Raw genomic sequence first — 55,239 nt, forward strand, 5'->3', positions numbered from 1 at the left:
GAGACATTAGCCAGTACCTGATGGGCCACTACAACTGGATCCGACCCCATCACTTCAACGATGGACTGGCTCCGGCGAAAGCTGAAGAAAAACTCAAAACCGTGTCCGGGATGAGTTGACCACTACATAGGGAGGGAAAATCGGGAATGGGATGAACGGCCGAGTCATGACAGAACCAGGGGGCTAGAATGAGTGATGGCTCCTTTAACCTGTAGCAGGAAGCTGCAGCATTGCCATGGTGGATGTCATGTTCGAATGGGGTTGAGGGTCGGGTGGGGTCAACCGGAGGTTAGTGAAGGGCCATGCGCAGAGATAGGATTATGAATGGAACCCAAGCTTTTGAATTTCTGGGAAACGGGGGTTTGTGGGGATTTGACCGGAGGTATGTGGGATTAGACAGAACCGCCGGATAGGCATGGGCAATCACTATTTAACATAATATGCATTATGCGCATCATCATATGAAGCTACCGGGGCCGTGGGTGGGCAGATTTGGAGCCAGGCGCTGGCCTTCATCACACGCGGTGCAGTTCGGGCCTGGACCTCAGCGATGTAATTCACCACAAATTGATCCTGCGAGCCTCGTTGCTTGCAATCGCCAACCACGTTCGCCGACGTCCACCGCAGCAACCTCATCAGCGCCGGATTGGAAACTTTCAGCTAGTCCACTCGCACCGATACCGGCTGTTGGTGACACATCCCAATAACGTTCGAACGAACCTTACTTGCTATCCAGGGCCAAGGTCTTGCAAATCGCTGCGGGCATGACATAAAAAACGTCAACAAGTCGTGAGTGTCACGTCTTGTTTGGGTGGATTGTTGCCGATTGACTGCAGGTGCTGGTGAGCCGCTTTGAGTGCTAACACGTCGAGCTTCTGGGTTTCGCCGGACGTAACTCGGTGCTGATCAGGCACGGAAATAAAGCTTTTCAGCAGGATTTCCATACCGATCGCTGCAGTTACCATAGCCACATCAGGACGTTTCGGACGTCCACAAGCTCAGTGCTTGACCTATTTATGGGCGCTTTCAAGCGTCCAGCCTGGAAAGTGAGTCATTGAATGCGCTTCTTAATGGTGACCGCCGCCGAAGGTAGCCCACCAAATGAGCTACCCGGCTCACTTTTGAACGCTATCGTGAAAACGTAAGCGTTAGCGATCAAACATGAGCTACCCCTAGCTCAGCAGATCAGCTACCCTGCCCTTATGATATAAATTCAAGGAATAACTACACTAAATATTCATTTAGTTTAGTTATATTAGGTTGACCATGATCTACCAGCCCTAGCTACATGCTAACGGTGGTACCGCCTTGATTAAAATTACTTAGATCAAGGCGATTTCCCCCTCTATGTCAAACGACTCGTAAGCCTCTCGGGGAGCGCCAACGCCCCCTGCCCGGCTATCAACTTCAACTCACAATCGAATCCCTTTGGGCAATTACCAAACCTGGATCTTCGGCCAAAGACCGACACCCCGCTCTGCTTCAAACCTGCAGCGCCCGCGGCCTCAAGCTCCGTTGTTCTTCACCCGTCTCAACCGCAGGCTGCAGTTGGAAGTCAAAGCACAATTCGGCAAAACGCCCTTCCACGCCTCGTTTGGCCGCCAAGCCAGCGTCTTCGATGAACTTCACTTCGCCGACGAGCCCTTCGCGTGTGGCATAGGCAAAGTCATCCCACAGGTACTTATCCCCTGACAGGTTGATTTGCGTCGTCAGATGGCGGTACCCCGGTGCCGAGATGAAGTAGTGGATGTGCGCGGGTCGCTGCCCATGACGCCCGAGCAAGTCAAGGCACTCCTGAGTCGGCCCCTGCGGGTCACACCCATACCCCGAGGGCACGATACTGCGGGCACGGTAACGGCCTTCGGCATCGGTCACGATGCGGCGGCGAAGATTGAACGCCGACTGCGACTTGTCGAAGTACGAGTAGTTACCTTTGGTATTGGCTTGCCAGAGGTCAACGATTGCCCCGGCAATCGGCTTGCCTTGCAGGTCGATGACCTGGCCCTCGATGAACAACGTGGTGGCAACGCCGTCCTCCGAACCATCATCCATGCGTGCCTCGCCCTCGCACAGCGGGGCGCCGGCGACGTACAACGGCCCCTCGATGGTACGCGGGGTGCCGCCGGTGTGGCCGACCTGTGCGTCCCGGGCGTCGTTGAGCAAGTCCAGGAAATGCTCGAGGCCCAAGCCGGCGATCAGCAGCGCGGCCTCTCCACGGCCACCCAGGCGGTTGAGGTAATCGATGGCGCGCCAGAATTCGTCATCGGTGATCTCGAGGTCTTCGATCAGGCGTGCGCTGTCCTGCAGGATGCGCAGCAGGATCTGCTTGACCCGAGGGCTACCCTGATCGTTATCCAACCCGGCAGCTTGTTTGAAGAACGCCTGCAGGTCGGCGGTTTGGGAAATTTTGACAGTCATGATGGGATCCTCATCTTGTTCTTATGATTCACAACAGCGAGCGTGGCGACGCTTAGCGATCATCTTCATGAATCGACGAAGGATGGCGGCACAGGCCGGTCATTTCGATGTCCATGTAGGGGAACAAAGGCAGTTGCATGAGGGTGTCGTGCAGCGCTTCGACACTGTCCACATCGAACACACTGAAATTGGCGTAGTGGCCGGCGATGCGCCACAGATGACGCCATTTCCCCTCACGCTGCAGGCGCTGGGCTAGTTCCTTTTCATCAGCTTTCAAGCGGGCGGCCACTTGCGGGTCCATGTCCACTGGCAGCTTTACAGTCATCTTTACGTGAAACAGCATTTGCCCAATCTCCTATAAAGGTTTCAAGTACGGCGGAATCTGGCCAGGCGCTCTTCATCGAGCGTCAGCCCCAGGCCCGGCGTGGCAGGAACGTGTAGCTGGAAGTCGCGGTACACCGGCGCTTGGGTCACGATTTCTTCGGTGAGCAGCAGCGGGCCGAAAAGCTCCGTGTGCCATTGCAGCTGATCCAGGGTGATGAACGCGTGTGCCGATGCCAGGGTGCCCACAGCCCCTTCCAGCATGGTCCCGCCATACAGCGCAATGCCGGCTGCCTGGGCGATCTGGGCCGTGCGCAGCACCGCGCGAGGGCCGCCATTCTTGGCGATCTTCAGCGCGAAGATGCTGGCAGCACCATCGGCCGCCAGGCTGAAAGCGTCCTCGACACTTTCGATAGATTCGTCCGCCATGATGGGCGCAGGGCTGCGCTGATTCAGGCGCACCTGCCCTCCCCGGTTGATCCGCGAAATCGGCTGTTCGATCAAGTCGATACCGTTTTCACCCAGCACCTGGCAGCCCTTGATGGCCTGCGACTCGCTCCAGTATTGGTTGACGTCGACACGGACGCTGGCGCGGTCGCCCAAGGCTTTCTTGATGGCCACCACATGGGCAAGGTCATGCTCCAGGGCGTTGGCACCAATTTTGAGTTTGAAGATGCGGTGGCGACGTTGCTCGAGCATACGCTCGGCTTCGTCGATGTCCTTGCCGGTGTCACCACTGGCCAGGGTCCAGGCCACTTCCAGCGCGTCACGCACCCGGCCGCCCAGCAACTCGCTGACCGGTAGCCCCAGGCGCTTGCCTTGGGCATCGAGCAACGCCGTTTCCACTGCAGAACGGGCGAATGTGTTGCCCTTGATGGCTTTGTCCAGGCGCTGCATTGCCGCGTTGATGTTCTCCGCGTCCTGGCCGATCAGCAAAGGCGCGAAGTAGCTGTCCAGGTTGCTTTTGATGCTTTCCGGGCTTTCGTTGCCATAGGCGAGCCCACCAATGGTGGTGGCCTCCCCGATACCCTCGATGCCATCGCTGCACAGCAAGCGAAGAATGACCAAGGTTTGGCCGCGCATGGTGTGCATCGCCAATTTGTGTGGCCGAATGGTCGGCAGGTCGACAATGATCGTCTCAAGGCGCTCGATCCGGGCTGCTGTCATTTCAGGTTCCATCTCGCAAGGTAGAGGTAAGGATCGCCAACAAGGCTTCAATACCCATAGGATCTTGTTTCGTGTACCTTAGGATCGAGCCAGGACATTCGTTGAGTCCAATATTGTTTCCATCTCTCACCATACCTGGGAGGTATTGTGGAGCTCAGGCATATTCGTTATTTCCAGGCCGTTGCGCAGACCCTGAATTTCACCCGCGCAGCAGAGCGCCTGCATATCGCCCAGCCGCCCCTGAGTCGGCAGATTCAACAATTGGAAGAGCATTTGGGCACCGCATTGCTGGAGCGCAGTCGACCGTTGCAGTTGACCGAAGCCGGCCGCTTTTTTTATGAGCAGAGCGGCACCTTGCTCAAGCAGCTTGAGCAACTGTGTGAAAACACCCGGCGCATAGGCCAAGGTCAACGCCAATGGCTGGGCATAGGATTCGCCCCGTCAACCCTGTATGCCGTGCTGCCGGAACTGATTCGAGAACTTCGGCGCGATGCAGACCTGGAACTGGGGCTGCAAGAGATGACTACGTTGCAGCAGATCGAGGCGCTCAAGAGCGGCCGCATCGATATAGGGTTTGGCCGGATTCATTTCGACGACCCGGCTATCCATCAGGAGGTGTTGCGTGAAGACCCACTGGTCGCGGTGTTACCCGTTGGGCACCACTTGATAGGCCAACCGATAACGCTGGAGCGTCTGTCGAAGGAACGCTTCGTACTCTACCCAGCCAACCCTCGGCCCAGTTACGCCGACCATGTAGTGGCGCTATTTGCCAACCATGGCATGGGCATCCAGGTATCCCAATGGGCTAACGAGTTGCAGACCGCCCTGGGTTTGGTGGCGGCAGGGCTTGGCATTACCCTTGTCCCCGCCTCGGTCCAGCAGCAGCACCGCGCCGACTTGACCTACGCAGGGCTGGAAGAAAGCGAAGCCGTCTCTCCAATTATCCTCAGTCGTCGCGCCAGTGACATCAGCCCGATCGTTCAGCGTTGCCTGGCAATCATCTCGACCATCAATTAATGACACCCTGCCCCACCTGGTAATGCTGGCAAAGTCGGCCGATAAAAACCGTGCTGCGGTCGTGATCCATCTGTCGGTTTTCCCATTACGCCGGCTGATCATCTGTCGCTCGATCGCACTCCAAACTGCATCTGACGCCAAGGAGAACCGAGATGAACCCACTAATGAAAGCGGGCGGCGGTAATGCCCAAGATGACTGGCCTGAACTGGATCCGGGCCAGTCTGGCGACCGCGTGGACGACCCAGATGCTGACCCGAATGTCACCGACGATGAAGAGCAGCATCCAGGCGTACCAGCAAGCGACCCCGAATCAGGCGCCTGACGCTAGGGAGCGGGCGAGAACCCGCTCCATTTCCCTCAACTGCTAATTGCAGAGTCACTGACCGGCTGGTTGGGTTTACCCCCAGACAGCCGCCAACTCACTGCGGTAATGCCATAGCGTTCAGCCATGGGTTTACTGACTTTCTTGATTTTTTCGCGGCCGAACTTAGGAATGATGCCAATACCCGCATCACAACTGGCCCAATGCCAGGCTTCGGTGTTATCCATCCGCTCCATGCGGATGATGAAACTGCGTGGCTGGCCATGCAGTTGGTAGTCAATGATATACAGCTGGGGATTAGGCATCACGGGGCCCTCCTCTTCTCCATGGATGACTCATTCATTGAGTGATGCCCATCGCGAAAGATTCAAAATAATTGTCCAACAATTTCTACCTGCCCCATCTCGCAAAGCAGCGGGTTAGGTGCATCGCCAAGTAGCAGGATTCCCTTGCGGCAGCGCCCCGCTGGTCATCGAAGCCTAGGCCGATGCGCGGATGCTTGAGTATCCCTGCGCGGGTGTGAGGCCGAGGCCGCTGGGAGTACCGACAGGCCTCGACGACGGCGACCCTTCAATTCGGCTGGCGCCCCCCGCCATGGCTGTTCTGCCCGCCCTTGCGGCCAGCTTGCGAGGCGCGCTCTCTATCATTGGCAAAGTTGCCACCCGACGCCTGCCCGCCCTTCTGGCCTGCACGGGAAGCCCGTTCACGGTCATTGGCAAAGTTGCCCGGGTTGGTTTCCTTGGTGCCGCCACGTTGTCCAGTGCGCTCTTGATCACGAGCCATGCCGTTTCTCCTTGCGATGGGATGGTGGGACGCATGAATCTCTGCCATGCCCTTTTTCCGAACCGCCGACGCACAGGAATGCTCAATTCGATCGTGGACAGCTGACCGGTGGCACGAAACACCGTCCGGGAAAATGTTTGCGTACCAGCCTATTTGCCCGTCCTCCGGGTGTCAGGCATGCACACTCCACTGGGTCACCTGCGAATCGATCGGCATTTCATCGACGGCATGAATCAGGCCGCTATCGAGTGCCTCCTGAGGGTCCAGTATCCGCGGGTAAGCCATCAGGTAGCGCTGAACGTCCAGCGTTTCGGCACTGCCTGCGGTTCTTTCGGCAACGATCTGGGCATATAGCCGCAAATCGTAATCCAGGCTCATCGCATATTCGGCCATACGCGCATGGTCGACCGCACCGTGTAATGTCCAGTGAAACGGGTGAAACAGGAACTTGCTCATCGCACAGGCGGTGCGGCGCTCGCCCGCCAGAAACAGGATGTTGCCCATCGATTCCACGGTGCCGAGATTGTGCGTGTGCACGGGTACCGGCAGGGCGCGCAGGAAGTTGTACAAGGTAAACCCATAGCTGCATTCGCCGCCCATCGTAGCGATGTTCAACTGAAGCACATCGCCCCCCTGGTGCATCACTTTGGAGCAGGTGCTGATCAGGTTGCCACAGGTGGACGAGTTGATCGGGCCGGTGAAGTGAATGATGTGTCGGGCCATGCTTACCTCCAATGTGGGGGTCATTCCCGTAGGGTGAACAGGCCTCCCTTTGCGCCAGCGCAAGGTGTTATTCAGGCCTGGTTTGCGGTGGAAACGTGAGCGGGTGCAAAGTTCCCTGGCGCGGGCCAGATCGCCACTGGTCAACCATCCTGAACCGTTTGAGGTCGCTGCGTGTCGCTAATAATGGGACAGCAATGAGGACCACAGTGTGAGCGAGATCCGCATCGGCATATCCGGATGGCGCTATGGCCCCTGGCGCAAGGACTTCTACCCCAATGGCCTGCGGCAGGATGATGAATTGGCTTTTGCCTCGCGCGCCGTTAACAGCATAGAGATCAACGGATCGTTCTATAGCCTGCAGACCCCGGAACGTTATGAGCGCTGGCGGGATGATACGCCGGACGACTTCGTCTTTTCAGTCAAAGGGCCCCGCTATATCACCCACGGGCGGCGCCTGAAGGACATCGAACAGCCCATGGCCAACTTCTTTGCATCTGGCCTTCTCTCGCTGGGCGAAAAGCTTGGGCCGATTTTGTGGCAGTTCCCCCCGAACATGAAATTCGACGCGGACCGCTTCGAGCGTTTCCTGGCGCTGTTGCCTCACGACCACCAGGCGGCGAACGCCTTCGCCCGTAACGGTGCAGAACGTTTACAGCACAGTGGCGGCAGCGCCATCGACGGCAATACCCGCTTGCGTCACGCGGTGGAAATTCGAAATGAGAGCTTTCTGTGCCAGACGTTCGTGCAGTTGCTGCGCAAGTACCGGGTGGCGCTCGTAGTCGCCGACAGCGCGGGCAAGTGGCCCTATGTCGAAGACCTGACCGCCGACTTCGTGTACCTGCGCCTGCATGGCGATGTCGAGCTATACAGCAGCGGCTACACCGCCCGCGCCTTGCGCCGTTGGAAGCAGCGTATCGAATGCTGGAGCCGCGGCGAGCAGCCGGACGATGCCCACCTGATCGTCGATCAGCCGCCACCCCGGCGTGCTTCACGGGATGTCTACTGCTACTTCGACAACGACCAGAAGGTACATGCCCCTTACGATGCACGCCGTCTTCTGGACAAGATGGATCTCAATGGCCACTTGGTGACAGAACCGGGTGTCACACCGCAGGTGGAACTGTGAACAAGACATTGCCTACACCTACCAGCGTCATCGACCGGATCACCACGGTGCATCGTCTCAATGTACTGACGATCAACGTGCACAAAGGCTTCACGGCGCTGAACCGGCGCTTCATCCTGCCTGAATTGCGCGAGGCGGTGCGCGCCACCGATGCCGATCTTGTGTTCCTGCAGGAAGTCCACGGCAGCCATGAGCACCATGCTCTGCGCCATGCCGAGTGGCCCGACACCCCGCAGTACGAATTTCTCGCAGACAGCATGTGGCCGCAGTTCGCCTACGGCCGCAACGCCGTTTACCCGCATGGTGACCATGGCAACGCGCTGCTGTCCAAATTCCCAATCGCCGAGCACCACAACCTCGATGTATCGATCCATGGCAACGAACAGCGCGGCCTGCTGCACTGCCGCCTGGACGTGCCAGGCCACGATTCGGTTCATGCCGTGTGCGTGCATCTGGGGTTGCGTGAAGCCCACCGCCAGCGCCAGGTCAGCCTGCTGCTCGACTTGCTCGACAGCTTGCCTGCCGACGCACCTGTGATTGTCGCCGGGGACTTCAACGACTGGCGCCTCAAGGCCGATGCCGTGCTCTCGCAACGCCTCGTGGAAGCGTTCGGAGAGCACTTCGGTAGCCCTGCCCGCAGCTTTCCGGCGCGCTTGCCGCTGCTGCGGCTGGACCGTATCTACTTGCGCAATGCCAAACCAAGCAAGGCGCAAGTGCTGTCTCATTATCCCTGGTCACACTTGTCTGACCATGCACCGTTGGCTGCGGAGATCGATCTGTGAACAAACCTTGGGTAGACGGCAACAGCGTCGAGCTGTTGATCAATGGGGAAGGCTATTACCCGCGTGTGTTCGAGGCGATGGCCCAGGCGCGCGAAGAGATTCTGCTGGAAACGTTCATCATCTTCGACGACAAGGTCGGCCAACAGCTGCAGCGGGTGCTGATCGAGGCGGCGCGCCGCGGCGTACGGGTGGAGCTGGCGGTGGACGGTTACGGCACAGCCGACCTGCCGGATGCGTTCATTGCGGCCATGACAGAAGCAGGTGTGCGGTTTCACGCATTCGACCCGCAACCGCGGGTGGCCGGCATGCGGACCAACTTGTTCCGGCGCCTGCACCGCAAGATCGTCGTTATCGATGGCGAGCTGGCGTTCATTGGCGGGATCAACTACAGCGCCGATCACCTTGGCGATTATGGGCCGATGGCCAAGCAGGATTATGCGGTGCAAGTGCGCGGGCCGGTGGTGGCGCAGCTGCACGCCTCCAGCCGCCAGCTGATGGCCCCGGTGCTTGAACCGCGTAGCCAGGTGCGCCCGCTTACCCAGCCCGCTGGCCAAATCAGCGCTGTGCTGGTCGAACGGGACAACACGCGCCACCGCAGCGATATCGAGGCCTGCTACCTGCAAGCCGTGCGCGCGGCACGTCAACGCATCGTGGTTGCCAATGCCTACTTCTTTCCCGGTTACCGCCTGTTGCGTGAATTGCGCAATGCGGCGCGCCGCGGTGTACAGGTCACTCTGATCCTTCAGGGCCAGCCGGACATGCGCTGGGTCCGCGCGCTGTCGCGGCTGCTGTACAACTACCTGCTGCGTGACGGCGTACGCATACACGAGTACTGCCAGCGCCCCCTCCACGGCAAAGTCGCGTTGGTGGACGATGAATGGTCGACGGTAGGCTCCAGCAACCTTGATCCGTTGAGCCTTTCGTTCAACCTCGAAGCCAACCTGCTGATACGTGATCGGGCATTCAACCAGCACCTTTACCAACACCTGACCTCGCTCGCCAGCGACCACTGCAAGGCGGTGACGCTGGAGCGCATGATCCGTGGCTACTGGTGGCGGGCGCCGCTGATCTTCATCGGCTTCCACCTCACCCGCTACTTCCCGCGCATTGCCGGCTGGTTCCCGGCGCACCGGCAACGCCTGAAATCTGTCCAGCCTGAAGTTCAGGCCCAGGGCGACCTGCACGAGGGCAATACCTGATGAAGCACAAAGACTGGCATATCTGGGGCAAGCGCCTGCTGACCCTGTTGTTCATCGTGCTGATTCCGGCGCTGCTGTACATGCTGGCGCGCAACCTTGACTGGAACGAGGTTCGCCAGTCACTGGTCGACTACAAGCCAAGCACCTTGATTATCGGCTTGGGTCTGGCGGTGTGCAGTTACCTCACATTCGCCAGCTACGACCTGCTGGCACGCGCCTATACCGGCCACCACCTGCCGGCGCGGCAGGTGCTGCCGGTGGCCTTCGTCTGCTATGCCTTCAACCTCAACTTCACGACCTGGGTCGGCGGCGTTGCCTTGCGTTATCGGCTATATGGGCGGTTGGGCCTGGACACCGGCACCATCACCAAAATCCTGACCCTGGGGCTGCTGACCAACTGGATGGGCTACATGCTGTTGGCCGGTACGGTGTTCGCCTTGCGCCTGGTCAAGTTGCCGGAAAGCTGGGCGGTGGGTGTGACCGGGCTGCAGTTGATCGGTTTTCTGCTGCTGGCTGTGGCGCTGGCCTATCTATTGGCTTGCGGTTTTGCCAAGCGTCGTACCTGGCGTGTGCGCGACCATGAAATCACCCTGCCCTCGATGCGCCTGGCGCTGTGCCAGGTGGCGCTGGGTGCCAGCAACTGGGCATTGATGGCCGCACTGATTTACTGGCTGCTGCCCGGTGACCTGTTCTATCCCTCGATACTCGGCATCTTGTTGATCAGCTGCGTGGCTGGCGTTGTCGCCCATATACCCGCCGGGCTGGGTGTGCTCGAAGCCGTGTTCCTGGCGCTGCTGCACGGCCAACTGGGCCAGGGCAGCCTGGTGGCAGCATTGCTGGGCTACCGTACCCTCTACTACCTGATCCCGCTGCTGCTGGCGGTGATTACCTACCTGGTACTGGAAAAACGCGCCCGCGCCATGCGCCAACGCGGTGAAGCGACCCTACGCAAGACTTGACCACGGGCCCTGAGCCCGGGAGGTGGCAAATGCGTTTATCCCTGCTGGTGGTGGTGCTGGGCGGCCTGGCCAGCACAGAGGTGCTGGCTGAAGCGTGCGAAGTGATCACGCGGTCCTCCAGCGAAGCGGTCAAGGCCGTTGAGGGACGGACCTGCTACAGCTTCAGCGACATGCCGGCTGAAGCGATCAATTGGTCGTGCAGCAATGAAAGTAAAGCGATGCTCAGCACCGAGAAGCGCAAGGTGCCGCGCTGCGCCGATGGCAGTGTGGGTAGCTGCATCGCACCGTTGACCCAGGAAACCCTCGCCAACCCGAAATCGGCAGGGCGTGACGAGCCCTCCACAAGCCCGGCGCTGCCCAAGGAAGCCCGGGTGATGACGTACTACTACGACACCCCAAGCCTTGGGCAGGCCCGTGCCGATTGCGAGCGTAATAACGGTATCTGGCAGACCCACTGAACGCCAGGCACAGCCGCGCCCCAGAAGCCAGTATGGCAAGCTCCTGGAGCGTGTGCTGCAGCAGAGGTCGAGCTATTCAAGCGGTCACGGGGAAATCGGGTCGCTAGCCGGGAAAGTTTCATCCAAGGCATTGTCAACCTTGTTCTCATTGGGCTGGGCCGCTTCACCGCACTTGCAATCACTCATGCGGCACGGCTCACCATTGCGGTGCCCGGATGCACAGGCCTCACAGCAATAGGCCTTGTCATTCTGCATGCGGGCATTCTCGTCCACCGTGCACGAACAGTTCGCACAGGCGCATCGTCGCTCATTCATCATCATTTCCTCGGCTCGTTATCAACCACTTCATCAGTCCAGGGTTCGCCGTCCAGCGGCGCCGACCGTGCCAGCTCGGCTTCGTCCAAGCCAATGCCACCTCCGATCTCCTGCTCATCGACTTCACGCAGGCTCTGATCCGCCGGGCCTTCGTCATCACCAGGCTCGTAGGGGTCGCGCGCGCCGGTCTCATCCAGCAGGGTGCCAGGGCTCAGGTCGTCGTCGGTGACGTTGTCTTCATGCACGCTGTCGGTCAGTGTCTCACCGCCGGTCATGCCGCTTTCTGCGACGCGACGCGCCGGGAAGTCCTTCGCCACTTCAGCGGCTGGGCGTTGATCCCCTATACGCCCCTCCGGGCGGTCACTGAAGTCCAGCTCGTGCACGCTGCCCATGCGGTCCTCGGTGTCATCGATTTCGCTGGGGGTGTAAGGCTGACGATCATCGGGTCGGCTCATTTGGGCTCTCCATCACAGGTGTGTTCGGTCGACTGTGAGTGGGCCTGGAAAATTCAGAGTTTTTTGCCCGCCCGCGGGCAATCGATTTTTTGAACTCCCGCCCTGCCCGCTGCCTCCCAAATGAGAGACAGCCACCCCTGGGAGCCTTAGATGAAGGCCAAGCCCCTGCAGGAATATGAGCGCAAGCGCGACTTCAATGCCTCGCCCGAACCCAGTGGCAAGCGCGGCCGTGCGAAACGTAACCATGCCCTGCAGTTCTGCATTCAGAAGCACGACGCCAGCCACCTGCACTACGACTTCCGGCTCGAACTGAACGGTACGCTGAAAAGCTGGGCCATCCCCAAAGGGCCCTCCCTGGACCCCAAGGTGCGGCGCCTGGCGGTGCATGTAGAGGATCACCCGCTCGATTACGCCGATTTCGAAGGCAATATCCCCCAGGGGCACTATGGCGCCGGCGATGTGATCGTCTGGGACCGTGGCATTTGGGAGCCAGAAGGCGACGCGGACCAAGCCTACAGCAAGGGCAAGCTGCGCTTTCGCTTGAAGGGTGAAAAGCTCAATGGCGTGTGGAACCTGTTCCGCACCCGTCTTTCAGGCAAGAAAGAGCAGTGGATGCTGGTCAAGTCCGCCGATGCACAGGCACGCAGCGAGGCCGACTACAGCATCGTCGAGGCGCAGCCTGACAGCGTGATCAGCGATCGTACGCTCGTGCCGCGGCAAAGTCCCAGCGCCAAACCTGCCAAGGTGCCCAAGCGCAAATCAAGCGGCGCTGGCAAGAAAACAGCCTTGCCCGGGCAACTGCAACCGCAGCTGGCGACCCTGGTCGACTCACCTCCCGCTGGCGACTGGCGCTATGAGGTCAAGTTCGACGGCTATCGTGTGCTCGCCCGTATCGATGGCGAAGACGTGCGCCTGTTCACCCGTAACGGCCACGACTGGAGCCACAAAATGCCCCGGCAGGTGGCTGCGCTGCGTGCTTTGGGCCTGGACAGCGCTTGGCTGGACGGCGAGATGGTGGTCAACGGCGAGAACGGCGTGGCCGACTTCCAGGCATTGCAGAATGCCTTCGATACCGAGCGCGACGAGCAGATCGTCTACTACCTGTTCGACCTGCCCTTCCTGGGTGGCCAGGACCTGCGCGCGTTGCCTCTGGAAGACCGGCGCAAAGCTTTGAGCGAACTGCTTGAGCATGATCAGTCCGATGTTCTGCAATTTTCCGCCGACTTCGAGCAGCCGGTCGAGTCGCTCCTCGACAGCGCCTGCCGCCTTGAACTCGAAGGGTTGATCGGCAAGCGCGCCGGCAGCCCCTACACAGGGCGGCGCAGCGCGGACTGGATCAAGCTCAAGTGCAAGCAGCGCCAGGAGTTCGTCATCGTTGGGTTCACGGATCCGAAGGGGAGCCGCAGTGGCTTCGGTGCCCTGTTGCTCGCCCTTCATGACCCAGACAGCGGCGAGCTCCGTTATGCCGGAAAAGTCGGTACCGGCTTCAGCGCTACCACGCTTGAAAGTATTCATGCTCGCCTCAAGCCTTTGGAGATCCGCAAGCCAGCCCTGCCCCGGCCACCCACCGGGGCGGAAGCTCGGGGTGTTCACTGGCTCCAGCCAGAACTGATGGCCGAGGTCGCGTACGCGCAAATGACACGCGACGGCGTAGTACGCCATTCGGTTTTCCACGGGCTGCGCGACGACAAACCTGCCAGCGCCATCGACCTGGAGCGCGCCATGCCAGCCAAGACCCTGCCCAAAACCAGGCGTAGCAAAGCGCCAGAAGACCTGGGCGACCTGCGCCTGACGCATCCGGACCGGATCATCGACGCCAGCATTGGCGCAACCAAGCGCCAGATTGCCGAATACTATGCCGGCGTCAGCCAGTGGATCCTGCCGCAGCTCAAGGGCAGGCCGGTCGCGCTGGTACGGGCGCCGGAGGGCCTCAACGGCGAACTGTTCTTCCAGAAAAACGCCGACCAGCTGCATATCGCCAATGTGCTCAGCTACGACAAAGCCGAGGCCGGCCAGGCGGCGATGGTCATCAACCGCGCTGACACGCTACTGGGTGCCGTGCAGATGAACATGCTCGAGTTGCACACCTGGAATGCCACCGATAAGGACTTCGACAAGCCCGACCGCTTCGTGCTCGACCTCGACCCGGACCCGGCACTGCCCTGGAAGGCCATGATCGAAGCCACTCAGCTGGCCCTCACCCTGCTCGACGAACTGGGCCTGAAGGTGTTCCTCAAGACCAGCGGCGGCAAAGGCATGCACCTTGTAGTGCCGTTGACCCGCCGTGCGGGCTGGGACGAGGTGAAAGACTTCAGCCATGCCATCGTCAGTTACCTGGCCAAGCTGTTCCCCGACCGGCTGAGCGCAGTGTCCGGGCCGAAGAACCGGGTCGGGCGGATCTTCATCGATTACCTGCGCAACGGTAAAGGCGCCACCACAGCCTGCGCCTACTCCCTGCGGGCCCGGGAAGGCTTACCGGTGTCTGTGCCGATCTGGCGCGAGGAACTTGCCCAGCTCAAAGGCGCCAACCAGTGGCATATCGGCAACCTGCACGAACGCTTGGCCGAGGTCGATGACCCTTGGGCGGACATGGGCAAGACCCGACAGTCGATCACAGCGCGCATGCGCAAACAGATGGGGATGACATGAGCATCACTCAGGATGTTGACCTGAACACCCTCGATAGCCTGCTGCGTACGTTCAGCGAACGCGCGCAGCCTTTGAACCTGGACAACAAGCTGTCGCAACTGATGCAGGCGCTGAAGGCGGACCATCTCGACCAACTGCCGCTGCCGGGCCAAGGGCATACCTTGCAGCGCTGGCAGACGCTGGCGCGTATTGCCGGTTGCGACCTGGCGCTGGCCAAAGTGTACGAAGGCCATACCGACGCACTGGCGATCCTTGCCGAATGCGGCGCCGCACACCTGGCGGGCAACGCAATATGGGGCGTGTGGGCCGCCGAGCCCCCTGATGCGCGGGCTCGGATCATCGGTCGTGATGGCGACCAGGTGCGCCTTGCCGGCAGCAAGGCCTGGTGCTCAGGTGCCTTGCAGATCGACCGCGCGCTGATCACGGCCTGGGCCGAGGATGACGACCAGCCGCAGTTGGTAGCGATCGAACTGGCCCATCCCAGCCAGGGGGTGCAGGTCGATCATTGGCAAGCGGTGGGCATGGCGACGACCGCCAGCATTGAAATCACCTTCGAGGATGCGCCCGGGACCGCCGTAGGCCAACCCGGGCAGTACCTGTCGCGCCCCGGTTTCTGGCACGGCGGTGCGGGGATCGCTGCCTGCTGGTACGGCGCAGCGCAGGCGCTGGCCGATTACCTGCGTGAGCGTTGCTGCAAGCCAAACTCGGATCCCCACGCCCAGGCACACCTGGGGGCAGTGGATGCCGCGTTGTACGGTGCCCGTGCGGCACTGCGCGAATGCGCCACATGGATAGACCGCCAGCCCAACGCCGACGCCAGCTTCGAGGTACGCCGCGTGCGTGCCCAGGTAGAGCAGGCTGTAGAGCAGGTGATCCACCATGTGGGGCGTGCGCTGGGCGCAACGCCGTTCTGCCGCAGTAGCCACTTTGCACGGCTGAGCGCCGACCTCCCGGTCTTTCTGCGCCAAAGCCATGCAGAACGTGACCTGGCCGCACTTGGCCAACAGCTGGCCTTGGTGCCGGCAGGAGCCTGGCAACTATGAGTGAGAACCTGATCAAGGCCAGTGAAGGCAGGCCGTGGGCCGAGTGGCAGCAGTCTGCACACCTGGCGCGGGCGAGCTGGATCACGCCGGACCAGTTGCTACCCGCAGGCCGGCGCTTGGTACTGCTGGCGCCCCACCCCGATGACGAGATCCTCATGGCCGGTGGACTGTTGGCCGGGCTGCACGGCCGCGAACAGGACGTGCTGCTGATCTCCGTCACCGATGGTGAAGGAAGCCACCCAGAATCGGCGACCTGGACCGAGCACCGCCTGCGCCGTCAACGGCCACTTGAAAGCCGGCACGCCCTGCAGCAGCTGGACCTGGACCTCAACCGGCTGGACTGGCGGCGCCTGCACCTCAAGGACGGGGCGCTGTCACGTGACGAAGCGTTCCTGGTCAATCACCTTAACCAACTGCTCAAGCCCGATGATGTGCTGATGACTACCTGGCGCGGCGACGGCCACTGCGACCACGAAGCGCTTGGCCGGGCGGCAGCGCAGGCTGCCCTGGCGCGCCAGGTGCAACTGGTGGAGGTGCCTGTGTGGGCCTGGCATTGGGCACAGCCTGACGACCCGCGCCTACCCTGGCAACGGGCACATCGCATCGAGCTGGACGAAACACGGGTTGCGCGCAAGCGTCAGGCCTTGGCGGCGTATCACAGCCAGCTGGAGCCCGACCAAGGGCGGGCGCCGGTGCTGCCTGCCGACCTGCTCGATTGCATGCTGCAACCCTTCGAACTGGTATTCCTGTGAAGGAGTTGTCATGAGTATCGATGCGCAATATTTCGCCGACCTGTATTCCAGCAATGACGACCCCTGGGCGTTTCGCACACGCTGGTACGAACGTCGCAAGCGTGACCTGCTGATGGCCAGCCTGCCGCGCCAGTGCTACCAACGGGTCTTCGAACCCGCCTGTGCCAATGGCGAGCTGAGCGCAGCGCTGGCCGATCGCTGTGCCGAGCTGCTGTGCCAGGACCTTGACCCTACTGCAGTTGCCCTGGCCCGTCAGCGCCTGGCGGGGTTGCCCAATGCTTCGGTCGTCGCTGGCCGCTTGCCGGCGGACTGGCCGGGCGGCAGCTTCGACCTGATCGTACTAAGCGAAGTGGGTTACTACCTGAACCCTACCGACTGGTTGCAGGTGATCGAGCAGTCGGTTGCGAGCCTGACCTATGACGGTGGCCTGCTGGCCTGTCACTGGCGCCATCCGATCGCAGGCTGCCCCCAGAATGGGCGTGAGGTGCACCAGCTGTTGGCCAAGCATGTACCGTTGTACCCGGTGTTTCGCCATGAAGAGGCGGACTTTTTGCTGGAATACTGGTCAGCCGAGCCCAGCGTGGTCGACCTGGACGAGACATGCTCATGATTGCCGTCGTCATTCCTGCCCATAACGAGGCGCGACGGCTGGGGCGCTGCCTCAAGGCCATGGCAGCGGCGGTAGCCTTGGCCGAGCATGCAGGGCATCAGGTTGAAGTGTTGGTGGTGCTGGACCGTTGCCGTGATGCCAGTGCGGCGGTGGCCGCGCGCTTCGGTGTACGCACGCTGGCGGTGGAAGCTGGCAGTGTCGGCATGGCCCGCCGGCTTGGCGCGGCGCTGATGCTGGAGCGCGGCGCCCAGTGGCTGGCCTGTACCGATGCCGATAGCCAAGTGCCCTCGCACTGGCTCCTGTGGCAACTGGCGTGCACTGCCGAGGTGGTCTGCGGCACAGTACATATCGAACACTGGCAGCCGTGGCAGCGTGCGGCGCTGCGCAAGCTCTACCGCAGCGGGTATCAGGCCTGTGAAGGCCACCGGCATATTCATGGGGCCAACCTGGGGGTCTGTGCCCGCGCTTATGAACGTGTGGGCGGCTTTCAACCGCTGGCGGCGCACGAGGACGTCCAGCTGGTCCGCGACCTGGAGGCCAGCGGCGCGCAGATCGTCTGGACAGCCAAGCACAGTGTTGCGACCAGCAGCCGAAGGGACAGCCGGGCGCGTGAAGGGTTTGGGGATTTTCTGGCAGGGCTGCAGGTGCGTTTGGGCGGTTGATCAGCTGGACCACGCTCTTCGGAATTCTTCAGATAGAGCGCCGCGTGGATGGCGCTCTATCTGAATGATGCTGTGCTAACAAGGCAGGCAACCCGCCCAAGCCTTCATGAAGCTTTACGCGTACGCTTGGCAGGTTTCTTTTCGGCAGGTGCTTTTTTCGCAGCTTTGCCGCCGAGGCTGCGCTTGAGCAGTTCGGTAAGGTCGATGATATCGGCGCTTTTTTCGGCTTCGCCCCCCTCGCCCTTGTCCACCACACTGATCTTGCCTTTGCTGGCCTTCTCTTCCACCAGGTCCATGATGGTCTGGCGGAACGCATCATGGTAGTCGTCCGGAGCCCACGAACCGCTCATGTCCTCGACCAGGCGCTTGGCCATGGCCAGTTCGCGCTTGTCGAGCTTGGTGTCGGTCACGCTTTTGTCCAGCTCCAGCGTATCCAGCCCCCGTACCTCCTCCGGCCAGCGCAACGTGATCATCACCAACGCATCGTCCAGCGGCCGCAGCAATGCCAGGTGTTGACGTGTGTGCAACACCACGGTGGCAAGCGCCACCTTGCCAGTGCTCTGCAGTGTTTCGCGCAGCAAGGCGTAGACGTTGCCGCCGCGGCGGTCCGGGCTCAGGTAGTACGGCGTATCGAACTGCTGCAGCGGTATTTCGCTGGCAGCCACGAACGAAAAGATATCGATCGTCTGGGTCGCTTCTGGGCGCGCCTTGCGGATCTCTTCTTCGCTGATCACGACATAGCGGCCTTTCTCGTACTCCACGCCCTTGACGATGTTGTCCTTGTCGATTTCCTTGCCGGTTACCTTATTGATCCGTTTGTAGCCGACCGGCTCCATGCTGCGCTTGTCCAGCCAGTCGAAGTCCACGCGCTCGGTGCGCACCGCCGTGTTCAGTGATACCGGGATATGCACCAGGCCGAAACTGATCGCACCTTTCCAGATTGCCCTGGCCATGACGTGCCTCCTAGGGTTGCAGGGGATGACCGGGCTGGCAGTAGCGCAGCGCGCCACAACGCTCGCAAAGCTGGCACTGCAGCCCGGGCACTTCGGGTTTGACCATGGCACGCCAATGGCAGCCACGCAGTAGGCAGACAAAGGTCATCAGCCACCTCCTCGGCCCGCAAATGTCGGGCACTTACCTGAAATGACTGCGCGGCGGGCGGAAGGTTTAGCCCAAGTGCCCTACGGTTTTGCTGCCGACACTGGCTTGGCCGGCATGCCTGATCAGGTTTCGCTGTTGAACAGCACACGCTTGAACGCCGCGGCGGCCAGATGCACCTGCACGGACCAGTCCTGGGCCGCATCGCTGCCGGCATCATCGGAAATGTATTTCAGGCACACGAACGGAATGCCTTCATTACGGGCGATCAACGCTAAAACGTAGGCTTCCATGTCGACGATGTCGTAGGGCGCATCTCCGTGGCTGACCTCAAAGCTGTCGCCACTGCCGCAAGTGCCCAGTGGCAGCCCCTCTATCGCGTGGCCATGTTCGAGCAGCACCGGAACGTCCGACAGCGGCGTCTGGTAGCGGGCGAAGCCCAGCGCGGTCACATCCATGTCGCGTTGCACGAAGCGCGTGCAGCACACCACCTCCCCCTTGCCGTACCGCTGGCTGCCTGCCGACCCAAGGTTGACGATCAGTTTGGGCCGCTGGCGCTCAATCGCCTTGGTCAGGGCGATGGCAGCATTGACTTTGCCGATGCCGGTGAACACGGTATGGACGTCAGCGAATACGCTGCCGGCTTCCGCCTCAAGGGCAAATACGAACAGGGTGTCGGCCAAGGTAATGGCGGGAAATTGCTGGGTCAGCATCATGGCGCAGGGCGTTCCGAATGGCTTGCTAAGGGCGCTGCCATTGTCGGTGAACGCTAACTGATTGCAAGCCCCGCAGTGGTAGCAAGGCGCACTAGCGCGTCACGCACTGCGGTTGACCGTCAGCGCCACGGCAGCGATGCGCTCGACATGCTCATAACCTGGCTGGAGCAATTGTTCGCCGAATACGTCCGGGTCGACCTCACGGTACACCCAGGCCCATTCAGGCCCCGCCAGGCGCAGGCGAATAGCCTCTAGCAGAGGATCACGGCCTTCGACCATCGCCACGCCGGTGTACAGCAGCAGTGACCCGCCAGGGCTCAGACGCTCGCACGCCTGCTCGATGATGCGCAACGACAGGTCGGCGCCCAGAGACCCGCCACCGTGGCGATACGTACGCTGGCCGTCATCGAGCATGTAGGGTGGGTTGGCCACGATCAGGTCGAAATGGCCACTGATGCCCGCAAGCAGGTCACTGTGGGCAATGGATACATTGCTCACCCCCGCCAGCGCCGCATTGATCGCGGTGTACCGCAGTGCCAGGGGGTTGATGTCCACAGCGTTGACCTGGGCATGTTGCGCCGCGCGCGCGATCAGCAAGGCACCGATGCCGCTGCCGCAGCCAATGTCCACCGCGTGTTCGACCCGTACCGGGCTGCGTTGTAAATGGTCATGGATGACCTGGGCGAAGCGATAGCTGTCGGGGCCGAAGAACACCGCATCAGCCGCCTCGGTCGGGTAGGCGGAATGCACCAGTAGCAGATCATCCAGGCTGGACCAACGTACCCGGCTGCGCAGCAGGTCACCGTCCTCGTACAGCACGTGCGCGGTGCTGAGCTGGTCCAGCTCGTCGGCACTGATCAATGAGGCTGGGAATGGGCGGCTCCAACCAAACACGTCGCGCAGGTTGGCGGCCCGCTCTGCGCCGGCGCGGGCATTGTTGTAGGCATGGGTGGCAGGCGTTACGCAGGTGAACCGGTAACCGTCAGCGCGCAGGCGCCGGCCGAGTTGAAGCAGGGCTTCGTCGGCCCGGATTTGTTGCGGGTCAAGCGTCATCAGTGCGGTCCCTCCTCGCCAAGGCCTGTAGCACGCAGGTACGCCCGAGTGGCGGCAAGCCCCTGCGGCAAGGCGTGCTGGTTGCCTGCCATGCGCTCGACCAAGGTCTCGATATCAATCACTTCGTGGCGTTGTTCGCCATTGGGCTGCTGGTGCAAGGCAGCTTCCCAACTGCCCGGCGGCACACGGCGCACCGCGCTTTGCCAGTCGCCGGCAATCCAGTCGTGCCACAACTGCTTTTCGTAGGCATTGAACACCCCGAACATCGGCGCGCCCGGGCCATCGATCAGCGACCACCAGCGGCTGTCGGCTGGGTTCTGCCCGCGTTTGATCCAGCCCTGCGCCACCAGCGCTTGCAAGAATCCCGGTAGCGCCGAGGGTTCACTAAGCCATTGGTTGACCGTGCGCTGCTGCAGTCGGCAACGGTCAGCGTGCATGAACTGCCCGAACACGCGCTTGCGCTCCAACGCAGCCAGTAATTGGGCTTCAAGGTCGAAGGTGCTGATCAGCGTCGGCGTGTCAGTGCCTAGATCATTCAGGCGGTAGCCGTGCCTGACTCGGCGGTAGAACACCTCGGCATCCTGTGCCGGGCACAGTTGCTGAACCGCCTGAATGGCCTTGCTGGAATGGCCACTGGCAGCATTGTCGATCGTGACGTGGAGCTGGAAATAATGGCCGTCGATGCCCAGCTCAGCCAGTTCGTGGGTGGTGATCAGCAAATGTAGAGGCGGTTGCTCATAACCCAGGTTGTACCCAATGATTTCGGGCAGAAACCATTCCACACAGCTGCCCAGCGCCAGTTGTACGGCCCCTTGCAAATAGCGCTCGTCCTCCAGGGGCAAGCCCTCCAGGCAGCCGAGCCTGCCCAGCAACCGCTGGTAGATCAACACATGATTGCAATGCGGATCGCCGTCGCCCAGCTCCTCGAGGTAGGTGCGGATCAAGCCGTGGTAGCGCGGGTCTTGCCAGTGGCGCAGGGCCCCATGAAGCCAGGCGCCGTCGACGACCTTGGTCGGTGCGACCTGTTGCAGGAACCACAATGCTTGGGCGCGGTTGGCAAAATACCGTCGAGGCGCGCCTTCACGGCGCTGGGCCAGGTAGGCGGCGTGTTCGGCTGCAACCTGTGCGGCGTGACGCGCGCTCCATGCCTGCAACTGATCAGGCGTGTCCGGCAGGTCATCGGCCATGGCGTTCGCCGTCGCAAACTGCTCGGCGAGCCACTGGCGGGCAGTGGTGTAATCACCGGATAAAAACGCATGGTAGCGGCTGCTCAGCGGCTGTGCGGGTGGCGCCGGCGTCTTGGCGGGGTTGCTGCGCGTCAGAACCGTCATGCCTCGCTCCTTTGTCGACTATTGGCTCTGGCCTTCGCGTGGCATCGGCTCAGGGCCAGGTGCAGGTTGTGGCGCAGGCTTGTCATCGGGCTGCTGCATTTGCAGCGAAGGTTTGCTGTGGTCGGCATCCTCCGCCGCGTGATCGGGGTCACGATCGAAACAACCGCCGAGCAGCGTCAGGCTGCTCAAGGCAATGATGATGGCTGTGGTGCGCATGGGACGTCCTCTTTCTAACTGAACGCGGTGCCGAAGCGTCCGGCACCGCGCTCTGGTCACTTACGAGCGGCCGCCTTTCTGGCCCGACTCGCGGTCTTTGTGCATATCGGCATCCTTGCGGCCCGACTCACGGTCGTGGGCCATGCCGGAGCCTGAGGACTGCCCGCCCTTGCGGCCAGCTTCGGAGGCTTTTTGCCGGTCGTTGGCGAAGTTGCCGGGGTTCTTGGTGCCACCCTGGCCGCCCTGGCTGCCGGTGCGGCTGTTGTCTTTATTTGCCATGGTCTGAAACCTCATGTGACTTCTGGAAGCACGGCAAGCGCCGTACATAGGTTCGGAGTTTGGCGATAGCGAGGGATTCGTTTTATTGCCGGGCGTTCGGACCGGTGGCGTTAAATAACCGGTGGCGGTGTATTTTGCGCGCCGGCCGGTTGGGTGCCGTGGGCATCCAGCGTGCGCTGCCGCCGCCCCAGCCACCCACCGGTGAGGCCCCAGCCCAGGGCAATGGCTGCCCCAATCATCATGGCCAGTTGCGGATGGTCGCCCAGCACATCCAGTGCACGTTTGACCCACCCACTCATAGCATCGCCCCCTCGGTAAACCACGGTGTCGATGAAGTTCTTGGCCTTGTATTTGTCCTCGGCGGGCAACACCGTGAACAGCATCTCCCGCCCCGGCCGGACCAGGGCGTATTCGCCTGCGCGACGAACCACCATCACCACCACGAACACCGCAAATGCCGGTGCCAGGGCCAGCCAGACGAAGCCTGCCGCCATCACCAGCGGCACTGCCACCAGCAACACCCCTACCCCCAGGCGTTTGGCCAGCCGACCGGTGATGAATACTTGGGTGAGGATGGCCAGGGCTTGGACCACTGTGTCGATCAGGCCGAACACTTGCGTCTGGCGTGTACGGTTGGTGAAGGTTTCGCTGACGATGCGCGCCTGCTCGAAATACAAGAAAGTACTGACACTGGCCAACAGCACCACGAACAGGGCGATGCCCAAAAGGTACGGCGAACGCAGTACAGCCGTCGCACCGGCAAATGGGTTACCGCCCAGTGGCCGCGACGCGGGTTGTTGGTTCTGCACAGGCAGTGGTTGGCGATCGCGCCAGCGTTGCAGATAGACGGCGGCGGCGATGCTGCCCAGCAAGAACAAAGCGGCCAGCAACACCAGCCCGGCATGCCCCAGCGGGGCAACCAGCAGCGTACCCAGTATCGGCCCGCTCAGCCCGCCCAGGCTGGCCCCCGCTGCCAGCAGCCCGAACAGACGCTTGCTCTGCTCTGTGGAAAACAGATCGGTCAGCACGCTCCAGGCCAGTGAGATTGTCAGCAGGTTGAATACCGATAGCCAGATGTAAAAGGCCCGTGCGGTCCACAGGTCGTCCGGCTGGCGAGCAAACAACATGGCAAACAGCAACAGGTTGGCCGTGAAGAAGCCGTAGGTCCAAGGCAGGATGTGCCGTCTGCGTACCCGGGAGGCCAGCCAGCCGAACAGCGGCAGGCAGGTCAGCGTAGCGATGAAGGTGCCGGTGAACAGCCATTGCAGGTTGTCGACACCTCCCGCCACGCCCATGGTCTCGCGCACCGGCCGCAGCATGAAATAACCGGTGAACAGCAGGTAGAACAGGGCCAGACCGCCGACCACAGCCGGGCCTTCGCCAGGCTGGATGTTCAGCCCGTGGTCCAGACGTCTGCGCCAGCCGGTCATGTTCTCAGGCAAACTGTTCGATCAGCGCTTTTTGCTGCGCAGCGGTGAACAACGGCTCATGGCCGGCCTTGAGCTGGTCGAGCTGGCGATCGGGGCGGCCGGTTGCCGGGATGACCGTGGTCACCGCGGGGTGGCTGAAGGCGAACTTGAGGAAAATCTGTGCCCAGCTGCTCACCCCCGCTTCTGCAGCCCAGGCAGGCAGTGGCTGGCCCTTGACCTTAGCAAACAGGCGACCGTCATCGAACGCCCGGTTGATAAGCACTGCCACGCCCTTGTCCTGGCACAGCGGTAACAGTTCGTCTGCTGCGTTGGGCGCATTGACCGAATAGTTGATCTGGATGAAGTCCAGTGGTTCGGAGCGCACGATGCTGGCGACTTCGTCATGGCCGCTGTTCAGGTAATGCGTAATGCCTACGTAGCGGGTCTTGCCCTGCTGCTTGAGCTGGCGGGCATAGGGCAGCTGGGTCTTCCAGTCGCGCAGGTTGTGGATCTGCAGCAGGTCAACCTTGTCTGTGCGCAGGCTTTTGAGGGTGCCCGCCCATTGCACTTCGGCGTCGGGGCGGCTGTCGGCGGCGATTTTGGTGGCGATGAAGCACTGCCGGTGCCAGCCGCCCTCCTCCAGCAACTGGCCAAGAATACGGTCTGCCCCGCCATAGTTCGGCGATGTGTCTATGACTTTGCCGCCGCCTTCGAAAAACGCTTTCAGTACGGCCTTCAGTCGCTGGTAATCGGCGGAGCCGGCCTCGACCTCGAAACTGCCAGAGGTCCCCGCGCCAATGACCGGCAAGGCCTCGCCGGTGGACGGCACCTTGCGGGTCAGCAGCCCGGAGCGGGACTCAGCGCGTAGCCAAGGGCTGGCAGCCAGCAGCCCCAAAGTCGCGCCGGCGCGTAGGACATCGCGACGTGCATACATGGCAAAGCTCCCGTCATAAGTCGGAAACTTCCAAGACTAGCCGCTCTACCCCGGCCTCGCAGATGATTCTGTTTCTGGATATTTGCTCAAGCCTTCAGCAGCAGGCTCAGATCCAGATGTGCGTCGGTGATCGGCGGGCACCAGTAGTAACCCCCCGTCAGCGGGCGGCTGAAGCGGTACAGGCCGTCGATGATGCCATCTTCCAGCCCGCTCATGCGCCGCAGTTGCACTTCGAACGCATCGAAGCTTCGGCCCAGCGCGACAAAGGCCAGGCCCGCGCCACGGTGGTCGGCCCAGGAAACCGAGCGCCGCACCATGAAGGCTTCAGGTGCGAAGCTTTCCTGGGCCGTGCGCTTGACGTGTGCCGACTCCGGCGCATCGTCCAGCTCCTCGTTATCACTCAGCCGCCGGCCGATGATGTTGTCCTGGTCCGCCTGGGGCAGCGACTTGAAGTACTCCAGATCATGCTTCCACAACTGGAAAACCGCAAAACTGGAGCCTGCCAGGCCCGGCTGCTCGCCCGCGACGATGGCCGCGTCGACTGCGTCCTGGTCAACCGGGTTTTCGGTACCGTCCGCATAACCGGTCAGGTCGTGGCCGCCACGGTGCAGGAAGCCGTCGATGCTGTCGGCCAGGCGCAGAGCCGGTGCCAAGGCCTGTTCCAGCGCGTGAGCCTGCAGCAGCAGGTCACCCCGTTCTTCGCCGCGCAGCCACAGCCACAAGGCGTGCTGGGTGCTTGGGTTCTCCACCGCTGCATCCAATTGGGGGAACGCGCGCAGCCCAGGCACTTCACGGCCCAAGGCCTTCGCCAAGGGGGCGCCTACGCCCATGATCAGGCGTTCGCCATCCACATGCGGCAGCAGCGCATCCAGTGCTGCAGGCAAACCCTCGGGGGCTTGCAGGGTGAAGAACAAGTGACGGGCCTGGGTAGGCACCGGGGTGGCAAGCAGCCCTTGCTGGAACGGCATGACAGGCGAATCCTTGGTAAAAGCGCGAATGCTACTGCGCGCAGCGGCCGGTCGCAACGAGAGGTGCAGTCCCTTTGCCATCAGCCAACCGGGCGCTTCAGTAACAAAAGGTTACCAAGTGCTGGCCCATTGCAATTAGCTATCGATCAGGCCCGGCCTAGACTGGCTTGATCCCTTGCCCGAGTAGCCATCATGACCGCTTCGCCCTTGCTTACCGCCTTCCTGCCTTTGGCCTTGGGCATCATCATGCTAGGCCTTGGTTTGTCGCTGACAGTGGCCGACTTTGCGCGCGTGGTGAAATACCCCAAACCCGTGGTCATCGGCCTGGCCTGCCAGATTCTTCTGCTGCCGCTGGCCTGTTTCCTGATTGCCAACGGTTTCGGGCTGGAAGCGGCCCTGGCCGTGGGCCTGATGCTGCTGGCCGCCTCCCCAGGAGGCACCACCGCCAATCTGTTCAGCCACCTGGCTCATGGTGACGTGGCCCTGAACATCACCCTTACGGCGGTCAACTCGCTGATCGCCATCCTGACCATGCCGTTACTGGTCAACCTGTCACTGATGTGGTTCATGGCGTCGGACCAGGCCATCCCGCTGCAATTTGCCAAGGTCATGCAGGTATTTGCCATCGTTCTGCTGCCAGTCGCCTTGGGCATGATGATCCGCCGCTGGGCGCCAGGCTTTGCCGCTCGCATGGAAAAGCCCATGAAACTGGTGGCGGCGCTGTTCCTGGTCTTCACCATTGCGCTGGCCCTGGCCAAGGATTGGCAGACCGTGGTTGCCTACGCCCCCGTGGTCGGCCTGGCGGCACTGCTGTTCAACGTGATCAGCCTCGCCGTGGGCTACTGGGTACCGCGCCTGTTGAGCATTCCCAAGCGCCAGGCCATAGCCATCGGCATGGAGATCGGTATCCATAACGGCACCCTGGCGATCGCCGTCGCCTTGAGCCCATCGCTGCTCAACAACGCCACCATGGCGGTGCCGGCGGCGCTCTATAGCTTGATCATGTTCTTCACGGCGGCGGGGTTTGGCTGGTGGGTGAGCCGTGGGCACCGCACGGGGGAGGCCCAAGGCAAGGGCGAAACGGTGAATTGACGCCTCAGTCGCGCCGGCGTCGGGCCTGTAACTGGCGTTTGAGTACCTTGAGGGGAGGTGCGTAGAAAAAGCCGAACGACACACTGCCTGTACGCCCCTTTACCGCATGGTGCAGGCGATGGGCACGATCCAGGCGCTTGAGGTAGCGGTTGATCGGTCGCGGCTTGCGAGGCCAGTGCCGGTGGAAGAAGCCGTCGTGGGCCAGCACGTACAGTATTCCGTAACCCGCCACGCCGCCGCCCACCCACTGCAAGGGCGCATGGCCGGCCTTGCCCAGGGCCATCAAGACCGCTGCGATGATGCCCAGGGCCAGCAGATAAAAGTCGTTGGTCTCCAGCATGCCCAAGTGGGGCTCATGGTGCGAACGGTGCAGCCACCAGCCCCAGCCATGCATGATGTACTTGTGGGCCAGCGTGCCGACACCTTCCATGGCCACCAGCGTGCCGATCAGCACAACAAAATTGAGCAGCATGTAACGGTCCGGGGGATGACAAAGAATGGCGCAAGGGTAACGAGTAACGGCGGGTTTTTCCATTCGGCCGTGGCTTGCTGTAGGGCATTTCCTTATGAAGCCATTGTCATGTTATCGCCCTTGACCCTACACACACTGCGGCGTATGTTCGCCCCGCAATTTCGCATCCCTGAACAGGAGTCCTGCATTGGACAGTAGCCCCAGTCGCTTGCGACAGGCCCACACGGCGAGCTAGTCCGGCAGCTTCCTGCCACTGTCTCGCTATTGGCCAGACGGTGGATTTCTCAGCCTCTGCGGCTTGAGCCCTCCTCTTTCCTCCTCTCGTGGTCCTGCGCATTCCTGGTTTTTCAACCACGCCATTTGCGATGGCGTTAGAGCGGGCATGTGCCCGCGCAAGAGGTTCGCTATGGATTGGAAAGTATTTTTGCTGCGTGTCAGCATCGCCCTGCTGCTCGGTGCCCTGATCGGTGCCGAGCGCCAGCTGCGCCAGCGCCTGACCGGGCTGCGCACCAATGCGCTGGTCAGCACGGGTGCCTGCCTCTTCGTGCTGATGACCCAGGCGGTGCCGGGCATGGCCCCTACCGATGCGTCTCGGGTTGCCGCCTATGTGGTCTCGGGCATTGGCTTTCTGGGGGGCGGCGTGATCATGCGCGACGGTTTCACGGTGCGCGGGCTGAACACTGCCGCCACCCTGTGGTGCACGGCAGCTGTCGGCGTGCTGTGCAGCCTCGGCCTGCTGCTGGAGGCGGCCCTGGGTAGCCTGGTGGTGCTGTGTGCCAACATACTGCTGCGCGACATCGCCCAACGTCTGGACGGCCAAGGCGTGGTGGCGGCCAGCGAGGCCGAACACCGTTTCGAGGTGCGAGTGGTGTGCCGTGCCGAAGATGAAATTCAGGTACGCAGCCTGATGCTGCAAAGCCTGAGCGACCCGCAACTGCGCCTGCAGTCGCTGCACAGCGAAGACTTGCCCACCCCCGCACGGCTGGAGGTGCGCGCAGAGTTGCTCGGTAACCCACAAGCACCGGCGCAGCTGGAGCGCCTGGTCAGCCGGGTAAGCCTGGAGAAAGGTGTCAGTTCGGTATGCTGGCAGCTACAGGCCTAATGACCGGCATTCATCGCCATGCCGCCAGCAACGACATAGCCATCGCGCCCTTGGCGTTTGGCCTGATACAACGCCCCGTCAGCCGCAGACATCAGGCTTTCGGGGCTGCTTGCATCCACTGCCGGGTGCCCCACAGCGATCCCGGCACTGGCAGAGACGCGGCCTAGCGGGCTGCCGGCATGCTCGATCATCAAGCGGCGCAACAGTTGCAGGATGTCATCGACGACCTGTTCTGCGCCCTGTACATCGGTGTCAGGGAGCAAAAGCGTGAACTCCTCCCCGCCATAGCGCACCGCCAAGTCCGCCGGGCGCTTCAACACCTGCTGCAGCAAGTCGGCAAAGCGGCGCAAGCATTGATCGCCCGCAGGGTGGCCATAGCGGTCGTTGTACAGTTTGAAAAAATCCAGATCGACCATCACCAGCGCCACGGCCTGCCCCAGTCGCCGCGCCCGGCGGATTTCCGCATCAAGCACCGCGTCCAGCCTGCGGCGGTTGCCCAGGCCCGTCAGGCTGTCGGTCAGGGCTAGCGACCTGAGGGTCTGGTGGGCCCGGTACAGCGCCCTTTCGATAGCGATTCGCTCACGCAACTGGCGCAATACCACCCAGCCGAAGCCACTCAACCCAACCAGCAACAGCAGCAGGATCACGGCTGACTTGATGACGTCTTGCCGCCAGGGCGCAATGATCGACTCGCGCGACAAACCCGCCTCTACCACCAACGGGTATCGCGCCAAGGCGCGATAGGCGTACAGACGGGGCGTACCGTCAACCACCGCCACCGCTTCTACCAGCCCTTCGCTCGCATGAGGCAGGTGGTGGCGAAAGACTTCGCTGTTTGCCAGGCTACGGCCGACGACGTCCTCCACGAAGGGCCGGCGTACCAGGATCGTGCCGTCCCGCTTGGCCAGCACCAGAGCGCCCCGCTTGTCGATCTTGAAATCACCGTAGTAGCGCACGAACCAGTCCACCTTGATCGTGCCCAGCAGCACCCCGGCAAAGCTGCCATCGCGATTCTCCAGCCTGCGCGAGATTGGAATGATCAGGTCACCGGTGGAACGGCTACGTACCACCGAGCCTATATGCACGGCACGGTCGGTGTGGGTCTGGTGGTAAGCGAAGTAGTCACGGTCGGCATTGTTGGCCTTTGCCGGGATGGAAGCCTGGTCAGTCACGATCCACGTGCCATCGGGGCCGTACACGAACAAACCGTGCAGTTGCGGCATGATGGTTTTCTGTTGTGCCAACAGCGCGTGCAAGCGTGGGCGATCGAGATGATCGAAGCCATCCCCTTCAAGCCGCTCTGCCAGCACAGCGGTAATCGCGTCCACCTGGCGAATGGCGTCCTCGGCGTGCTGCGCCGTGGCCCTGGCCAGGTTGCTGACAGTGTTTTCGGCATTGACGAAAGCTTGCTTGTAATCGCGCCAGATCCGCCACCCTTCGATCGACACGAAGGTCAACATCACAACCGCCATGAACGACAGAACCAGGCGAAACAGCGCCACCGCACGCACCTCGCTGGGTACGCTCAAGAGCCCGTCTTCGTCCTGTGTTCCGCCCGCCCTCATGGAAGTCCTTGTCTTGACGCGTTTGCCGTCTGTCACTATAGATCACTGCCGCTTGCGCGTACCCAGCTCGATCCATGCCGGCGCATGGTCGCTGGGCTTGGGCTCGTTGCGCACCCACGCATCTACGCCGCCGGCCTTGAGGTGCGAGGCGATGTCCGGGCTGAGCAACAGGTGATCGATACGCAAGCCAGCGTTGCGCGCCCAGTGGTTACGGAAGTAGTCCCAGAAGGTGTAGATGCGCTCGTCGGGGTACAGATAACGAATGGCATCGGTCCAGCCCTGCTCAAGCAACGCCTGGTAGCAATTGCGCGACTCGGGTTGGAGCAGGGCATCCTTGAGCCAGGATTTGGGGTTGTAGATATCGAAGTCGGTCGGCACCACGTTGAAATCACCGGCCAGAACAGTCGGGTGGCCACTCCCAAGCAAGTCCCGCGCATGCTCGACCAGGCGTTGGAACCAGCGCAGTTTGTAATCGAACTTCGGCCCCGGTTGCGGGTTGCCATTTGGCAGGTACAGGCAACCTATCAACACACCCTGTACCGCGGCTTCCAGGTAGCGGCTCTGGTCGTCATTCTCCATGCCTGGCAGGCCGCGCCGGACTTCCAACGGCTGGCTGTCGCGCGCCAGGATGGCCACCCCGTTCCACGAAGGCTGCCCCATGTACAGGCAGCCATAACCTGCAGCTTCCAGGGCCTCGCGGGGAAACTTCGCGTCAGCTGCCTTGAGCTCCTGAAGGCACGCGACATCGGGTTTTTCCCGCTCCAGCCATGCCAGCAGCGCCGGTAGCCGGCTGCCGATGCCGTTGATATTGAAGGTGGCGATGCGCAAGGGCTTCATGTGCCAGGGTCATCCACGTGGCTCTGCACCGCCGCCTGCAGCGCACCCACATGGGCCTCGTCTGCCAAGGCCTTGAGGGCCAACCAGTCATCCCAGTCGATGGCACCGTCATCACGCAGCGCTTCGGCGGTGCGCAGTAATTCGTGATGGTAGGCATCCGGGGATTCGCGACGGTAACTGTCATCATCGTATTGCGCGTACCAAGCCTCAAGTTCGGGAATGCTGCGCTCTATGCTCATGCCCTGCTCCTTCGCGGCAACCTTTGAATGTGTGAGCGCTAGCGCTGCGTATCGTTCAACCGTGGCGCCGCGGTGCTGGCTCGCCCGGACAAAAACCTGAAAAAAATTTAAACCTATGCCCACTTCCCCGGCTCAACCGTACGCGACACTGAGGTCGCGCCACCGATAGCAAGGAGTGAAACATGGGCAATCTGTTCATCAAGCGCGCAGGTTTGTCGCTGGTGCTGGGCATGGCGTCGCTGCAGGCACTGGCGGCTTCCTCCGATGACTTCGTCGATGCCGCTACCGAAGCTGGTATCGCCGAGGTGGTCACCGGCAATCTGGCTCTGGAAAAGAGCCAGAACCCTGACATCAAGACCTTCGCCCAGCATGTGGTCACCGATCACACCAAGGCCAACCAGAAGCTCGGCGACATCGCCCGCAAGCTGGACATCAGCGTGCCCGATGAGGCGGCGCTGACCGACAAAGTGAAGAAAATGATCCTTGAATGGCGCGAGGAGTCGTTCGACAAGTCCTACGTCAACAACCAGGTCGATGCCCACGAAAAAACCGTGGAGCTGTTCAAGAAAGAAGCCGCTTCGTCTGACAAACCAGAGCTGAAGGCTTTCGCCAGCGAAACCCTGCCAACGCTCGAGAAACACCTGGAAGAGGCCAAGGCTCTGCAGGCCAAACATGGCAAGTGATCGGAGGACACACATGAGTAACGATACATTGCGCAGCGAAATCCTGACGCGCCTGCTGCACGCCCACCCACAGGGCTTGGGCAAGGAAGTGCTGGATAATTACCGTGGTGAAAATGCCGTTGCCGATGCGCTCAAGACGCTGCAGGAGCATGGGCTGATTCACGATGGCAGTGTAACGGTCGACAGCAATCAACAGTTCAGCGTCAGCTATCCGATCAAGCTCTCAGCAGCGGGTGTCGAGGCTGCGAAGCGGGTGGAAGGCTAAGTCACATTTACAGCCCATCAATGGTGCGCTGCGGGGCGCCGGCTTTCGGAACCCCGCAACGTGCCCGTCACGGCCTGGCGCCCTCGCACAGCGCCTTCAGCGCCTCGTCGCGCCTGAGCAGTTCAGCTTCCAGGAACTGCAACTGCCTGCCCTGCTCCGCACACTGCCCACGTTTTTCTTCCAGGGCTTGGCCCTGTGCCTGCAATTGCCTGCGCATCTCGTCACTGGCGCCCTGCGCTTGCGCCAGGATCGTGCGCAAGCCCTGAATCTGTGTATCACGCTGCTCCAGCAGTTCATCCAGCGCCTTGCGCTCGCTGCTGGCCTGGCGATGCTCGCCAAGCAGGCGCTCGTTGTCCCGGTGCAGGCGCGTCAGTTCATCCTGCTTGACGATCATGCCTTGTTGAAGCTGGCGCAGTTCGAGCTGCAACTGTTGCACCTGTGCCTCGTGGCGGCGCTGGTCCTGGTCACGCTGCTCGCGGCTGGCGCTGCGGTAATGCTCCAAGGCATCCCTGGCATGCTGGTGTTTTTCTTCCAGCGAGCGCACCTGTTCGTCCTTGTCGGTTAAACGCAGCTGCAGTTCACCTAGCGCCTGGTTCAGGCTGGCCCCACGCAACTGCTCGGCTTGCAGCGTGCTCTGGGTGGCGCTGAGCCGCTCCGACTCGGCGGCCAGTGCCGCCGCCTGGATCTGGTGTTGCTGATGCGCTGCGGCCAAGGCCTCCTGCGCCAGTTTTAGCTGCCCTTGCAACTGCTCCTTTTGCTCGTTGTGGGCCGCTTCGATCTGCTCGATCCGCCCTTCGGCCTCATCCTGCAGCTGCTCGGCCAACTGCGCCACCAGCTTGGCCAGCGTATCGCTCAGCGCTGGCGCGCCCTGAAGCGCCGCAGGTTTCTGGCCTTCCAGCTCTTTGAGATAACGGTGAATGGTGGTCTTCGAACCCGTGTTACCCAGTTCGATACGTACAGCATCGATGCTGGGGTACTCGCCCCGGGCAATCAGCACCTGCCTTGCCTGCTGCACTACCGCCTTGTTGATACCACCCCGGGCCATGTCTGCTCCTACGATTTCGTGTCATGGTACGTACCATGTATTTACGTAATAATTCTGTCGGTTTTGAGGCATCAACTCAAGCCATTTCTAAGGTGCAATAATCACGGCTTATCGCATGAGATGGCGGTATGGGCGGGATTCGAAGCGCCTGGCGTAGCACAAGCAGTACGAAAGGCCCTGAAAAGAGTTCCGGCCCATGCCTTGAAGTTGAATCGTGCTTGCGTCCACCATGGACAAAATGGCTACCCGCCCAATCAAGCACCTACCCCGGCTCAAGATGAACATCGAAAACTACAAGGCAATCGCCGATAGCATTGCGCTGCTGCTCTTTCCCCACGCCGAAGTGATCGTCCACGAGGTACAGAGTCAGACGGTCGTCCACATCGCCAACAACTTTTCCAGGCGCAAGGTTGGCGATGACTCGGCACTGGACCTGGAGTTGGGCGACTTCCGCAACGCGGCCAAGCTCGGCCCTTACGAGAAGCTCAACTGGGATGGTCAAAAGATCCGTTCCATTACCACCGTGCTGTACAACCAGGACGGTGAAGCCCAGTACCTGCTCTGCATCAACCTGAACTTCTCTGTGCTGGAACAGGCACGTGAAGCGCTGGATGCATTTTTCCAGGTCAGCCGCCTGGTGCCGCAGCCCGATGCGCTGTTCAAGGATGATTGGCAGGAACGGATCAATACCTTCCTGCACGCTTGGCTCAACGCACGCAATTTGTCCCTGCGTACGCTGAAGATGAAAGACAAGCGCACGTTGGTGGAGGCCCTGCATGCCGAAGGGGCATTCGAGGGGCGCAGCGGGGCGGACTATGTGGCCAATGTACTGAGCATGGGCCGGGCGACCGTTTACAAGTACCTCAAAGAACTGAGGGGCCAGGCCGCTGAATGAATGACTAGCGCTTGTCCATCATGGATATTGGGTCTATTGTGGACGGCCAGTCCATATACGAACGGTAGCCACAATGCCTGTCGATGCCCCCAACCTGTCTTCCCTGTATCAAGCGATCGCAGATGCACACCAGGCACTTCGCCCTGAAGTGAGTGTCACCCCGCTCAACTTCAGCGCCGGGCTTTCGGCGATGACCGAATGCAGCGTGTATCTGAAATGCGAGCACCTGCAACACACAGGCTCGTTCAAATTCCGCGGTGCCAGTAACAAGCTACGCCTGCTACCCGCCGAGCAGCGCGCACTGGGCGTCATCACGGCCTCCTCTGGCAACCATGGGCAAGCGCTCGCGCTTGCCGGCAAGGTGATGGGGGTGCCGGTCACCGTCTTCACCACCACTTCGGCGTCTGCTTACAAGCTGGGTGCAATCCGCGCGCTCGGTGCCGAAGTGGTCAGCCTGGATCTGGACCCTTTGGGCGTGGAGCTTGAAGCGGGGCGTCAAGCAGCCCTGCAGGGCAAGCCGTTTGTCTCGCCCTACAACGACCTTGAAGTGATCGCCGGCCAGGGCACCATCGCAATGGAGCTCTTTGAACAGGCACCGGACCTGGACGCCGTATTCGTCGCAGTCGGCGGCGGCGGGATGATTTCGGGTATCGGCGCAGCACTGCGGGCGCTGAACCCAAGCATCGACATCATTGGCTGCTGGCCAGCGAATGCCCCTACCCTGCAGCGCTCGCTGGAAGCCGGGGAAATCATCGACATGCAAGAGCAGCAGACGATCTCCGACGGTACGGCAGGCGGGGTCGAGCCAGGCTGCGTGACTTTCCCGCTCTGCCAGGCGCTGCTGTCGCGTACCGTGCTGGTGAGCGAGGAGGAGATAAAGGCGGCGATGCGTGATGTGGCCGCACATGAGCGCTGGATCATCGAGGGTGCTGCCGGTGTCGCGGTGGCAGGCATGCAGAAGCTGGCCAAGGCATACCGCGGCAAGCGCGTCGCGGTCGTCATTTGCGGCCGCAACATCGTGCTGGATAAATTCCTCGAGGCCGTTCGATGAACATTTTCAGCAAGCAACAGATCACCTCCCGGCTCGATGTGGAGCAGGCAGTGCAATGGCTGGAGCACGGTTTCATCGCCTTCTCCCAAGGCAAGGCCCAGGTGCCACCGGTACAGGCATTCACTTTTGCGCAGGCCAATGGCGACTGCTGCATCAAGGCTGCCTATATCGAGGGCAGCGACACGTTCACGGTCAAACTGTCGACTGGCTTTTACGACAATCCGTCAAAGGGCCTGCCAAGCAACGATGGCCTGATGCTGGTGGCCTCGGCCACTACCGGGCGGCCGCTTGCCTTGTTGCAGGATGAGGGCTGGCTGACCTGCATCCGCACCGCGCTGGCCGGGCGTATCGTCGCCCGCCTGTTGGCACCTGCAAATGTGAGAGCGATCGGTATTCTGGGGACCGGCACCCAGGCGCGCATGCAGTTGCAGCAACTGGGTGCAGTTACGTCCTGCCGCAGCGTAGTGGTGTGGGGGCGCAGTGATGGGGAACTGGCAGCCTACAAAACCTTTGCCGAAGCCCTGGGCTATGAAGTGCGGGTAACCCGTGACGCTGCAGAGGTTGCACACGCCGCCAACCTGATCGTCTGCACGACACCTTCCCGCGAGCCACTGCTGCAGCGTGAATGGGTGCAACCTGGCACCCATATCACCGCCGTTGGCGCCGATGCGCCGGGCAAGCAGGAACTCGATCCTGCGCTGGTGGCATGTGCCGACCGTATCATCGTCGACTCCCTCTACCAGTGCAGCCAGTATGGCGAAGTCTCCCATGCGCTGAAGGCCGGCCTGATCGGCGAACAGCAACTGGCCGAGCTTGGTGCCCTACTCGAGGGCCGCGCCACCGGCCGTGAGCATGACGCCCAGATCACGCTCGCCGACCTGACCGGGGTGGCCGTGCAGGACACCCAGATCGCAAGCTGCGTGTTGGCATCGCTCACCGCCGGTTGACGGGCGCAGCCGCGCCCGGTCGATCAAGGCTCTGTCACCCGGGCTTTGCCGGGGGCCGGTTTGAACGAGGGTTTCTTCTCCTGCACCACGATGTAGAACTCCTCGCCGTGCTTGACCGCGCCGTACAGCACCGCTTTTTCGATCAGCTCGCTGCCGCGCAGATGGCGCAGCATCATCGGGTCCTTGCGCAGGTCGCGGTACAACGCCAGGCACAACAGCACCATCACCACCACAAATGGCAACGCCACGACAATGGTCAGGTTCTGCAGGCCGGTAAGCGCCTCCCCGGGGTTACCCGGGTCGCCCAACGCAAGCATGATGGCCGCGACTGTGCCAGTCAGTGCCCCCCAGAAAATCACTGTCGCACGCGAGGGTTGCGTGGTGCCGTGTTCGGACAAGGTACCCATCACGAGCGACGCCGCATCTGCCCCGGAGACGAAGAAGATCGCCACCAGGAGCATGACCAGCACCGAAGTCGCCGAGGCCCATGGGTAGCTGTCGAGCAACTGATACAGGGCATGGTTGCTGTTCACCGCACCGTCGATAAGGACGAAGCTGCCTTCGCGCAGGGCATCGATGCCGGCGCCGCCAAAAATGCTGAACCACACCAGGCTGACCAGCCCCGGCACCAGCAACACGCCGCTGACGAACTGGCGGATGCTGCGGCCGCGGCTGATGCGGGCGATGAACATACCCACAAAAGGTGTCCAGGAAATCCACCAGGCCCAGTAGAACACGGTCCAGCCGGCCAGCCAGGCGTCCATCGCATCGCCCCCACTGGCGCTGGTGCGCGCCATCATCTCGGGCAACATCTTGATGTAGACACCGATCGACGTGGGCAACAGGTTGAGCATCAACAGCGTCGGCCCCACCAGGAAGACGAACAGCGCCAACGCCAATGCCAGCACCATATTGATATTGGACAGCCACTGGATCCCCTTACCGATGCCAGACACGGCCGAAGCAACGAAGGCAATGGTCAGCAAGGTGATGATGGCGATGTAGAACAGCTTGCCGGGGTGCTCGATCCAGCCGTTGTATTCCAACCCACCGGCAATCTGCAGGGCGCCGAGCCCCAGCGAGGCCGCTGAACCGAACAGGGTGGCGAAGATCGCCATCATGTCGATCATGCGGCCGACAGGGCCGTTGGCGTGCTTGCCGATCAGGGGCCGGAACGCGGTGGAAATCAACTGCGAACGGCCGCGGCGGAACGTGCCGTAGGCGATTGCCAGCCCGACGATGGCGTACATTGCCCAGGGGTGCAGCGACCAGTGAAACAGCGTGGTCGCCATCGCCACCTGCAGTGCTTCGTCGGATTGGCCTGCGGCAGTGCCCGGCGGTGGTGAAATGTAGTGCGACAGCGGCTCGGCGACCCCGAAGAACATCAGGCCGATGCCCATGCCCGCACTGAACATCATGGCAACCCAGGACACCGTGCGAAACTCCGGTGCTTCGCCATCGCGCCCCAGCGGGATTCTGCCGTAGCGGCTGGCGGCCAACCACAGCACGAAGATGACGAACACGGTGGAGGTCAGCACGAAGAACCAGCCAAAGTTGACGATGACCCAGGATTGCGCAGAGGTTGCGCTTGCAGCGAGGCTGGCCTGGTTGACGACACCCCAGGTGATGAAAGCGATTGCCAGCAGGCTGGTGAAGCCGAACACCGCCCAGTCGAGCTTGCCTTCAAGGTGGCGGTCCTGCCTGGCCTCGGCAGTCTTGGACGGGTCGGTGACGCCTAGCGGCGGTGTTTCAACGTGCTCTTGCGTTGCCATCGATGGGCCCTTTTCAGTTTTGCTGCAGGCTTTTGTTGTTGTAATTGCTAGCGATGCCTGCGCAAAAACCGGGGGCGGCCGCGCTGGAGGCCCCGCGATTATCCTGTGAGCGAAACAGCAGCCCCTATTCCAGGACCGTCCTGGCCCATCCTCTGAACGACCAACCGGTCACATCGTGCAAACCCCGATGTAACCGGCACAGAACCTGAACGGGCTCAGGCAGCCACATCCAACCCCATTTGCCAGAAGTCCGCCTCCAGCCTCGACGCCTGGCCAAAAATCGCCGCCAGCTCCACGAACCGCTGCTCGGTCATGCTGCGTGCGGCCAGCTCATCGAGGTGCTTGCGTGCCGCAGAGGCCACGCTCTGGTAGCCCTCCCCCGCGTATTCGGTAATCCACTCACGGTACGGGTGAGCACTGAGGTCACCGATGTGCGCCGCGAGGGTGCGGCCTATCTCGGCATAGCCGATCACGCACGGTGCCAAGGCCACATGCAGTTCGAGCAGGTCGCCGGCAGCGCCGCAGTCAAGCACGTAACGGGTGTAGGCGACCGTGGCCTGGTGCTCCGGCGCGGCCTGGATATCGGCCTGCGACAAGCCCCAACGGGCGCACAGGCGCACGTGCAGCTCGGTTTCGTCAAGGATTGCCGCCAGGCCAGCTTGTGCCGCGCGGATGTCGGCCGGCAGCCTGCTTTTATAAGCGGCAAGCGCCCAGGCACGGGCGAACTGGATGAGGAACAGGTAGTCCTGCACCAGGTAAGTCCGGAACGCTGCTTCGCTCAAGGTGCCCTCACCCATCTGCCGAACGAAATCGTGCTCCACATAGCTCGACCACTGGGGGGCGCTGGCCGCTTTCAGGCGCTCGAAGATATCCATGCTCAGCCCTCCTGATCGTAAATGGCGTCGAAGAAGGCCAGTTCCAGCGCCACGGTGCGCTGGTAGAAGTCACTCGCCAGTGCCGGCTCCTGCGGGCCTACGCGGTCCAGTTCGGCCTGCAGGAAGGCGACAAAGTCTTGGAATGCCGCGTTGTCATGCAGGGTGATCCACTCGGCATGGACGAAGTTTTCCGGCAAGGGTTTCGGTGCCTTGAGCGCCCAGTCCAGGTACAGGCCTTCGGCAACGTTGAGCACTGCCAGCGCCGCCGCATAGGAGCGGGTCGCGGCGGCTTCGCGCATGATGGCCTTGAAACCCTGGGTCGGCAGCGTGTCCTTGGGTTCGGTGCGTTGCTGCGGGCTCACGTCCAGCGCCTGGAAAGCGCGCAGGAAATAGGTGTTTTCATCGCTGCTGATCATCCCGGCAAAGCGGCCGAACCGCAGGCGCGCCTCGAAGGTGTCGGCTGTGGCGATGGCGGCGCCGAGCAAGGTCAGGAAACTGTCGAGAAAACGGTGGTCCTGCACCAGGTAGCGGACCATGATCGGGTCCGCCACGCTACCGTTGCACAGTTCAGTGACGAAGCGGTGGCCGACTGCAGCCGACCAGGTCGGTTCGTTCTGGCGGCGCAAGGCGTGGGTGAAAGGTTCGTTCATGGTGCTGCCCTCCCTAGGGTGACAGCGAGGCCTAGACGGTGGCGCATGGGGCGGCCTCGCAATGAGGCCGGCAAAAAGGCAGGTTGGCAGTCCCATCCCTTCGCCGGCATGATCCGGATCAGGTTCTAAGGGTCACCGCGCTGCAGTGCCAGCGGTTTCTCAGCCCGTTGCCGGGCTCCCCTTGGTGGCGTGAAGGTATACAGCACCTCCGGTGCCTTTGTCACGGAGCAGATCACCCCGAGCAGCCCGCGACAGCTGCACCTTCAAGGGCCTTGGCAGCAAGAGAGACAGCATAGAAGCAAATAGCCACCAGTCATTAGCCTGTCATCTTATTGTCGTATTTTCCGACCTTCACCCAGGGTCGGGAATACCAGCCGTGATACGCCGTTTTCTCTCGTCAGCAGGCCTGCTGCGCCTATTGATCCTGATGCTCTGTGCCGCCACCCTCACCTTCCTCTGGGGGGTCCACTTCAGCCAGAAGGCCGCCGCGCGCCAGGATGCGCTGATGGCCAAGGCAGCCGAGCACCAGAACCTCGCCCGCATCGTCGCTGAGAGCCTGCGTCAGCTGGTTGATCGTGCCCAGGCCGTGGGCCGCGTCACTCAGGACGACATGAAGGCGCTACCCCAAGGCAGCCTGAGCCTGGCGCGGCTGCTTGCCGAGGACCCGGTGTTCAAACGCATTGGCCTGTACGACCGTAATGGCAAGTTGTTGTCAGCCAGCCACGTCAACGAAGTGGCGGCGCTGCCGGACGGCTGGCTGCAGCAGTTGAAACTGCATGTCGCGCACTACGGTTTCAAACCCTTCATGCCGCGTGTGGAACCGGGCCTCAGCCCTTCGGCCCTGCCCACCTGGCGCTTGCCCTTCCTCTTGCCGCTGACCAGCCTGCCAGGCCGGGAGATCGACAAGATCCTGGTGGTGCAACTCGATATCGGCTACCTCGCGGTGCTGTTCCAGCACATTGACCTGGGTACTACCGGCCTCATGCGCCTGCTGCAGGACGACGGCCAGGAGCGCCTGCGTATCGATCCCCGCGGCGTGGTCGTGGCGGATGTCGATTTCGAACCCGGCTTGCCGACATCTGCCAGCGAGTCGGGGCTGCTGATCCAATATGCATCCGGCCAGCCCTACCAGAGCCTGTACCGGCGCATCGACGAGCGCGGTTTCAGCATCATCGTCAGCCAGCGCATCGACGAAATCCTCGCCCCCACCGCCCTGGCGTATTCACGTCAGTTCTGGTTGAACTGGAGCATGACGGTGATGATCCTTGCCAGCCTGGTCTGGACCTTGCGCCTGCTGCACAAGCGCCAGGAGGCTTTCAGCGCCCTTGAGCATGCGCAACAGGTCAACCAGCAACTGATCGGGCGCCTGGAAGATGCGCACCGGCGCAGCAGCCACGCAGCCGCCACCGACCACCTCAGCGGGCTGCACAACCGCCGCCAGTTCGTCGAGGTGGCGGGCCTTGCGCTGACCCGCCAACGCGGCAAGCGCCGGCTGATGGCGATCCTGTTCATCGACATGGACCGCTTCAAGTCGATCAATGATTCGCTCGGGCACAAGATCGGCGACTTGCTGCTGCAAGCCGTGGCCGGGCGCATTCAGCGCCTGCTTGAGCAAGGTGACGAAGCCTCGCGCTTCGGCGGTGATGAGTTCGTGGTACTGCTGGCCGGCGAACGCAGTGAAGAACAGATCGATACCTGGGTGCGCGAACTGGTGCAGAAACTCTCGGCCACTTACTCCCTCGACGGCCAGGAGGTCAATACCAGCCCCAGTGTCGGCATCAGCATCTGCCCACGCGACGGCCAGGACATCGACAGCCTGATCCGCTGCGCCGACGCAGCCATGTATTCGGCCAAGCAGGCCGGGCGTGCCCAGTACCGCTTCTTCGACCCCTCGCTGAATCTTTCCGACATCCACGCCTTCACCCTTGAACAAGCCTTTGGCAGTGCCCTGGCCGAACGTCAGTTCGTACTGCACTACCAACCGCAGATCCGCCTGGATACCCAACGCGTGCTGGGCTATGAAGCCTTGGTGCGCTGGGACCACCCAGAATTCGGCCTGCTCTACCCCGACCGCTTCATCGGCCTGGCCGAGCGTAGCGGTTTCATCATCGAGCTGGGCTGGGAAGTGCTGCGCCTGGCCTGCGAGGAGCTGGCACGTTGGGATCTGCAGGGCCGCGACAACCGCCTGGCGGTGAATGTATCGGCATTGCAGCTGCGCCAGGCCGACTTCAGCACCCGCCTGCTGGCCAAGTTGCAGCTGTACGGCATCAGCCCGCAGCGGCTGGAGCTGGAAATCACCGAAACCACCATTCTGGACCCGGAAGGCACGGCGGTTGAGCATCTGCACCGCCTACGCGCGGCCGGCCTGGGCATCAGCCTCGACGACTTCGGGCGTGGCTACGCCGGCTTCGCCCACTTGCAGTCACTGCCGTTGAGCAAGCTCAAGATCGACCGGTCGCTGATCGCACCGCTGTGCAACAGCCACGACGACAGCCCGATCGTCTCCTCGACCATCATCCTGGCCAAGCGCCTGGGGCTGGAGGTGGTGGCCGAAGGGGTCGAAACGCGCGAGCAGGTGGTGTGCCTGAAACTTGCCGGCTGCGATATTGCCCAGGGCTACCACTTCAGCCGCCCCTTGTCGCCGGCGCAACTGCGTGAATACCCGCCCTTCAACGGCATCGAGGAAAAGCCATGCGTGCTCTGAAGCCTTGGGCGGGCGCCCCCGTCAAAGAGCCGGGACAGACCAGACGTTAGGGTTTATTGTGGTGGCAACACACGCTGACACCACCCTCACATGACCGACATAGAGCGCTACGTCCGCGCCGCCACCCGTGACAACACCCGGCGCAGTTACCAGGCTGCCATCGAGCATTTCGAAGCCCACTGGGGCGGGTTCCTCCCGGCCACTGCCGACAGCATTGCCCGCTACCTGGCCGATCACGCCGGGCAGCATGCGGTCAGCACCCTGCGCCAGCGCCTTGCCGCCCTCAGCCAATGGCACATCAGCCAAGGCTTCCCCGACCCGACCAAGGCCCCGCTGGTGCGCCAGGTGCTGCGCGGCATCCGCACCTTGCACCCGACACCGCCGAAACAGGCCGCCCCACTGCTGTTGCAGCACCTGCAAACGGCTGTCGAGCGTTTTGAACAAGAGGCCAGGCTGGCCCGCGAGCAGCATGACCTGCCAGCACTGCGCCGCGCCCGGCGTGACACCGCACTGTTGCTGCTGGGCTTCTGGCGTGGGTTTCGCGGTGACGAACTGGCGCGCCTGCGGGTGGAGCACATCCAGGCCGAGGCCGGCGTGGGGATCAGCCTGTTCCTGCCACGCAGCAAAGGTGACCGTGAAGCGCTAGGCGTACAACACCGCACCCCGGCCCTGAAGGCGCTGTGCCCTGTTGCAGCCTACCTGCAGTGGCTCGAAGTGGCGGGCATCGCTCACGGCCCGGTGTTTCGCAAGCTCGACCGCTGGGGCAACCTGGGCGACACAGCGCTCAACAGCAACAGCCTGGTCGGCCTGTTGCGGCGCATGCTAGAACGGGCCGGCGTGCCGGCGGCGCTGTACACCGGCCATTCCCTGCGCCGTGGTTTTGCCACCTGGGCCACGGCCAACGGCTGGGAGCTGAAGTCGCTGATGAGTTACGTGGGCTGGAAGGATGCCAAATCGGCGTTGCGCTATATCGACTCGGGCCAGCGTTTTGGCGAACTGGCCGTGCTACCGGCCAGCCAGGGGCAAGCGCTCATTCCGTGAACGTGTAGCGGGCAACACCGCCCACTTCCGGGCGAATCGCATACAGGTCGCCAGCGTCCGGGTAATGCCGCAACTCGGTCGGCGACATGCCGACCCGTGCCGTGGTGATGTACAGCGTGCTCATGCCGTCGCCACCGAAACAGCAACTGGTCGGGCGCGGCACTGGCATCACCACCTGTTCGGTCAAATGGCCGTCGCGGTCATAGCGCAGCAGGCAGCTGCCATTAAACTGACACACCCATAACCCACCTTCACGATCCAGCGCGATGCCGTCAGGGCGCCCCAGTTCGGCAGGCGTCTCGGCAAACAGGCTGACCTGCTCCAGCCGCCCTTCAGGCAGATACTCGGCGCGGTAGATCGAGCGAGCAGCGGAGTCGACGAAGAAAACGGTATTGCCATCGGCGGACCAGGTAATGCCATTGGGCAACGCCATGCCGTCATGGATCACCACATCGTGCAGTTCCCCGTCAAAGCGCAGCAGCGCGCCGGTCTTGCCGCTCGGGCCCTCGTCCATCAGGCCGGTGACGAAGCGCCCTTGCGGGTCGCAGGCGCCGTCGTTGAAGCGGTAGCTCGGGCGGTGATGCACAGGCGCCGAGTACTGGCGCACCTTGCAAGACGACATATCCAGAATGGCAACGCTGGCATCTTCGGTGAATATCAGGTTGCCTTGGTCGGTCAGTGCCAAGGCACCGATACGGGCAGCGGATTCATAGAGGGTCTCGATTTCGCCATCCGTTAGCAGCCGGTGAATTCGCCCGCCGGTGATATCGACGAAATACAACGCGCCGGTGCGCGCATCCCACACAGGGCTCTCACCCAGGTCGGCCCGGGTGTTGGCGACCTTGGTCGGCACGTAGTGGCATTCCTTGATGAGGCTCCAGCGTTCGGCCACTTCGCCCAGGCTGGAAGCCTCGACGCGCGCCAGGTCACGTGGGTAGCTCACGCCGCTGTTCTCGCTGAAACGCGTGGCGGTGAACTGGCCATTGCTGGCCCGCAGAATGTACCCGGTATCCCGGCAAAGCGGGCTGGCCAGGTACAGAACGCCCGGTGTGACCCATTGCGGCTTGAGTTCTTCCGGTGGCTGGGTCACGCCCCACATCCTGGTTTTGGCCACCGGCGAGACCGCATTGACCAGGATGCCGTGTTCAAGCCCCTCCATGCTCAATGCGTTCATGATGCCCACCTGAGCCATCTTGCCCGCCGAGTAGGCGACCAGGCCTGGCTGGGCATAGCGCTGATACATGGCGCGGTCCGAGGTGGTGAGCACTATGCGCGGTGCCTCGGCTTGCTTGAGGTGCTTCCAGGCATGCTTGGCCAGCCATACCGGGGCGTGCACGCTGATGCCCAGTGCGCGGTCGAGAAACGCCTGCTCCTGGGTCTCGATGCCTTGGTAATCGACCCAACCGGCGTTGTGAATGAGGATATCCAGCGCGCCGAAATGCGCGATGGCCAGTTCCACCAGTTCGCGGCAATCGTCTTCGTTCTCCAGGTGGCCGACATGAGCGACCACCTCGAAACCCTGCCCCCGCAGCGTTTCGAGCGCGACGCTGACCGCCGCCGGGTTCTGCCCTTCACCTGAGCGGTCAGTGCCCAGGTCGCTGATGACTACCCGCGCTCCCCGCGCGGCCAGCGCCATGGCGTAATCCAGGCCCAGGCCCTGGGCGGCACCGGTGACGATGGCGACTTTATCTTTGAATGGGTCTGTGCTTGGCATTGTAGCGCCCTTCCGATTCTCCTTTTTTACGATAACAATAAAAAAATCAATGACTTAATATTAAAAGCATGCAACTTTGATATCTGCTGGATATCACCTGAGACCTGCCCTCTTCCGATACACCCCGACCTGCAACCTCAGGCCCCCGGATCAGCCGTTTGCAGCAGAGGCTTTGTCGCCGCGATGCCACGCACTATCATGGCCGCCTTGCAGGGTCGGCCGCCGGTGAACGATTTCCCGGCCCCCGTTCGACTCGATGAAGGAACGTAGAATGATCGAGACACGTTTGCTCAGGCAGTTCATTGCCGTGGCCGAGGAGCTGCACTTTCACAAGGCAGCCATCCGCCTGCACATGGCACAGCCGCCCCTGAGCCAGGCGATCAACCGACTCGAAGAGAAGCTGGGCTTCAGCCTGTTCCTGCGCAACAAGCGCGGGGTCAAGCTCACCGCCGCAGGCATGGCCTTCCTGGAAACCGCCTACCGTACCCTCAAGGAGCTGGAGCAAGGCATCGAATACGCCCGTAACGTTTCCGAGGGCATCTGCGGCAAGCTGACCATCACCGCCATCTCCATCGCTTACTACGAGTCGCTGCTCAATACCCTGAAGAAATTTCGCGAAACCTACCCGAACGTGCGGCTTACCATTCGCGAAATGCCGTCAGCCTCCCAGGCCAAGGCGTTGATGGCCGGTGAAGCGGACATCGGTTTCATGCGCAAGCTGCCGATGCCCCCAGACACCATCGAATCCAGATTGCTCCTCAATGAGCAGATCGTCATGGCGCTGCCCGCCAGCCACGCCAAGGTGCATCAGCCTGTGGTCGACCTGCGCGATTTTGCCGAAGAGGATTTCGTCTTCACCCCGCAAGCGCTTGGCAGCGGCTACCACAGCCAGCTGATCGCGCTGTGCGAATCGGCCGGTTTCTACCCTAAAGTGGTGCAGGAAGCGGCGCAGATCCACACCCTGATCGGGCTGGTGGCGTGCGGTTTCGGGGTTGCCCTGGTGCCTGAATCGATCGCCTACTCGACGCTGCGCGAGCGCGTGCAGTTTCGCCCGATCCGGCCGATCAAGGACCAGCCCACGCCGACCATGGGGCTGTACATGAACTGGAATATCCAGAACGCCTCCCCAGCCTTGGGCAGTTTCATATCGATGCTCGACCTGGGGGCCCCTCGCCGATTCGTCGACACCATCCAGCAACCGTTCATTCTGGATGGCAGCGACAAGCGCGAATCACACCGCTAAGCGGTATTCGCGCAACCAGGCATCCAGTGCCAGAGCGGTCTCAAGGTTGTTGCGGCGCAACTGCGTGTTGAAATAGCCCTCGGGCTGATCCAGCTCAGCACCCAGCCGACCACGGTCGATCACCTGGAACACCGGGCTGTCCGCCCGCCCAAGCAAGCGCCTGGCCCGCTCACGCAGGAACCGTTCGTAACCCAGGTTGGCCGAGGTCGGGTAAGGGCTCTTGCGCCGCTGCAGCACGGCCGGTGGCAGGATATCGACGCAGGCCTGCTTGAGCAGCCACTTCTCCACACCGTCCTTGCCTTTGATCGACCACGGTACGTTGTAAACGTACTCGACCAACTCATGGTCGGTGAACGGAACACGCACCTCCAGGCTGGCGGCCATGCTCAGGCGGTCCTTGCGGTCGAGCAGAATCGGCAGCCAACGTTGCAGGTGCATGTGGCAGATCTCACGCATGCGCCGCTCTTGCGGGCTGTCGCCGGGCAAGTGCTCGACGCTGTCCAGCGCCTGGTGATAGCACCCGTCCTGGTAACTGGCAAAGTCACACAGCCGGTTGAAGTCCGGGTTGATCAGCTCAGGCTGCAGCAGCTGCATGCGCGAAAGCCAAGGGAAGCGCTGCGCCGCCAGTGCCTGCGGATCGCGGAACCAGGCGTAGCCGCCAAACACTTCGTCTGCTGCCTCCCCGGAAATGGCCACTGTGGAATGGCGGCCGATGGCCTTGAACAGCAGGTACAACGAAGTGTCGACATCGCCAAAGGTGGCCGCCGAATCATTGGCCCGGTACACCGCGCTGCGCGCAGGCTCGGCCACCAGTTCGCCGTTGTCGATGAGGATGGTCTGGTGATGGCTGCCAATGTGTTCGGCCGCTGCCAGCGCATAGGGCTGATCGCGTTCCGGGCGAAAGCTGTCGCTCTGGAACTGCTCGGCCTGGCCAACGAAATCCACCGAGAACGAATTGACCCTGCCGCCCTGCGCTGCCGTCAGGCGCTGTTGCGCCATGGCCGTGAGGATGGTCGAGTCCAGCCCCCCGGAGAGCAGCGAACAGACCGGCACATCGGCATGCAACTGCTCGCCCAGCGCTTTGCCGAGCAGCGCGCGGGTGCGCGCCACGGTGCCGGGCAGGTCATCCTGGTGTTCGCGGCGCTGCAACTGCCAATAGCGGCTGAGTTTGGCGCGCCCGTTGGGCCGCCAGGACAAGCGATGCCCTGGCGGCAGTTCGCTGACCCCGCGCAAGGCCGTGCGCGCCGTGCCGCGAGAGAGGCTCAGCGCGTCCACCAGGCCGACCACATCGAGCGCACTGGCGAACGCTGGGTGCGCCAGGATTGCCTTGATTTCCGAACCGAACAGCAGCCCCTGCTGGTGGTGGGCGTAGTACAGCGGCTTGACCCCCAACCGGTCACGCACCAGCAAAAAGTGGCCGTCGCGCCCGTCGAACACAGCGAAGGCGAACATACCGCTCAGGTGCTCACAGCAGTGTTCGCCCCATTCCAGATAAGCGTGCAACACCACTTCGGTGTCGCTGCGCGTCTGGAACTGGTGGCCCGCCAGGCGCAGACGCTCACGCAGCGCGTCGTGGTTGTAGACCTCGCCGGTGTAGACCAGCGCGATTTCCTCGCCACTGGCGCAGCGGTAAGTCATCGGCTGCACGCCGCCGCTGAGGTCGATGATCGCCAGCCGCCGGTGGCCCAGCAGGGCGTTGCGATGCCGCCAGCTGCCACTGGCATCCGGCCCGCGCAGTGCCAGGGTATCGGTCATGGCGTCGATGATCTCGCCGGCCTGGCTCAGGTTGCGGGTGTAGTCCACCCAGCCTGTGATTCCGCACATGCTGTGCTCCTTACACGTGAAGACGACGGGTTGGCAGCAGGCCGGTCAGGGCCTGCAGGCGCTTGGCGATATCCAGCAACTGGCGCTCGCTGTCACGCCGGCCCATGATCTGCACGGCCAGCGGTGCCTTGCCGTCGGCACTCAGGCAGATCGGCACGGTAATGGCCGGCAGGCCGCTGAAACTGGCCAGCGGAGTGAAGCTGATTTTCTGCTCATAGCCTTCGTCCGCGGGCGAAGGGATGGTCGAATCGCCTGGCTGCGGGTTGCGCCGGTCGAAGGGTCGGTTTGGGTCCATGGGGAATACCACGAAGTCCACTTGGGCCTCGTCGAACCAGGCGTCGATACCGGCGCGGACGTTGTCCATGCGCTGGTGGATGCGCCGGTAGTCAGCATCGCTCACGCCCTCACCCACCTTCAGGGCGCTGAGCGTGGACCAGTGCAGCTCGCAGTCGAAGCGCCGTGCCCAGGCAGCCGAGGCCAGCCACGCATCGCGCGCGCACAGCTGCCAGGCGTCGCCACGGCAGGCCCACAGGTCCGGCATGGCAACCTCACCGGGCGTCATGCCCAGGTCTGCCAGCGCGTTGCGCGCCTGGCCCAGCATGTCGAGCATGGCCGCGCTGGTCAGCGCCGGGTCCAGCGCATGCTCCAGCATGGCGACCCGATAGCGCTCTTTGAGTGGCTGTTGCTCGCCGAGCAGCGGCTCCAGCCCCAGCAACGGGAACAGCAGGCCAAGATCGTCGGCGCTGCGGGCCACCCACCCCAACGCGTCCATACGCGGTGACAGCGGAAACACGCCGGCCAGGCTTTGCTGCTTCTGGGTCATGCGCAGGCCGACCATGCCGCAGTGCGAGGCCGGCCAGCGTACCGAGCCGAGCACATCGGTGCCCAACGAGATATCGCACAGCCCCGCTGCCACCGACACGGCCGAACCGGTGCTGGAGCCAGACGGATCGATGCTCGGGAAGCGCGGGTTTCGGCAGCCTGCGCCAAAGGCAATGTTCAGCTCGGTAGTGGCGACCTTGCAGGTCAGGGCGATGCGCGGATCGAGAAAAGCCAGCGCCTCGGCGCTGCGCTGGGGGTAGTGGCGGTAACTGCGCAGGCCCAGGCGGGTCGGCAAGCCTTGCACATCGACGGTGTCCTTCACGCCAAGGCGGTACCACGGTGCCTCGACCTCGCGGGTGCTGGTCAGGCAACGGTAGTGGCTGTCGGCATGCACGCTCCAGTGTGCGTACTGCTGCGCCCAGTCCGCGGCAAGCTCGGGGTTGCGCTGCAGCAATTCGTGGCGTTTGCGCAGGCTCAATCCCAGGTATTCGGGCTGCTCACGTCCGCGGGTGGCGTCGGCGCCGCAGTTGCTCAGGTAGTGGGCGATGGCGTCTTGGGTGTCAACGTGGTTCATGGGTGCATTCCTTGACTGAGGTAGAAGCCGCCCACGGCAGAGGCTTGCCGGTGGCGGACAAAGGCAGATCAGTGACACGGCGTACCGCAATCGGCCATGGATGGCCCGGCGGTAATTGGCGCAAAGCCTCCCGCACCGCGTGCTCGGTGAGGGTCTCGCCGCTGTACAGCACCTCGAACGCTTCGCCGCGCAACGCATCGGCCACGGCAACGCAGGCCAGCGTCGGGCAGTCCAGGCGCTGGGCGAGATCACTGGCCAAGCGGGCCAGATCGACGCGCAGGCCATTGACCTTGATCAGGCTGCTGGCCCGCCCCAACCATTGGAAGCGCTGTGCATCCAGCACCCGTACCAGGTCATCGCAACGGTGCGTCGCGGCAGCGCGTGCCTGGCCCGGTTGGCGGGCGATGCGCGGGCTGGCCACGTTCAGCGCACAGGGCTGGCCAGGGGGGCTGAGCAGTGTCACATCGTCCAGCAGCGTCCAGGGCTGCTCAGCGTCACTGTGCGCATCCAGCTCGCGGTAAGCCATGGCCCCGGTTTCGGTGGAACCGAGCAGTTCGATGAAACGTACCTGGGGCCCGGCATGGCGCTGCACCGTGGCCATGGCACCGGCGGGCAGCAGCGAGGCGCTGTGCACCACCAGTACCTGACGCCGGGTGCTCAGCCGGGCCAGCAGCGCCGGCAGCACGCGCCAGGTACTGGCAATGGCCAGAATCACGCACGGCCCGTCGCCCTCGAGCGCTGGCAGGCGCTGCTGCTCCAGCGAACAGGCGTGCAACCGCGCACGCAAAACCCGCGCACCGACCTCGCCAAGGATCATGCCGTAGCTGTGGCAGGCCGGCGCGAACGAGAAAATCTCCCGTGCATCAGGCGCCCAGCAGCCGAGGATCAGGGCCGCTTCGCACGCCATCTGCGCCTGGCTGCGCAGCCATTGCCGGGGCGTACCCGTTGAGCCGGAGGTGGTGAACAGATGCTCGGCGTTCACTTGGCGGCCTGCAGGGTCAGCTGATCTTCCAGTTTTTGCCCGACGAAGCGCTCCATCTTTTCCAGGGTTTCAAACCAGAAGCGCACATCGTCGCTGAGGTAGTCCACTTCGATGTCGAAGCAGCCTTCAATGGCGCTGATCACTTCAACAGCCATGAGGCTGTCGAAGCGGTCGCCAAGAAAGTCACGAAAGCTGTCGCGCTTGTCGATCGCGTCGACGTGCTCGCCAAGCAACTGGCCGAGGGTTTGGCGGATACGCTGTTCAATGCTGAGGTCGTTCACGAGCCGGTCTTTCCTTGTTGGTGGGCAGCGTTGGTCAATTCCGCTCCGGCACTGAAGAACACGTGCTCGGGCAGGATCGGATCGAAGTGCAGGTAAATGAAGGCTTTGGGGTACTGCGTGCGCAGGCAGCCGTGCAGCCCTTCAGCCAGCGCCTGGTGGGCGTGACGATCGCGGGCCTGCGACAGGGTGATGCGCACATGGAACTGCGCCGGTGCGCCGTCGCGGTCGGCAACCGGCATCGGCATGCCGGCGCTGAACACACTGGCCTCAGGTAGTGGGTTGAAGAACACCATGCAATGCGCAGTGTCAGCGCCCAGCTGCTTGAGCTGGCGGGTAAAGGCCAGTGCCAGGCGCTTGCGCTCCAAGGGTTGCAGCGGGGCACAGCTAACAGTGAGGGTGGGCATGGCGGCTCCTTACGACAACTGCAAGCTGGGCAGCTGTTGGCGCAGGCCTTGGGCAAAGGCGTCGAGCAGGCGGCCCAGGCAAATGGACAGCGCGTCCACCCCTTGCAGGAACAAGGGCGACCAGGCGTGGCCGGCGTCGCCGTGCACCTTGTCGAGGAAAAAGCGCAGGTGGGCAAGGTCCACCGGCAGGCCCAGTTCGGCAGCCAGGGCCACCGCCTGGTAGGTACTGAGCAGGTCGGGTATGCGCTGCCCCTGGTTGGCGAAGCCCCCCTGGCGCACTTTATGCTCAGCCAGTAACGCGGCGGCCGCCTCAGTGACGTCGTTGCCGGTGTGGGCCAGGCAGGCCAGGGCCTGCAACCCGGCGCGCAGTGACACTTCGCCCCGCGGGAACGATGCGTAGCCATGGGCTTGCCGGCAGCTGCCGACGAAGCGTTCGATGGCCGCGAGGTCCACGCCGTTGTCATCGCCCAACTGCCGCACGATCGACACGGCCGATGCGGTGGACACCATGTCCGAGCCGCGCCCCTCCCAGAACCCGAAGCCGCCGTCAGGGTTCTGCAGCGAGGCCAGCCAGCGGCCGATCGCCTGGCGAGGCCCGGGCTGGCCACCGAAGGCGCCCGCTGCAAGGCCCCAGTTGGTGCACCGCACCTCGGCACCACGGCCTGGCATGTACATGATCCCGGCTTCGTTGGGCATCTGGCAGCCTTCGATCCAGCGCAGGGCTGCATCGCGCTGCTGCGGGGCCAGGCGATCGCCCAGCACAGCCGCCGCAGTGGTCAGCACGTCGGCGGCGGTGTCGGCGCGGCGATACGAATAACCGCCTTGGGGCATGCACAACGTGGCGATGAATGCAGCCACGTCATCGGCCAGGTGCGCAACCGTCTCGCCCAGTGCCTTGAGTGAACCCACTGCGCAGAATGCCGCCCAGACGTCCTCACCGTCATAACCGGCCCAGCGTACGAACGCACCGGTCGGGCCGCGCAAGGCATCGATCCATTCGGCGCAGCGCTGACGGCCCAGCGGTTGCGCCTGCAATGCAGCAAGGCTAGCGGTGGCGCGATACGTCGCCCACAGGCACGGCACAGCCGCCGCTTCGCTGAAGCGAAAGCCGCCACACTCCAGCTGCTGCGCCTGCAGCCAGCCGATCAAGCGTGGCAGGTCCCATTGCGGCGCCGGCAAGCCCTGGCGCGCCAACGCTCGCGCAGCCATCACGCCGTAGAAACAGGCCCGGGTGTCGGCGAGGTTGCGTCGGGCGAAATCCGCCGACCAGCTCAGGCCACCATTGGCACACTGCAACCCTTCGAGCCATTCATACAGGGGCGCGGGGTCCGCTACCTGGCCCTGGCACACTTCGATCAGGGTGCGCAGCGCGTAGTGGCTGGCCCACACGTCCGCCGTCTGCCCCGGGCACATGGCATAGGCGTTTCCATCGAACAGGCTAGTGATCCAGGCGGCTGTCTCGTCGCTCTTTTCAACCGCAACGCCCAGGTCGTGCAGGGTTTCGGTGCAGTAAAACGTGGCCCAGGCATCGGACGGCATCCCCTTGCTCCAGGCAAAGCCGCCATCGCGGTTACGCCGAGACAGGATGTAGGCCTGCAATACCGGCGCATCGGCTTGCTCAAGGCGCTCGACCCAGGCCAAGCTGCGGATGGCCGCATAGGTGCACCACAAATCCGCCTGGCCGTTGCCCAGGCCCTGCCCCGCAGGGAAGCGTGGCGGCGTCATTGCTGGCCACCGACGTAGCGCAGGTTGGTTTTCTTCCAGCTCTTTTGCGACCCGCCACTCTTGTTCAGCGCCGACAGGTTGTTGACGAACAGTACACGGCTCCAGCGCAGCCCCATGTGCTGCTCGGAGCGCTCCAGCAGATGCGCTTGCAGGCGCGCTTCCTGGCTGGTGTCCCAGACCACGTCACGTTCGAGGATCAGCGCGGCGCTGTCAGCCTGGCGGTCCACTTCGATAACATACCCGGTGGCATCGCAACTGCCGTAGACCACCTCCTCGACCGCGCGGATTTCAAGGCCTACCCCCGCCACCCGGACGCTGTCGCTGTCACGCCCGTTGACCTGCAGTGTCGGGCTGATCCGGCCTGGCGCCCAAGGCGAGGTGATGGTCACGCTGTCACCGGTGTCCAGACGCAACAGCGGCCGTGCATAGAGGTTCAGCGGCGTAACCACGAGGCGGCCCGTGAGGCCCTCGGCCGGGGTCACCAGCTTGCCGTCGGGCAACAGCAGCTCGAAATGATTGCTCGCCGTGGCCAGGCGCATCTGCAGGTCTTCGCCCACTGCGGCCAGGGTGCCTGTTTCGGTACTGCCGTAGCTGGCATCGAACACATCGCATTGCCACCAACGCGCCAGGCGTTCACGGAACGGCTGGGTGTTGACCTCGCCAAGCAACATGATCGAGCGCACCGACCCGGCGAAGCTGTGCAGCAATTCGCGCTGTTTCAGGTAGCGGGTCAGTTGCACCAACACACCCGGCGCGATGAACAGCACCGTAGGCCGATAGGTGTCGAAGGTCTTGCACACACGCTCCCAGTCGGTAATACCGGTGGTGAAGGGATAGAGGCGCACGTGGGAAACGTCCAGGTACTCGCAGACATTGGCGATCAGGTCACCTACCGGCACGATGTCCGATGGCATCAGGTTGGCCACCCGAGCCCCCGGGCGCAGCACTGTCCGCCAATGGCTGGCGACGCTGACGGCGTTCCAGATGATGTCTTCTTTCACACGCGGGGTTGGTGTCGGCTCGCCAGTGGTGCCGGTGGTCGCGTAATACTTGGCCGCCTCACCGAGTTCTACGGTGCAGAACTTGAGCGGTTGGTCTTTGAGCAATGCCTTGGCGGTCACAGGCAACTGCTGGAAGGCCGTTGCACTGTAAGGACCTATGTTTGCGTAATGGGCGCTGTGTTGTGCTCGCGTCCAAACTGCTTGCAACTTGCGTTCATAAAATGCGGCGTCGGGCACCTGCCCCGCTTGCAGCTGAAGCTCGCGTTCCGCGGCCTGCAGCACGCCGTAATCCTGGTCGCTATGAACTAACATCGACTCGCCCTCTCGAATGAACAGCGCAGAGAATTGGCGAGCGTCCGGCTCAAGTAAAATACTTATTTGAAACCGTCGGTGATAGGTGCGGGGTATTATTCAGCAACTTCAGCAGGTAAAACCTGATCATTAAGTGCGCTTTTTCTGAACGCATTTCCCTCATCGCGCCGTGGATCCGGCGGGATATCAGATAAAGATGTTTTTGGTATTTCCCAAAGGGTGTCCGGCTGCAGCACTATCGCCACGCAGCCAGGCAGGCTGTCGAGCAGGTGAGGTATTTAGGGCATGCCACGGGCTTTATCAGCATCTTTGCGATCGTGCGCCGCCCACGCGGCGCATCGCCATGTTTGTCGCAGAGGCTTCAACGCCCTTGGGCGCACCGCCATACCCGCGCGATATCGTGTGCCCGGGCCTGCAACAAGTGCGCGGCGTCGGCGCACGCCTGCTCCAGGGTCATCGGCCCGCTGGCCAGGGCAAAGGCCGCATCGATGCCATGCGCATACAACTGCTGATAGCCGTCGCCCAACGTGCCCGCCAGCACCACCACGGGCACCCCGTGGCGCTTGGCGACCCGGGCCACGCCCATCGGGGTCTTGCCCCGCAGGGTCTGGGCATCGAAGCGGCCCTCACCTGTGATCACAAGGTCGGCGCCTTGTACCAGCGCATCGAGGCCGGCCAGCTCCGCGACCACTTCCACGCCAGGGCGGAACTGCGCCTGCATGAAGGCCTTGGCAGCGAAGCCCATGCCGCCGGCCGCGCCACACCCTGGCAGTGCTCTCACGTCTTGGCCCAGCAGCTGCGCACAATGGTCGGCAAAGTGGCTCAGCGCTTTGTCCAGGGCCTGGACCTGCTCGGGGCTGGCGCCCTTTTGTGGCCCGAAGATCGCCGAAGCACCATTGGGCCCGCACAGGGGGTTGTCGACGTCAGCCGCCACGTCGACCTGAACCTGCGCCAGGCGTGGGTCAAAGCCACTGGCATCGATGCGTGCCAGCCCGGCCAGGGCCAGGCCGCCGTCTGCCAGTGGCTGGCCGTCGGCGTCCAGCAAGCGCAGGCCCAAGGCCCGCAGCATGCCGCTGCCGCCATCGTTGGTCGCACTGCCACCAATCGCCAGGACGATGCGCTGTGCCCCTGCGCTGAGTGCAGCGTCGATCAGCTCGCCGGTACCCCAGGTGCAGCTGCGGCAGGCATCGCGCTGCGCACTCGGCAGCAGCTGGATACCACTGGCCTGGGCCATCTCGATGATTGCCGTGCGGCTGTCGGCCAGCCAGCCCCAGCTGGCCTGCACGCGCTGGCCCAGTGGCCCGCGAACGGTTTGCCGGCGCAGCTCGCCGTGGCTGGCAGCGACAATCGCCTGCA

The 55,239-nt window shown here is 62.6% G+C and carries 57 protein-coding genes, 1 pseudogene and 1 riboswitch (1 of these 59 only partly in view); of the genes and pseudogenes, 22 read left to right on the top strand and 36 right to left on the bottom strand.

The window, feature by feature from the left end:
* Positions 1-1,482: 1,482 nt before the first annotated feature.
* From catA to JNA92_RS03870, 3 genes are read right to left on the bottom strand one after another with little or no spacing between them, the layout of a single operon-like run.
* A complete protein-coding gene (gene catA / locus JNA92_RS03860; RefSeq protein WP_241803409.1) occupies positions 1,483-2,418 on the bottom strand; it encodes a catechol 1,2-dioxygenase in 936 nt (311 codons plus the stop codon).
* 52 nt (positions 2,419-2,470) lie between these two features.
* On the bottom strand, positions 2,471-2,761 hold the full coding sequence (gene catC, locus JNA92_RS03865) for a muconolactone Delta-isomerase (RefSeq protein WP_241803410.1): 291 nt from the start codon (positions 2,759-2,761) through the stop codon (positions 2,471-2,473).
* 23 nt (positions 2,762-2,784) lie between these two features.
* The gene (locus JNA92_RS03870; RefSeq protein ID WP_241803411.1) at positions 2,785-3,906 is read right to left on the bottom strand and encodes a muconate cycloisomerase family protein; all 1,122 of its coding nucleotides are present in this window, start codon (positions 3,904-3,906) and stop codon (positions 2,785-2,787) included.
* A 147-nt stretch (positions 3,907-4,053) separates the two neighbouring features.
* Here JNA92_RS03870 and JNA92_RS03875 point away from each other — a divergent pair, with 147 nt between their 5' ends.
* Together JNA92_RS03875 and JNA92_RS03880 are read left to right on the top strand one after the other, a co-directional pair.
* Positions 4,054-4,923, top strand: a complete 870-nt coding sequence (locus JNA92_RS03875; protein ID WP_241803412.1) for a LysR family transcriptional regulator — start codon at positions 4,054-4,056, stop codon at positions 4,921-4,923.
* Between the two features lie 152 nt (positions 4,924-5,075).
* Positions 5,076-5,246 carry a hypothetical protein gene (locus tag JNA92_RS03880; RefSeq protein ID WP_241803413.1) on the top strand — a complete coding sequence of 57 codons (171 nt, stop codon included), beginning with the start codon at positions 5,076-5,078 and terminating at the stop codon, positions 5,244-5,246.
* Positions 5,247-5,281: 35 nt separating this feature from the next.
* Here JNA92_RS03880 and JNA92_RS03885 read toward each other — a convergent pair whose 3' ends face one another.
* From JNA92_RS03885 to JNA92_RS03895, 3 genes are all read right to left on the bottom strand, one after another.
* Positions 5,282-5,551 (bottom strand): DUF6555 family protein, encoded by a 270-nt coding sequence (locus JNA92_RS03885; RefSeq protein ID WP_241803414.1) that lies wholly within the window; start codon positions 5,549-5,551, stop codon positions 5,282-5,284.
* 265 nt (positions 5,552-5,816) lie between these two features.
* Positions 5,817-6,029 carry a general stress protein gene (locus JNA92_RS03890; RefSeq protein ID WP_046786214.1) on the bottom strand — a complete coding sequence of 71 codons (213 nt, stop codon included), beginning with the start codon at positions 6,027-6,029 and terminating at the stop codon, positions 5,817-5,819.
* A gap of 171 nt (positions 6,030-6,200) precedes the next feature.
* Entirely contained in the window at positions 6,201-6,752 is a 552-nt protein-coding gene (locus JNA92_RS03895; RefSeq protein ID WP_241803415.1) for an ATP-dependent Clp protease proteolytic subunit, read from the bottom strand.
* A 208-nt stretch (positions 6,753-6,960) separates the two neighbouring features.
* Between JNA92_RS03895 and JNA92_RS03900 the strand changes: the two genes are divergently transcribed.
* From JNA92_RS03900 to JNA92_RS03920, 5 genes are read left to right on the top strand one after another with little or no spacing between them, the layout of a single operon-like run.
* Complete coding sequence (locus JNA92_RS03900) at positions 6,961-7,878, top strand: DUF72 domain-containing protein (protein ID WP_241803416.1); 918 nt, start codon at positions 6,961-6,963, stop codon at positions 7,876-7,878.
* On the top strand, positions 7,875-8,660 hold the full coding sequence (locus JNA92_RS03905; RefSeq protein WP_241803417.1) for an endonuclease/exonuclease/phosphatase family protein: 786 nt from the start codon (positions 7,875-7,877) through the stop codon (positions 8,658-8,660). The genes JNA92_RS03900 and JNA92_RS03905 overlap by 4 nt, the downstream gene beginning before the upstream one ends.
* Positions 8,657-9,859, top strand: coding sequence for a cardiolipin synthase ClsB (gene clsB / locus JNA92_RS03910; RefSeq protein ID WP_241803418.1), 1,203 nt, complete (start codon positions 8,657-8,659; stop codon positions 9,857-9,859). Before JNA92_RS03905 ends, clsB begins: the two co-directional genes overlap by 4 nt.
* Entirely contained in the window at positions 9,859-10,818 is a 960-nt protein-coding gene (locus JNA92_RS03915; protein WP_241803419.1) for a lysylphosphatidylglycerol synthase domain-containing protein, read from the top strand. Before clsB ends, JNA92_RS03915 begins: the two co-directional genes overlap by 1 nt.
* A 29-nt stretch (positions 10,819-10,847) precedes the next feature.
* Positions 10,848-11,276 (top strand): hypothetical protein, encoded by a 429-nt coding sequence (locus JNA92_RS03920; protein WP_241803420.1) that lies wholly within the window; start codon positions 10,848-10,850, stop codon positions 11,274-11,276.
* An 84-nt stretch (positions 11,277-11,360) separates the two neighbouring features.
* Here JNA92_RS03920 and JNA92_RS03925 read toward each other — a convergent pair whose 3' ends face one another.
* The gene (locus tag JNA92_RS03925) at positions 11,361-11,591 is read right to left on the bottom strand and encodes a metallothionein (RefSeq protein WP_241803800.1); all 231 of its coding nucleotides are present in this window, start codon (positions 11,589-11,591) and stop codon (positions 11,361-11,363) included.
* A 2-nt stretch (positions 11,592-11,593) separates the two neighbouring features.
* A complete protein-coding gene (locus JNA92_RS03930; RefSeq protein ID WP_241803421.1) occupies positions 11,594-12,046 on the bottom strand; it encodes a phosphotransferase system, HPr-related protein in 453 nt (150 codons plus the stop codon).
* 150 nt (positions 12,047-12,196) lie between these two features.
* Here JNA92_RS03930 and ligD point away from each other — a divergent pair, with 150 nt between their 5' ends.
* Genes ligD through JNA92_RS03955 form a run of 5 tightly spaced genes read left to right on the top strand, consistent with a single transcriptional unit; the run spans position 12,197 to position 17,762 of the window.
* On the top strand, positions 12,197-14,695 hold the full coding sequence (ligD, locus tag JNA92_RS03935; protein ID WP_241803422.1) for a DNA ligase D: 2,499 nt from the start codon (positions 12,197-12,199) through the stop codon (positions 14,693-14,695).
* Positions 14,692-15,738: an acyl-CoA dehydrogenase family protein gene (locus JNA92_RS03940; protein ID WP_241803423.1), complete on the top strand. Its 1,047-nt coding sequence runs from the start codon at positions 14,692-14,694 to the stop codon at positions 15,736-15,738. Before ligD ends, JNA92_RS03940 begins: the two co-directional genes overlap by 4 nt.
* The gene (locus JNA92_RS03945) at positions 15,735-16,490 is read left to right on the top strand and encodes a PIG-L deacetylase family protein (protein WP_241803424.1); all 756 of its coding nucleotides are present in this window, start codon (positions 15,735-15,737) and stop codon (positions 16,488-16,490) included. The genes JNA92_RS03940 and JNA92_RS03945 overlap by 4 nt, the downstream gene beginning before the upstream one ends.
* Positions 16,491-16,500: 10 nt before the next feature.
* Complete coding sequence (locus JNA92_RS03950) at positions 16,501-17,100, top strand: class I SAM-dependent methyltransferase (protein WP_241803425.1); 600 nt, start codon at positions 16,501-16,503, stop codon at positions 17,098-17,100.
* On the top strand, positions 17,097-17,762 hold the full coding sequence (locus JNA92_RS03955) for a glycosyltransferase (protein WP_241803426.1): 666 nt from the start codon (positions 17,097-17,099) through the stop codon (positions 17,760-17,762). The genes JNA92_RS03950 and JNA92_RS03955 overlap by 4 nt, the downstream gene beginning before the upstream one ends.
* Before the next feature lie 104 nt (positions 17,763-17,866).
* Here JNA92_RS03955 and JNA92_RS03960 read toward each other — a convergent pair whose 3' ends face one another.
* From JNA92_RS03960 to JNA92_RS04005, 10 genes are all read right to left on the bottom strand, one after another.
* Positions 17,867-18,715 (bottom strand): Ku protein, encoded by an 849-nt coding sequence (locus tag JNA92_RS03960; RefSeq protein WP_241803427.1) that lies wholly within the window; start codon positions 18,713-18,715, stop codon positions 17,867-17,869.
* Between the two features lie 10 nt (positions 18,716-18,725).
* The gene (locus JNA92_RS03965; RefSeq protein ID WP_241803428.1) at positions 18,726-18,863 is read right to left on the bottom strand and encodes a PSPA7_2676 family Cys-rich small protein; all 138 of its coding nucleotides are present in this window, start codon (positions 18,861-18,863) and stop codon (positions 18,726-18,728) included.
* A gap of 122 nt (positions 18,864-18,985) precedes the next feature.
* Positions 18,986-19,576 (bottom strand): 5'-methylthioadenosine/S-adenosylhomocysteine nucleosidase, encoded by a 591-nt coding sequence (locus tag JNA92_RS03970; RefSeq protein WP_241803429.1) that lies wholly within the window; start codon positions 19,574-19,576, stop codon positions 18,986-18,988.
* A 99-nt stretch (positions 19,577-19,675) separates the two neighbouring features.
* Entirely contained in the window at positions 19,676-20,629 is a 954-nt protein-coding gene (locus JNA92_RS03975; protein WP_241803430.1) for a methyltransferase, read from the bottom strand.
* Positions 20,629-21,960, bottom strand: a complete 1,332-nt coding sequence (locus tag JNA92_RS03980) for an iron-containing redox enzyme family protein (RefSeq protein ID WP_241803431.1) — start codon at positions 21,958-21,960, stop codon at positions 20,629-20,631. The genes JNA92_RS03975 and JNA92_RS03980 overlap by 1 nt, the downstream gene beginning before the upstream one ends.
* Positions 21,961-21,978: 18 nt before the next feature.
* Positions 21,979-22,176, bottom strand: coding sequence for a hypothetical protein (locus tag JNA92_RS03985; protein ID WP_241803432.1), 198 nt, complete (start codon positions 22,174-22,176; stop codon positions 21,979-21,981).
* A 60-nt stretch (positions 22,177-22,236) separates the two neighbouring features.
* Entirely contained in the window at positions 22,237-22,455 is a 219-nt protein-coding gene (locus JNA92_RS03990; RefSeq protein ID WP_241803433.1) for a general stress protein, read from the bottom strand.
* A gap of 110 nt (positions 22,456-22,565) precedes the next feature.
* Entirely contained in the window at positions 22,566-23,885 is a 1,320-nt protein-coding gene (locus JNA92_RS03995) for an NTP/NDP exchange transporter (RefSeq protein ID WP_241803434.1), read from the bottom strand.
* A gap of 4 nt (positions 23,886-23,889) precedes the next feature.
* Positions 23,890-24,798 (bottom strand): aldo/keto reductase, encoded by a 909-nt coding sequence (locus JNA92_RS04000; protein WP_241803435.1) that lies wholly within the window; start codon positions 24,796-24,798, stop codon positions 23,890-23,892.
* 86 nt (positions 24,799-24,884) lie between these two features.
* Positions 24,885-25,766, bottom strand: coding sequence for a Dyp-type peroxidase (locus JNA92_RS04005; RefSeq protein ID WP_241803436.1), 882 nt, complete (start codon positions 25,764-25,766; stop codon positions 24,885-24,887).
* A gap of 192 nt (positions 25,767-25,958) precedes the next feature.
* On the opposite strand from JNA92_RS04005, the gene JNA92_RS04010 reads away from it, so the two are divergent.
* The gene (locus JNA92_RS04010; RefSeq protein WP_241803437.1) at positions 25,959-26,858 is read left to right on the top strand and encodes a bile acid:sodium symporter family protein; all 900 of its coding nucleotides are present in this window, start codon (positions 25,959-25,961) and stop codon (positions 26,856-26,858) included.
* A 4-nt stretch (positions 26,859-26,862) separates the two neighbouring features.
* Here the strand turns inward: JNA92_RS04010 and JNA92_RS04015 are convergent, their stop codons facing one another.
* Positions 26,863-27,330, bottom strand: coding sequence for a sterol desaturase family protein (locus JNA92_RS04015; protein WP_241803438.1), 468 nt, complete (start codon positions 27,328-27,330; stop codon positions 26,863-26,865).
* Positions 27,331-27,736: 406 nt separating this feature from the next.
* Between JNA92_RS04015 and JNA92_RS04020 the strand changes: the two genes are divergently transcribed.
* Positions 27,737-28,432: an MgtC/SapB family protein gene (locus JNA92_RS04020; RefSeq protein ID WP_241803439.1), complete on the top strand. Its 696-nt coding sequence runs from the start codon at positions 27,737-27,739 to the stop codon at positions 28,430-28,432.
* On the opposite strand, the gene JNA92_RS04025 is transcribed toward JNA92_RS04020, so the two are convergent.
* The 3 genes from JNA92_RS04025 to JNA92_RS04035 are packed head-to-tail and all read right to left on the bottom strand — an operon-like array spanning position 28,429 to position 31,073.
* Positions 28,429-29,997 carry a sensor domain-containing diguanylate cyclase gene (locus JNA92_RS04025; RefSeq protein ID WP_241803440.1) on the bottom strand — a complete coding sequence of 523 codons (1,569 nt, stop codon included), beginning with the start codon at positions 29,995-29,997 and terminating at the stop codon, positions 28,429-28,431. The genes JNA92_RS04020 and JNA92_RS04025 overlap by 4 nt on opposite strands.
* 42 nt (positions 29,998-30,039) lie before the next feature.
* On the bottom strand, positions 30,040-30,834 hold the full coding sequence (gene xth / locus JNA92_RS04030) for an exodeoxyribonuclease III (protein WP_241803441.1): 795 nt from the start codon (positions 30,832-30,834) through the stop codon (positions 30,040-30,042).
* Positions 30,831-31,073: a hypothetical protein gene (locus JNA92_RS04035; protein ID WP_241803442.1), complete on the bottom strand. Its 243-nt coding sequence runs from the start codon at positions 31,071-31,073 to the stop codon at positions 30,831-30,833. The genes xth and JNA92_RS04035 overlap by 4 nt, the downstream gene beginning before the upstream one ends.
* Before the next feature lie 182 nt (positions 31,074-31,255).
* On the opposite strand from JNA92_RS04035, the gene JNA92_RS04040 reads away from it, so the two are divergent.
* Together JNA92_RS04040 and JNA92_RS04045 are read left to right on the top strand one after the other, a co-directional pair.
* Positions 31,256-31,756, top strand: a complete 501-nt coding sequence (locus JNA92_RS04040) for a DUF4142 domain-containing protein (protein WP_241803443.1) — start codon at positions 31,256-31,258, stop codon at positions 31,754-31,756.
* Between the two features lie 13 nt (positions 31,757-31,769).
* Positions 31,770-32,021 carry a hypothetical protein gene (locus JNA92_RS04045; RefSeq protein WP_241803444.1) on the top strand — a complete coding sequence of 84 codons (252 nt, stop codon included), beginning with the start codon at positions 31,770-31,772 and terminating at the stop codon, positions 32,019-32,021.
* A 67-nt stretch (positions 32,022-32,088) separates the two neighbouring features.
* On the opposite strand, the gene JNA92_RS04050 is transcribed toward JNA92_RS04045, so the two are convergent.
* On the bottom strand, positions 32,089-33,066 hold the full coding sequence (locus tag JNA92_RS04050) for a DNA-binding protein (protein WP_241803445.1): 978 nt from the start codon (positions 33,064-33,066) through the stop codon (positions 32,089-32,091).
* Between the two features lie 277 nt (positions 33,067-33,343).
* On the opposite strand from JNA92_RS04050, the gene JNA92_RS04055 reads away from it, so the two are divergent.
* From JNA92_RS04055 to JNA92_RS04065, 3 genes are all read left to right on the top strand, one after another.
* A complete protein-coding gene (locus tag JNA92_RS04055; RefSeq protein ID WP_241803801.1) occupies positions 33,344-33,961 on the top strand; it encodes a helix-turn-helix transcriptional regulator in 618 nt (205 codons plus the stop codon).
* A 73-nt stretch (positions 33,962-34,034) separates the two neighbouring features.
* Entirely contained in the window at positions 34,035-35,012 is a 978-nt protein-coding gene (locus JNA92_RS04060; protein WP_241803446.1) for a threonine/serine dehydratase, read from the top strand.
* Complete coding sequence (locus tag JNA92_RS04065; RefSeq protein ID WP_241803447.1) at positions 35,009-35,959, top strand: ornithine cyclodeaminase family protein; 951 nt, start codon at positions 35,009-35,011, stop codon at positions 35,957-35,959. The genes JNA92_RS04060 and JNA92_RS04065 overlap by 4 nt, the downstream gene beginning before the upstream one ends.
* Before the next feature lie 23 nt (positions 35,960-35,982).
* On the opposite strand, the gene JNA92_RS04070 is transcribed toward JNA92_RS04065, so the two are convergent.
* The 3 genes from JNA92_RS04070 to JNA92_RS04080 form a co-directional block, all read right to left on the bottom strand.
* Positions 35,983-37,731 (bottom strand): BCCT family transporter, encoded by a 1,749-nt coding sequence (locus JNA92_RS04070; protein ID WP_241803448.1) that lies wholly within the window; start codon positions 37,729-37,731, stop codon positions 35,983-35,985.
* Between the two features lie 215 nt (positions 37,732-37,946).
* A complete protein-coding gene (tenA, locus tag JNA92_RS04075; RefSeq protein ID WP_241803449.1) occupies positions 37,947-38,606 on the bottom strand; it encodes a thiaminase II in 660 nt (219 codons plus the stop codon).
* Between the two features lie 2 nt (positions 38,607-38,608).
* On the bottom strand, positions 38,609-39,256 hold the full coding sequence (locus JNA92_RS04080) for a TenA family protein (RefSeq protein ID WP_241803450.1): 648 nt from the start codon (positions 39,254-39,256) through the stop codon (positions 38,609-38,611).
* Between the two features lie 78 nt (positions 39,257-39,334).
* Positions 39,335-39,448, bottom strand: a riboswitch (TPP riboswitch).
* A gap of 184 nt (positions 39,449-39,632) precedes the next feature.
* On the opposite strand from JNA92_RS04080, the gene JNA92_RS04085 reads away from it, so the two are divergent.
* On the top strand, positions 39,633-41,960 hold the full coding sequence (locus JNA92_RS04085) for a putative bifunctional diguanylate cyclase/phosphodiesterase (RefSeq protein WP_241803451.1): 2,328 nt from the start codon (positions 39,633-39,635) through the stop codon (positions 41,958-41,960).
* 90 nt (positions 41,961-42,050) lie between these two features.
* Positions 42,051-43,001: a site-specific integrase gene (locus JNA92_RS04090; protein WP_241803452.1), complete on the top strand. Its 951-nt coding sequence runs from the start codon at positions 42,051-42,053 to the stop codon at positions 42,999-43,001.
* Here the strand turns inward: JNA92_RS04090 and JNA92_RS04095 are convergent.
* Together JNA92_RS04095 and JNA92_RS04100 are read right to left on the bottom strand one after the other, a co-directional pair.
* Complete coding sequence (locus tag JNA92_RS04095; RefSeq protein ID WP_431312450.1) at positions 42,991-44,100, bottom strand: SMP-30/gluconolactonase/LRE family protein; 1,110 nt, start codon at positions 44,098-44,100, stop codon at positions 42,991-42,993. The genes JNA92_RS04090 and JNA92_RS04095 overlap by 11 nt on opposite strands.
* Positions 44,095-44,715 (bottom strand): annotated as a pseudogene (locus JNA92_RS04100) (SDR family NAD(P)-dependent oxidoreductase); the annotation flags it as partial. The pseudogene JNA92_RS04100 and the gene JNA92_RS04095, both read right to left, overlap by 6 nt.
* A gap of 271 nt (positions 44,716-44,986) precedes the next feature.
* Here JNA92_RS04100 and JNA92_RS04105 point away from each other — a divergent pair.
* Positions 44,987-45,958 (top strand): LysR family transcriptional regulator, encoded by a 972-nt coding sequence (locus JNA92_RS04105; RefSeq protein WP_241803453.1) that lies wholly within the window; start codon positions 44,987-44,989, stop codon positions 45,956-45,958.
* On the opposite strand, the gene asnB is transcribed toward JNA92_RS04105, so the two are convergent.
* The 8 genes from asnB to JNA92_RS04145 all read right to left on the bottom strand — a co-directional run.
* Positions 45,947-47,782 (bottom strand): asparagine synthase (glutamine-hydrolyzing), encoded by a 1,836-nt coding sequence (gene asnB, locus JNA92_RS04110; RefSeq protein ID WP_241803454.1) that lies wholly within the window; start codon positions 47,780-47,782, stop codon positions 45,947-45,949. The two genes, JNA92_RS04105 and asnB, sit on opposite strands and share 12 nt — an antisense overlap.
* 10 nt (positions 47,783-47,792) lie before the next feature.
* A complete protein-coding gene (locus JNA92_RS04115; RefSeq protein ID WP_241803455.1) occupies positions 47,793-49,178 on the bottom strand; it encodes an amidase in 1,386 nt (461 codons plus the stop codon).
* On the bottom strand, positions 49,165-50,160 hold the full coding sequence (locus JNA92_RS04120; protein WP_241803456.1) for an AMP-binding protein: 996 nt from the start codon (positions 50,158-50,160) through the stop codon (positions 49,165-49,167). The genes JNA92_RS04115 and JNA92_RS04120 overlap by 14 nt, the downstream gene beginning before the upstream one ends.
* Positions 50,157-50,441, bottom strand: a complete 285-nt coding sequence (locus JNA92_RS04125; protein ID WP_241803457.1) for an acyl carrier protein — start codon at positions 50,439-50,441, stop codon at positions 50,157-50,159. Before JNA92_RS04125 ends, JNA92_RS04120 begins: the two co-directional genes overlap by 4 nt.
* A complete protein-coding gene (locus JNA92_RS04130) occupies positions 50,438-50,845 on the bottom strand; it encodes a hypothetical protein (protein ID WP_241803458.1) in 408 nt (135 codons plus the stop codon). The genes JNA92_RS04125 and JNA92_RS04130 overlap by 4 nt, the downstream gene beginning before the upstream one ends.
* Before the next feature lie 9 nt (positions 50,846-50,854).
* A complete protein-coding gene (locus JNA92_RS04135; RefSeq protein WP_241803459.1) occupies positions 50,855-52,570 on the bottom strand; it encodes a prenyltransferase/squalene oxidase repeat-containing protein in 1,716 nt (571 codons plus the stop codon).
* A complete protein-coding gene (locus JNA92_RS04140) occupies positions 52,567-53,883 on the bottom strand; it encodes a phenylacetate--CoA ligase family protein (protein ID WP_241803460.1) in 1,317 nt (438 codons plus the stop codon). Before JNA92_RS04140 ends, JNA92_RS04135 begins: the two co-directional genes overlap by 4 nt.
* A gap of 361 nt (positions 53,884-54,244) precedes the next feature.
* Positions 54,245-55,239 carry the 3' portion of a glycerate kinase gene (locus JNA92_RS04145; RefSeq protein ID WP_241803461.1) on the bottom strand. 145 nt of this gene lie beyond the right edge of the window, so only the last 995 of its 1,140 coding nucleotides appear in the window; its start codon lies off the right edge, out of view; its stop codon occupies positions 54,245-54,247.

The sequence above is a fragment of the Pseudomonas putida genome (assembly GCF_022627325.1).
GTDB classification, from domain to species: Bacteria; Pseudomonadota; Gammaproteobacteria; order Pseudomonadales; family Pseudomonadaceae; genus Aquipseudomonas; species Aquipseudomonas putida_X.

Excerpts from the sequence above, each read along its gene's own strand:
- catA (WP_241803409.1), bottom strand. The coding sequence starts at position 2,418 with ATGACTGTCAAAATTTCCCAAACCGCCGACCTGCAGGCGTTCTTCAAA.
- catC (WP_241803410.1), bottom strand. The coding sequence starts at position 2,761 with ATGCTGTTTCACGTAAAGATGACTGTAAAGCTGCCAGTGGACATGGAC.
- JNA92_RS03870 (WP_241803411.1), bottom strand. The coding sequence starts at position 3,906 with ATGACAGCAGCCCGGATCGAGCGCCTTGAGACGATCATTGTCGACCTG.
- JNA92_RS03880 (WP_241803413.1), top strand. The coding sequence starts at position 5,076 with ATGAACCCACTAATGAAAGCGGGCGGCGGTAATGCCCAAGATGACTGG.
- JNA92_RS03885 (WP_241803414.1), bottom strand. The coding sequence starts at position 5,551 with ATGCCTAATCCCCAGCTGTATATCATTGACTACCAACTGCATGGCCAG.
- JNA92_RS03890 (WP_046786214.1), bottom strand. The coding sequence starts at position 6,029 with ATGGCTCGTGATCAAGAGCGCACTGGACAACGTGGCGGCACCAAGGAA.
- JNA92_RS03895 (WP_241803415.1), bottom strand. The coding sequence starts at position 6,752 with ATGGCCCGACACATCATTCACTTCACCGGCCCGATCAACTCGTCCACC.
- JNA92_RS03915 (WP_241803419.1), top strand. The coding sequence starts at position 9,859 with ATGAAGCACAAAGACTGGCATATCTGGGGCAAGCGCCTGCTGACCCTG.
- JNA92_RS03920 (WP_241803420.1), top strand. The coding sequence starts at position 10,848 with ATGCGTTTATCCCTGCTGGTGGTGGTGCTGGGCGGCCTGGCCAGCACA.
- JNA92_RS03925 (WP_241803800.1), bottom strand. The coding sequence starts at position 11,591 with ATGAATGAGCGACGATGCGCCTGTGCGAACTGTTCGTGCACGGTGGAC.
- JNA92_RS03930 (WP_241803421.1), bottom strand. The coding sequence starts at position 12,046 with ATGAGCCGACCCGATGATCGTCAGCCTTACACCCCCAGCGAAATCGAT.
- ligD (WP_241803422.1), top strand. The coding sequence starts at position 12,197 with ATGAAGGCCAAGCCCCTGCAGGAATATGAGCGCAAGCGCGACTTCAAT.
- JNA92_RS03940 (WP_241803423.1), top strand. The coding sequence starts at position 14,692 with ATGAGCATCACTCAGGATGTTGACCTGAACACCCTCGATAGCCTGCTG.
- JNA92_RS03945 (WP_241803424.1), top strand. The coding sequence starts at position 15,735 with ATGAGTGAGAACCTGATCAAGGCCAGTGAAGGCAGGCCGTGGGCCGAG.
- JNA92_RS03950 (WP_241803425.1), top strand. The coding sequence starts at position 16,501 with ATGAGTATCGATGCGCAATATTTCGCCGACCTGTATTCCAGCAATGAC.
- JNA92_RS03955 (WP_241803426.1), top strand. The coding sequence starts at position 17,097 with ATGATTGCCGTCGTCATTCCTGCCCATAACGAGGCGCGACGGCTGGGG.
- JNA92_RS03960 (WP_241803427.1), bottom strand. The coding sequence starts at position 18,715 with ATGGCCAGGGCAATCTGGAAAGGTGCGATCAGTTTCGGCCTGGTGCAT.
- JNA92_RS03965 (WP_241803428.1), bottom strand. The coding sequence starts at position 18,863 with ATGACCTTTGTCTGCCTACTGCGTGGCTGCCATTGGCGTGCCATGGTC.
- JNA92_RS03970 (WP_241803429.1), bottom strand. The coding sequence starts at position 19,576 with ATGATGCTGACCCAGCAATTTCCCGCCATTACCTTGGCCGACACCCTG.
- JNA92_RS03975 (WP_241803430.1), bottom strand. The coding sequence starts at position 20,629 with ATGACGCTTGACCCGCAACAAATCCGGGCCGACGAAGCCCTGCTTCAA.
- JNA92_RS03980 (WP_241803431.1), bottom strand. The coding sequence starts at position 21,960 with ATGACGGTTCTGACGCGCAGCAACCCCGCCAAGACGCCGGCGCCACCC.
- JNA92_RS03985 (WP_241803432.1), bottom strand. The coding sequence starts at position 22,176 with ATGCGCACCACAGCCATCATCATTGCCTTGAGCAGCCTGACGCTGCTC.
- JNA92_RS03990 (WP_241803433.1), bottom strand. The coding sequence starts at position 22,455 with ATGGCAAATAAAGACAACAGCCGCACCGGCAGCCAGGGCGGCCAGGGT.
- JNA92_RS03995 (WP_241803434.1), bottom strand. The coding sequence starts at position 23,885 with ATGACCGGCTGGCGCAGACGTCTGGACCACGGGCTGAACATCCAGCCT.
- JNA92_RS04000 (WP_241803435.1), bottom strand. The coding sequence starts at position 24,798 with ATGTATGCACGTCGCGATGTCCTACGCGCCGGCGCGACTTTGGGGCTG.
- JNA92_RS04005 (WP_241803436.1), bottom strand. The coding sequence starts at position 25,766 with ATGCCGTTCCAGCAAGGGCTGCTTGCCACCCCGGTGCCTACCCAGGCC.
- JNA92_RS04010 (WP_241803437.1), top strand. The coding sequence starts at position 25,959 with ATGACCGCTTCGCCCTTGCTTACCGCCTTCCTGCCTTTGGCCTTGGGC.
- JNA92_RS04015 (WP_241803438.1), bottom strand. The coding sequence starts at position 27,330 with ATGCTGCTCAATTTTGTTGTGCTGATCGGCACGCTGGTGGCCATGGAA.
- JNA92_RS04020 (WP_241803439.1), top strand. The coding sequence starts at position 27,737 with ATGGATTGGAAAGTATTTTTGCTGCGTGTCAGCATCGCCCTGCTGCTC.
- JNA92_RS04025 (WP_241803440.1), bottom strand. The coding sequence starts at position 29,997 with ATGAGGGCGGGCGGAACACAGGACGAAGACGGGCTCTTGAGCGTACCC.
- xth (WP_241803441.1), bottom strand. The coding sequence starts at position 30,834 with ATGAAGCCCTTGCGCATCGCCACCTTCAATATCAACGGCATCGGCAGC.
- JNA92_RS04035 (WP_241803442.1), bottom strand. The coding sequence starts at position 31,073 with ATGAGCATAGAGCGCAGCATTCCCGAACTTGAGGCTTGGTACGCGCAA.
- JNA92_RS04040 (WP_241803443.1), top strand. The coding sequence starts at position 31,256 with ATGGGCAATCTGTTCATCAAGCGCGCAGGTTTGTCGCTGGTGCTGGGC.
- JNA92_RS04045 (WP_241803444.1), top strand. The coding sequence starts at position 31,770 with ATGAGTAACGATACATTGCGCAGCGAAATCCTGACGCGCCTGCTGCAC.
- JNA92_RS04050 (WP_241803445.1), bottom strand. The coding sequence starts at position 33,066 with ATGGCCCGGGGTGGTATCAACAAGGCGGTAGTGCAGCAGGCAAGGCAG.
- JNA92_RS04055 (WP_241803801.1), top strand. The coding sequence starts at position 33,344 with ATGAACATCGAAAACTACAAGGCAATCGCCGATAGCATTGCGCTGCTG.
- JNA92_RS04060 (WP_241803446.1), top strand. The coding sequence starts at position 34,035 with ATGCCTGTCGATGCCCCCAACCTGTCTTCCCTGTATCAAGCGATCGCA.
- JNA92_RS04065 (WP_241803447.1), top strand. The coding sequence starts at position 35,009 with ATGAACATTTTCAGCAAGCAACAGATCACCTCCCGGCTCGATGTGGAG.
- JNA92_RS04070 (WP_241803448.1), bottom strand. The coding sequence starts at position 37,731 with ATGGCAACGCAAGAGCACGTTGAAACACCGCCGCTAGGCGTCACCGAC.
- tenA (WP_241803449.1), bottom strand. The coding sequence starts at position 38,606 with ATGGATATCTTCGAGCGCCTGAAAGCGGCCAGCGCCCCCCAGTGGTCG.
- JNA92_RS04080 (WP_241803450.1), bottom strand. The coding sequence starts at position 39,256 with ATGAACGAACCTTTCACCCACGCCTTGCGCCGCCAGAACGAACCGACC.
- JNA92_RS04090 (WP_241803452.1), top strand. The coding sequence starts at position 42,051 with ATGACCGACATAGAGCGCTACGTCCGCGCCGCCACCCGTGACAACACC.
- JNA92_RS04095 (WP_431312450.1), bottom strand. The coding sequence starts at position 44,100 with ATGTGGGGCGTGACCCAGCCACCGGAAGAACTCAAGCCGCAATGGGTC.
- JNA92_RS04105 (WP_241803453.1), top strand. The coding sequence starts at position 44,987 with ATGATCGAGACACGTTTGCTCAGGCAGTTCATTGCCGTGGCCGAGGAG.
- asnB (WP_241803454.1), bottom strand. The coding sequence starts at position 47,782 with ATGTGCGGAATCACAGGCTGGGTGGACTACACCCGCAACCTGAGCCAG.
- JNA92_RS04115 (WP_241803455.1), bottom strand. The coding sequence starts at position 49,178 with ATGAACCACGTTGACACCCAAGACGCCATCGCCCACTACCTGAGCAAC.
- JNA92_RS04130 (WP_241803458.1), bottom strand. The coding sequence starts at position 50,845 with ATGCCCACCCTCACTGTTAGCTGTGCCCCGCTGCAACCCTTGGAGCGC.
- JNA92_RS04135 (WP_241803459.1), bottom strand. The coding sequence starts at position 52,570 with ATGACGCCGCCACGCTTCCCTGCGGGGCAGGGCCTGGGCAACGGCCAG.
- JNA92_RS04140 (WP_241803460.1), bottom strand. The coding sequence starts at position 53,883 with ATGTTAGTTCATAGCGACCAGGATTACGGCGTGCTGCAGGCCGCGGAA.